This window comes from Bradyrhizobium sp. CCBAU 11434 (genome assembly GCF_028128895.1).
In the GTDB taxonomy this organism is placed as follows: Bacteria; Pseudomonadota; Alphaproteobacteria; order Rhizobiales; family Xanthobacteraceae; genus Bradyrhizobium; species Bradyrhizobium zhengyangense.
In genome coordinates this window covers 109,155-162,506 of sequence record NZ_LBJX01000092.1, presented here as the reverse complement: position 1 = coordinate 162,506, position 53,352 = coordinate 109,155, and the positions used below count along the sequence as shown (strand labels likewise).

Annotated in this window: 56 protein-coding genes (1 of these 56 cut by a window edge); 22 read left to right on the top strand and 34 right to left on the bottom strand. The window is 61.8% G+C overall.

Going from position 1 to position 53,352, the window contains the following annotated elements:
* Positions 1-863: DUF3280 domain-containing protein (locus XI06_RS23845; RefSeq protein WP_271606641.1), on the bottom strand; the 863-nt coding region annotated here is incomplete at its 3' end.
* 188 nt (positions 864-1,051) lie between these two features.
* On the opposite strand from XI06_RS23845, the gene XI06_RS23840 reads away from it, so the two are divergent.
* Positions 1,052-2,437 carry a sensor histidine kinase gene (locus tag XI06_RS23840; protein WP_271606640.1) on the top strand — a complete coding sequence of 462 codons (1,386 nt, stop codon included), beginning with the start codon at positions 1,052-1,054 and terminating at the stop codon, positions 2,435-2,437.
* Complete coding sequence (locus XI06_RS23835) at positions 2,434-3,087, top strand: response regulator (RefSeq protein ID WP_237861544.1); 654 nt, start codon at positions 2,434-2,436, stop codon at positions 3,085-3,087. The genes XI06_RS23840 and XI06_RS23835 overlap by 4 nt, the downstream gene beginning before the upstream one ends.
* Positions 3,088-3,108: 21 nt before the next feature.
* Here the strand turns inward: XI06_RS23835 and XI06_RS23830 are convergent, their stop codons facing one another.
* Entirely contained in the window at positions 3,109-4,092 is a 984-nt protein-coding gene (locus tag XI06_RS23830; protein ID WP_237861543.1) for a VOC family protein, read from the bottom strand.
* Positions 4,093-4,238: 146 nt separating this feature from the next.
* Here XI06_RS23830 and XI06_RS23825 point away from each other — a divergent pair, with 146 nt between their 5' ends.
* The 4 genes from XI06_RS23825 to XI06_RS23810 all read left to right on the top strand — a co-directional run bounded on the left by XI06_RS23825 (position 4,239) and on the right by XI06_RS23810 (position 8,719).
* Positions 4,239-5,030, top strand: a complete 792-nt coding sequence (locus XI06_RS23825; RefSeq protein WP_237861542.1) for a DNA-binding transcriptional regulator — start codon at positions 4,239-4,241, stop codon at positions 5,028-5,030.
* A 72-nt stretch (positions 5,031-5,102) separates the two neighbouring features.
* Positions 5,103-6,599, top strand: a complete 1,497-nt coding sequence (mhpA, locus tag XI06_RS23820; RefSeq protein ID WP_271606639.1) for a bifunctional 3-(3-hydroxy-phenyl)propionate/3-hydroxycinnamic acid hydroxylase MhpA — start codon at positions 5,103-5,105, stop codon at positions 6,597-6,599.
* An 18-nt stretch (positions 6,600-6,617) separates the two neighbouring features.
* The gene (locus XI06_RS23815; protein ID WP_237861540.1) at positions 6,618-7,469 is read left to right on the top strand and encodes a fumarylacetoacetate hydrolase family protein; all 852 of its coding nucleotides are present in this window, start codon (positions 6,618-6,620) and stop codon (positions 7,467-7,469) included.
* Between the two features lie 41 nt (positions 7,470-7,510).
* The gene (locus XI06_RS23810; protein ID WP_271606638.1) at positions 7,511-8,719 is read left to right on the top strand and encodes an ABC transporter substrate-binding protein; all 1,209 of its coding nucleotides are present in this window, start codon (positions 7,511-7,513) and stop codon (positions 8,717-8,719) included.
* A gap of 3 nt (positions 8,720-8,722) precedes the next feature.
* On the opposite strand, the gene XI06_RS23805 is transcribed toward XI06_RS23810, so the two are convergent.
* The 3 genes from XI06_RS23805 to XI06_RS23795 form a co-directional block, all read right to left on the bottom strand.
* Positions 8,723-9,565 (bottom strand): hypothetical protein, encoded by an 843-nt coding sequence (locus tag XI06_RS23805; RefSeq protein ID WP_271606645.1) that lies wholly within the window; start codon positions 9,563-9,565, stop codon positions 8,723-8,725.
* A 193-nt stretch (positions 9,566-9,758) separates the two neighbouring features.
* Complete coding sequence (locus tag XI06_RS23800) at positions 9,759-10,241, bottom strand: SRPBCC family protein (protein WP_237873301.1); 483 nt, start codon at positions 10,239-10,241, stop codon at positions 9,759-9,761.
* The gene (locus tag XI06_RS23795) at positions 10,241-10,648 is read right to left on the bottom strand and encodes an ArsR/SmtB family transcription factor (RefSeq protein WP_237873299.1); all 408 of its coding nucleotides are present in this window, start codon (positions 10,646-10,648) and stop codon (positions 10,241-10,243) included. Before XI06_RS23795 ends, XI06_RS23800 begins: the two co-directional genes overlap by 1 nt.
* Before the next feature lie 167 nt (positions 10,649-10,815).
* On the opposite strand from XI06_RS23795, the gene XI06_RS23790 reads away from it, so the two are divergent.
* Positions 10,816-12,003: a serine hydrolase gene (locus tag XI06_RS23790; RefSeq protein ID WP_442869470.1), complete on the top strand. Its 1,188-nt coding sequence runs from the start codon at positions 10,816-10,818 to the stop codon at positions 12,001-12,003.
* Positions 12,004-12,064: 61 nt separating this feature from the next.
* Here XI06_RS23790 and XI06_RS23785 read toward each other — a convergent pair whose 3' ends face one another.
* On the bottom strand, positions 12,065-12,898 hold the full coding sequence (locus XI06_RS23785) for an outer membrane protein (RefSeq protein WP_237861531.1): 834 nt from the start codon (positions 12,896-12,898) through the stop codon (positions 12,065-12,067).
* Between the two features lie 415 nt (positions 12,899-13,313).
* Here XI06_RS23785 and XI06_RS23780 point away from each other — a divergent pair, with 415 nt between their 5' ends.
* Positions 13,314-14,246, top strand: coding sequence for a hypothetical protein (locus XI06_RS23780; protein WP_237873293.1), 933 nt, complete (start codon positions 13,314-13,316; stop codon positions 14,244-14,246).
* On the opposite strand, the gene XI06_RS23775 is transcribed toward XI06_RS23780, so the two are convergent.
* Together XI06_RS23775 and XI06_RS23770 are read right to left on the bottom strand one after the other, a co-directional pair.
* Positions 14,247-15,779 carry a class I SAM-dependent methyltransferase gene (locus tag XI06_RS23775; protein ID WP_237861529.1) on the bottom strand — a complete coding sequence of 511 codons (1,533 nt, stop codon included), beginning with the start codon at positions 15,777-15,779 and terminating at the stop codon, positions 14,247-14,249. It lies immediately after the preceding gene.
* A 128-nt stretch (positions 15,780-15,907) separates the two neighbouring features.
* On the bottom strand, positions 15,908-16,600 hold the full coding sequence (locus XI06_RS23770) for an SDR family oxidoreductase (protein ID WP_271606637.1): 693 nt from the start codon (positions 16,598-16,600) through the stop codon (positions 15,908-15,910).
* A 120-nt stretch (positions 16,601-16,720) separates the two neighbouring features.
* Here XI06_RS23770 and XI06_RS23765 point away from each other — a divergent pair, with 120 nt between their 5' ends.
* Together XI06_RS23765 and XI06_RS23760 are read left to right on the top strand one after the other, a co-directional pair.
* A complete protein-coding gene (locus XI06_RS23765; RefSeq protein ID WP_271606636.1) occupies positions 16,721-17,563 on the top strand; it encodes a GNAT family N-acetyltransferase in 843 nt (280 codons plus the stop codon).
* 126 nt (positions 17,564-17,689) lie between these two features.
* Entirely contained in the window at positions 17,690-18,034 is a 345-nt protein-coding gene (locus tag XI06_RS23760) for a hypothetical protein (protein WP_271606635.1), read from the top strand.
* A 24-nt stretch (positions 18,035-18,058) separates the two neighbouring features.
* On the opposite strand, the gene XI06_RS23755 is transcribed toward XI06_RS23760, so the two are convergent.
* Positions 18,059-18,523, bottom strand: a complete 465-nt coding sequence (locus XI06_RS23755) for a hypothetical protein (RefSeq protein ID WP_237873288.1) — start codon at positions 18,521-18,523, stop codon at positions 18,059-18,061.
* An 840-nt stretch (positions 18,524-19,363) separates the two neighbouring features.
* On the opposite strand from XI06_RS23755, the gene XI06_RS23750 reads away from it, so the two are divergent.
* Positions 19,364-21,220 carry an alkaline phosphatase family protein gene (locus XI06_RS23750; protein ID WP_271606634.1) on the top strand — a complete coding sequence of 619 codons (1,857 nt, stop codon included), beginning with the start codon at positions 19,364-19,366 and terminating at the stop codon, positions 21,218-21,220.
* Between the two features lie 40 nt (positions 21,221-21,260).
* On the opposite strand, the gene XI06_RS23745 is transcribed toward XI06_RS23750, so the two are convergent.
* On the bottom strand, positions 21,261-21,857 hold the full coding sequence (locus tag XI06_RS23745; RefSeq protein WP_237861523.1) for a hypothetical protein: 597 nt from the start codon (positions 21,855-21,857) through the stop codon (positions 21,261-21,263).
* A gap of 392 nt (positions 21,858-22,249) precedes the next feature.
* On the opposite strand from XI06_RS23745, the gene XI06_RS23740 reads away from it, so the two are divergent.
* Positions 22,250-22,909: a peroxiredoxin gene (locus XI06_RS23740; protein ID WP_237861522.1), complete on the top strand. Its 660-nt coding sequence runs from the start codon at positions 22,250-22,252 to the stop codon at positions 22,907-22,909.
* Between the two features lie 4 nt (positions 22,910-22,913).
* On the opposite strand, the gene XI06_RS23735 is transcribed toward XI06_RS23740, so the two are convergent.
* Together XI06_RS23735 and XI06_RS23730 are read right to left on the bottom strand one after the other, a co-directional pair.
* Positions 22,914-23,309, bottom strand: a complete 396-nt coding sequence (locus tag XI06_RS23735) for a DUF2177 family protein (protein WP_237861521.1) — start codon at positions 23,307-23,309, stop codon at positions 22,914-22,916.
* A 92-nt stretch (positions 23,310-23,401) separates the two neighbouring features.
* Entirely contained in the window at positions 23,402-25,132 is a 1,731-nt protein-coding gene (locus XI06_RS23730) for a methyl-accepting chemotaxis protein (protein ID WP_271606633.1), read from the bottom strand.
* A gap of 164 nt (positions 25,133-25,296) precedes the next feature.
* Between XI06_RS23730 and XI06_RS23725 the strand changes: the two genes are divergently transcribed.
* Together XI06_RS23725 and XI06_RS23720 are read left to right on the top strand one after the other, a co-directional pair.
* Positions 25,297-26,688 carry a cryptochrome/photolyase family protein gene (locus XI06_RS23725; protein WP_271606643.1) on the top strand — a complete coding sequence of 464 codons (1,392 nt, stop codon included), beginning with the start codon at positions 25,297-25,299 and terminating at the stop codon, positions 26,686-26,688.
* 68 nt (positions 26,689-26,756) lie between these two features.
* Positions 26,757-27,032, top strand: a complete 276-nt coding sequence (locus XI06_RS23720) for a hypothetical protein (RefSeq protein WP_237861519.1) — start codon at positions 26,757-26,759, stop codon at positions 27,030-27,032.
* 60 nt (positions 27,033-27,092) lie between these two features.
* On the opposite strand, the gene XI06_RS23715 is transcribed toward XI06_RS23720, so the two are convergent.
* The 3 genes from XI06_RS23715 to XI06_RS23705 form a co-directional block, all read right to left on the bottom strand.
* Complete coding sequence (locus tag XI06_RS23715; protein ID WP_237861517.1) at positions 27,093-27,836, bottom strand: hypothetical protein; 744 nt, start codon at positions 27,834-27,836, stop codon at positions 27,093-27,095.
* An 89-nt stretch (positions 27,837-27,925) separates the two neighbouring features.
* Positions 27,926-28,804 carry a DMT family transporter gene (locus XI06_RS23710; RefSeq protein WP_271606632.1) on the bottom strand — a complete coding sequence of 293 codons (879 nt, stop codon included), beginning with the start codon at positions 28,802-28,804 and terminating at the stop codon, positions 27,926-27,928.
* A gap of 88 nt (positions 28,805-28,892) precedes the next feature.
* Complete coding sequence (locus XI06_RS23705; protein ID WP_237861514.1) at positions 28,893-29,339, bottom strand: hypothetical protein; 447 nt, start codon at positions 29,337-29,339, stop codon at positions 28,893-28,895.
* Positions 29,340-29,646: 307 nt separating this feature from the next.
* On the opposite strand from XI06_RS23705, the gene XI06_RS23700 reads away from it, so the two are divergent.
* Positions 29,647-29,910 carry a hypothetical protein gene (locus tag XI06_RS23700; protein ID WP_271606631.1) on the top strand — a complete coding sequence of 88 codons (264 nt, stop codon included), beginning with the start codon at positions 29,647-29,649 and terminating at the stop codon, positions 29,908-29,910.
* 33 nt (positions 29,911-29,943) lie between these two features.
* On the opposite strand, the gene XI06_RS23695 is transcribed toward XI06_RS23700, so the two are convergent.
* Positions 29,944-30,405, bottom strand: a complete 462-nt coding sequence (locus tag XI06_RS23695) for a baeRF12 domain-containing protein (protein ID WP_237861512.1) — start codon at positions 30,403-30,405, stop codon at positions 29,944-29,946.
* A 269-nt stretch (positions 30,406-30,674) separates the two neighbouring features.
* On the opposite strand from XI06_RS23695, the gene XI06_RS23690 reads away from it, so the two are divergent.
* A complete protein-coding gene (locus XI06_RS23690) occupies positions 30,675-30,953 on the top strand; it encodes a hypothetical protein (RefSeq protein WP_237873501.1) in 279 nt (92 codons plus the stop codon).
* An 89-nt stretch (positions 30,954-31,042) separates the two neighbouring features.
* On the opposite strand, the gene XI06_RS23685 is transcribed toward XI06_RS23690, so the two are convergent.
* A complete protein-coding gene (locus XI06_RS23685) occupies positions 31,043-31,360 on the bottom strand; it encodes a hypothetical protein (RefSeq protein ID WP_271606646.1) in 318 nt (105 codons plus the stop codon).
* Between the two features lie 33 nt (positions 31,361-31,393).
* On the opposite strand from XI06_RS23685, the gene XI06_RS23680 reads away from it, so the two are divergent.
* Together XI06_RS23680 and XI06_RS23675 are read left to right on the top strand one after the other, a co-directional pair.
* Positions 31,394-32,359: an AraC family transcriptional regulator gene (locus XI06_RS23680; RefSeq protein ID WP_237861510.1), complete on the top strand. Its 966-nt coding sequence runs from the start codon at positions 31,394-31,396 to the stop codon at positions 32,357-32,359.
* 347 nt (positions 32,360-32,706) lie between these two features.
* Positions 32,707-33,972, top strand: coding sequence for a tyrosine-type recombinase/integrase (locus XI06_RS23675; protein ID WP_271606630.1), 1,266 nt, complete (start codon positions 32,707-32,709; stop codon positions 33,970-33,972).
* Between the two features lie 477 nt (positions 33,973-34,449).
* On the opposite strand, the gene XI06_RS23670 is transcribed toward XI06_RS23675, so the two are convergent.
* Together XI06_RS23670 and XI06_RS23665 are read right to left on the bottom strand one after the other, a co-directional pair.
* The gene (locus XI06_RS23670) at positions 34,450-34,878 is read right to left on the bottom strand and encodes a hypothetical protein (RefSeq protein WP_271606629.1); all 429 of its coding nucleotides are present in this window, start codon (positions 34,876-34,878) and stop codon (positions 34,450-34,452) included.
* Positions 34,871-36,028 carry an ImmA/IrrE family metallo-endopeptidase gene (locus XI06_RS23665; RefSeq protein ID WP_271606628.1) on the bottom strand — a complete coding sequence of 386 codons (1,158 nt, stop codon included), beginning with the start codon at positions 36,026-36,028 and terminating at the stop codon, positions 34,871-34,873. Before XI06_RS23665 ends, XI06_RS23670 begins: the two co-directional genes overlap by 8 nt.
* A gap of 33 nt (positions 36,029-36,061) precedes the next feature.
* On the opposite strand from XI06_RS23665, the gene XI06_RS23660 reads away from it, so the two are divergent.
* The gene (locus tag XI06_RS23660) at positions 36,062-36,547 is read left to right on the top strand and encodes a hypothetical protein (protein WP_271606627.1); all 486 of its coding nucleotides are present in this window, start codon (positions 36,062-36,064) and stop codon (positions 36,545-36,547) included.
* Between the two features lie 7 nt (positions 36,548-36,554).
* On the opposite strand, the gene XI06_RS23655 is transcribed toward XI06_RS23660, so the two are convergent.
* Positions 36,555-37,070 carry a thermonuclease family protein gene (locus XI06_RS23655; RefSeq protein WP_442869471.1) on the bottom strand — a complete coding sequence of 172 codons (516 nt, stop codon included), beginning with the start codon at positions 37,068-37,070 and terminating at the stop codon, positions 36,555-36,557.
* Positions 37,071-37,091: 21 nt separating this feature from the next.
* Positions 37,092-37,445, bottom strand: a complete 354-nt coding sequence (locus tag XI06_RS23650) for a hypothetical protein (RefSeq protein WP_271606626.1) — start codon at positions 37,443-37,445, stop codon at positions 37,092-37,094.
* Between the two features lie 70 nt (positions 37,446-37,515).
* Between XI06_RS23650 and XI06_RS23645 the strand changes: the two genes are divergently transcribed.
* Positions 37,516-37,743, top strand: coding sequence for a hypothetical protein (locus XI06_RS23645; protein ID WP_271606625.1), 228 nt, complete (start codon positions 37,516-37,518; stop codon positions 37,741-37,743).
* Positions 37,744-37,747: 4 nt separating this feature from the next.
* Positions 37,748-38,704 (top strand): DUF2806 domain-containing protein, encoded by a 957-nt coding sequence (locus tag XI06_RS23640; RefSeq protein ID WP_271606624.1) that lies wholly within the window; start codon positions 37,748-37,750, stop codon positions 38,702-38,704.
* A 488-nt stretch (positions 38,705-39,192) separates the two neighbouring features.
* Here the strand turns inward: XI06_RS23640 and XI06_RS23635 are convergent, their stop codons facing one another.
* The 12 genes from XI06_RS23635 to XI06_RS23580 all read right to left on the bottom strand — a co-directional run bounded on the left by XI06_RS23635 (position 39,193) and on the right by XI06_RS23580 (position 50,108).
* Positions 39,193-39,438 (bottom strand): hypothetical protein, encoded by a 246-nt coding sequence (locus XI06_RS23635; RefSeq protein ID WP_271606623.1) that lies wholly within the window; start codon positions 39,436-39,438, stop codon positions 39,193-39,195.
* A gap of 142 nt (positions 39,439-39,580) precedes the next feature.
* Positions 39,581-39,904 carry a hypothetical protein gene (locus XI06_RS23630; protein WP_271606622.1) on the bottom strand — a complete coding sequence of 108 codons (324 nt, stop codon included), beginning with the start codon at positions 39,902-39,904 and terminating at the stop codon, positions 39,581-39,583.
* On the bottom strand, positions 39,901-40,326 hold the full coding sequence (locus XI06_RS23625; RefSeq protein ID WP_271606621.1) for a hypothetical protein: 426 nt from the start codon (positions 40,324-40,326) through the stop codon (positions 39,901-39,903). Before XI06_RS23625 ends, XI06_RS23630 begins: the two co-directional genes overlap by 4 nt.
* The gene (locus XI06_RS23620; protein WP_271606620.1) at positions 40,323-42,560 is read right to left on the bottom strand and encodes a phage tail tape measure protein; all 2,238 of its coding nucleotides are present in this window, start codon (positions 42,558-42,560) and stop codon (positions 40,323-40,325) included. The genes XI06_RS23625 and XI06_RS23620 overlap by 4 nt, the downstream gene beginning before the upstream one ends.
* A 136-nt stretch (positions 42,561-42,696) precedes the next feature.
* Positions 42,697-43,020 carry a hypothetical protein gene (locus XI06_RS23615; protein ID WP_271606619.1) on the bottom strand — a complete coding sequence of 108 codons (324 nt, stop codon included), beginning with the start codon at positions 43,018-43,020 and terminating at the stop codon, positions 42,697-42,699.
* A 16-nt stretch (positions 43,021-43,036) separates the two neighbouring features.
* A complete protein-coding gene (locus XI06_RS23610; protein ID WP_271606618.1) occupies positions 43,037-43,489 on the bottom strand; it encodes a hypothetical protein in 453 nt (150 codons plus the stop codon).
* A 619-nt stretch (positions 43,490-44,108) separates the two neighbouring features.
* Positions 44,109-45,683, bottom strand: a complete 1,575-nt coding sequence (locus XI06_RS23605) for a phage portal protein (RefSeq protein ID WP_271606617.1) — start codon at positions 45,681-45,683, stop codon at positions 44,109-44,111.
* A gap of 150 nt (positions 45,684-45,833) precedes the next feature.
* Positions 45,834-46,202: a hypothetical protein gene (locus tag XI06_RS23600; RefSeq protein ID WP_271606616.1), complete on the bottom strand. Its 369-nt coding sequence runs from the start codon at positions 46,200-46,202 to the stop codon at positions 45,834-45,836.
* Between the two features lie 6 nt (positions 46,203-46,208).
* The gene (locus XI06_RS23595) at positions 46,209-48,023 is read right to left on the bottom strand and encodes a phage terminase large subunit family protein (RefSeq protein WP_271606615.1); all 1,815 of its coding nucleotides are present in this window, start codon (positions 48,021-48,023) and stop codon (positions 46,209-46,211) included.
* A 10-nt stretch (positions 48,024-48,033) separates the two neighbouring features.
* The gene (locus XI06_RS23590) at positions 48,034-48,462 is read right to left on the bottom strand and encodes a hypothetical protein (protein ID WP_271606614.1); all 429 of its coding nucleotides are present in this window, start codon (positions 48,460-48,462) and stop codon (positions 48,034-48,036) included.
* 488 nt (positions 48,463-48,950) lie between these two features.
* Entirely contained in the window at positions 48,951-49,553 is a 603-nt protein-coding gene (locus XI06_RS23585) for a phage tail protein (RefSeq protein WP_271606613.1), read from the bottom strand.
* Between the two features lie 168 nt (positions 49,554-49,721).
* Positions 49,722-50,108: a hypothetical protein gene (locus tag XI06_RS23580; protein WP_271606612.1), complete on the bottom strand. Its 387-nt coding sequence runs from the start codon at positions 50,106-50,108 to the stop codon at positions 49,722-49,724.
* A 1,258-nt stretch (positions 50,109-51,366) separates the two neighbouring features.
* Between XI06_RS23580 and XI06_RS23575 the strand changes: the two genes are divergently transcribed.
* Complete coding sequence (locus tag XI06_RS23575; protein WP_271606611.1) at positions 51,367-51,867, top strand: hypothetical protein; 501 nt, start codon at positions 51,367-51,369, stop codon at positions 51,865-51,867.
* Between the two features lie 101 nt (positions 51,868-51,968).
* Here XI06_RS23575 and XI06_RS23570 read toward each other — a convergent pair whose 3' ends face one another.
* Positions 51,969-53,352: the 3' portion of an AAA family ATPase gene (locus XI06_RS23570; RefSeq protein WP_271606610.1), read on the bottom strand. The gene runs 995 nt beyond the window's last position; only the last 1,384 of its 2,379 coding nucleotides appear in the window; its start codon lies off the right edge, out of view; the stop codon is at positions 51,969-51,971.

Sequence of the window (53,352 nt, the reverse complement as noted above, 5' to 3'; positions counted from 1 at the left end):
TGAGTCGCGACCAGCCTTTCGCTCACGAGCCGGACGGCGCCGCGCTTCCACGAATAGTCGGCGCCGAGGCGCAAGCCGCTGTCGCCGCGCGCCAGCACCGCACCGGTCCTGGTGTCACGGACCTGGAAGCCGAGCGTATATTCGGTGCGGCTGACCCGCCGCACCACGCCGATCAGCGACTGATCCGCACCGAGCTTTTGTGCGATCGCCGCCTCGCAGCCCTCACAGTCGCGGAGCGTATGCGCCTTCACCGCCTGTTCGTTCGCCGGCCCGACATCGACGAGGCGGTAGCGGCCGGATTGGCCCAGCGCCTCGCGCACGCTGCCGGTGACTTCCGCGAGGGTGGACGCATCCGATGTTGCAGACGCACCTACTGCTGCCGCTGTCGTATCCTCGAGCTCGAAATCAAACACCGCCAGCGCGACCGGTGCGGATGCGGCGAGCGCAGCCATGACCTCGCGGGAAACAAACATCTCGGCGCGGTCCCACGATTCGTCGTTGTCGCCGCGGAAGGTGTAGAGCTTGTCCATGACGACCTTTTTGGCGCCGACGTCGATCACTGCGACCTTGGCCCATTGCACCAGAGTGCTGGTCTTCTGGATGCCGCCGATCACCTTGAACGCCGCCCCCTCCTTCAAAGACGGCGCCAGCCGGTAGCGCGGGTCGGCAGCGATGTCGCGCCGGAGCGCGACCATGAACGCCTGCAGTCGCCGTTCATGGGCCGCGCTCTGGTCAACCGGCTCGGCCGAGGTATCGTTGTAGCTGAAATCGTCGAGCGCAATCGTGGTCTCGGCGGCGGCTCGGCCATTCAGGCCGGCCGTGAGAAGAACGAGAAGTGGCAGCAACGACAGGGTACGGCGCATCACGGGCCTCGCATGATCGAAAGACCGCTAGGCTAGACGGACGTTTCCAACCCCGCAGCCAGCGTGCTCCCGATCAGTTCCGGGAGAATTTCACGACGTTGCACTGCGGCAAGGGTGCCGCTTTCCGCAGCTGCCGTTCTGCCCTTTAATGCGCGGGCGACAATTCCGTTCGCGTCAGGTGCCCGCCCATGTGGAACCGCCCGAGATTCGATCTCAAGGTCCGCCTGACCTTGCGCGTGGCGGCCATATCGGCCGCCTGCTTCGCCGCGATATCGGCCTATTTCCTGATCACGGCCGACCGCGCCGCACATGCGCGCATCGACGACATCGCCGCCATCGTCGCGAAGACGTTGGAGCTGCAGCAAGGCAAGGTGCTCTGGACGGCGAGCCCGCGCGCGGACTTTCCCAACCTCGATCCTGTTTCGGCCTATGTGATGACGCCCGGCCTTTGTCTGGCGTTCCGCGGGCCGGCCGGCGAAATGATCCAGCGCTTCTGTAGCGGCGCGCCTGTCCCGGCCGACCTGCCGCCGCAGATATTCACGGCGTTCTACCATGGCCTGTTCGACCCCGGCCGCGAGGCGGCACGACCTGTGATCCTGCGCGGAACGAAGCTCGGCGAGGCCGTCGTGTCAGTCGACCCGGCCGTGCAGACGGCCGAGGCCTGGCACGAAGCCGGCCGCCTGATGCTCGCGCTTGCGATCGCGCTGCCGCTGTTGTGCGTGCTGGTCTATGCCGCGCTCGCCCGCGCGCTACGCCCCACCCACATGATCCGCGCCGGCCTCGAGCGGATTGCCGCCAATGACCTCACCGCACGCCTGCCACCCTTCGACCTCGCCGAGCTCTCGGCGGTGCGCGACGTCTTCAACCATCTCGCCGAAAGCCTCGACACGGCGCTCGCCGAGCGCGCCGAGTTGACTCGAAAGTTGATCGCGCTCCAGGACGAGGAGCGCCGACACCTCGCCCGCGAGCTGCACGACGAGTTCGGCCAGTCGCTCGCCGCGATCCGCGCCCTCGCCTCCTCCGCCCGCCAGACCGCGGCGCAGGAGTGTCCTTCCCTGCTCGGCGAATGCGACGGCATCGCGCGCACCGCATCGGGCATGATGGAGACACTGCGCGGCGCGCTGTTCCGGCTGCGTCCGCCTGACGTCGAGGAACTCGGCCTCGTCGCCAGCCTCGAGGGCCTCGTGGCGGGGTGGAACGGGCGTAGCCGCGGCGAGACGCGCTTTGCCATTCGTTTCGACGGCACCTTTGAGACGCTGCCAGCCACGATCAGCGCCAATCTCTACCGCATCGTGCAGGAAGCACTGACCAATGCCGCCAAGCATGCCAGCGCGACCAAGGTCAATCTCGAACTGACGATGCATCCCGACGAGATCGTGCTTGCCATCGATGACGACGGACGTTCGACCGATCCCGCGGCGAAATCCGGCATGGGCTTGCTCGGCATGCGCGAGCGCGTCGCGGCGCTGCGCGGCCGTTTGAGCTTTGAGGCCGGCCCTGCCGGCGGCACCGCACTGCGTGCCATCATTCCGCTCACGGCCGCTGGCCCGCAAGCGCTGGAGCACGCGGCATGACCGCGACCATATTGCTCGTCGACGACCATTCCGTGGTCCGCGAAGGCTATCGTTCCGTGCTCCAGAAGCAGCCGGGCCTGCGCGTCATCGCCGAGGCCGGCGACGGGGCCGAGGCCTATCGCCTGTTCAAGTCGGAGGCGCCCGATCTCGTCATCATGGATCTCAGCATGCCCGGCATCGGCGGCGTCGAGGCCGTCAGGCGCATCAGGCAATGGGACAAGGCGGCCAAGATCCTCGTCTTCACCATGCACGAGAATGCCGGCTTTGCCGTACAGGCGATCCGCGCCGGCGCGAGAGGCTACGTCACCAAGACCAGCCCGCCCGAGACGCTGGTGCGCGCCGTGATGGATGTGCTCGCCGGCAAGATCGCGATCAGCCCCGACATCGACCACGAGCTTGCGCTGAGCCGGATCAGCGGCGAGAGCTCGGCCGCCGATGTCCTCACGCCGCGCGAATTCGAGGTGTTACGGCTGCTGCTCGCCGAGAACACGACGGAGGAGATCGCCGAGACACTCCACGTCAGTCCGAAGACGGTCGCGAATCTGCATTCGCTGATCAAGGACAAGCTCGGCGTCGGCTCCGACATCGAGCTGGTCCGATTAGCGCTGCGCCAGGGGATTCTGACGGCGCCCGATCTCGGCGAGGCCTGAGCGAGGCCGGGAAACGGCCGATCATTCGCGCGCGACCACCTGATCCAACCAGGCGCAGTTCAGCGGCGGTACGCGCGGATCGGGAACGCGCACGCCCCGCGCGGCCGCATCCATCCGCATCTCGCGCAGGCGTTTGCGCTGCTCTTCCGGCATGTTGAGCCGCTCATGTCCCCATAGCGACGGACCATCAAAGGTCTCGTGCGGCTGCCAGGTCTGGGGATCGATGATGCGCCCGCCCCAGCCATATTCGATGAAGAAGCCGGATGGCGTGTTCACATAGAACGATGTCATGTGGTCGTTGGTGTGCCGGCCCAGCGTATAGACGACGCGGCCGTCTTCGAGCTGCGCGAGGTCGTAACCCTGCCCGACATCGTCGAGGCTGCCGAGCTCGACCATGAAGTGATGCAGCGCCTTGCGACCCGAGCCGACCATCGCAAAGGAGTGGTGGCGGCCATTGACGTGGAAGAAATAGAGGCCGTAGGGCTTCAGCCCGAAATCGGAGACATGGAAGCCGAGCACATCGCGATAGAACGGCAGCAGCGGTTCGACATCCTCGACATTGAGCACCACGTGTCCCATGCCGAGCGCACCGGTGCGGAAACCGGAGATCGGACGGCCCGGCTTGAACGGCTCACTCGCAAGCTCAGGCTTGCAGAAGGCCTCCAGCCGGTTGCCGGCGGGATCAGCGAATGTAATCAGCTCGGCGACATGCCGCTCGTCGGCGAGAGCGCGCGAGCCGCGCGAGACCTTGACGCCATGGCTTTCCAGCCGGCCCGCCAGGTGGTCCAGCTCCGCGGTCGAAGAAACCTCCCAACCCATCACCGCAAGGCCGGCATCGTTGCTGCCATCGACGATCAGGCGCTGCTTGCAATCGTCCATGCGGAAGGCGCGCGTCTTGCCACCACGGTCGACCTGCTGCATGCCGAGCAGGCCCGTCGCCATCTGGCCCCACTGATCGAGCTGCGACGAATTGATGCCGATATAGCCGAGCGCGGTGATTTCCATCGAATTCCTCCCGAGAGCATCGCCTTCGCCGCAGTGCGGCGAACTTGATACCGGTCGCGCGCGATCCTACGGTGCGTCACGCAATCGCTTCGCGTTTGCAAGGACGATAGTCGCGCCGTCGTGCGCCACAAGGGAGAAAACACCAAGTGTCCAAGGAGCGGACGCGGACCAGCCAGCCCAGGCAGTCGGAGGGCGTCCGCGCCTTCAAGCGCGGGCTGGACGTGCTGCAGGAGATCAACCGCTCCGGCGGCATTCGCGCCGGCGACGTCGCCCGCGCACTCGACCTGCCTCGCCCGACCGTCTATCGCCTGCTCGAAACGCTGGAGGAACTCGGCTATGTCGCCCGTAGCGCCAGCGACGACCGCTTTCGCGTCACCCGGCTCGCCCTGAGCCTTGGCGATGGCTACGACCCCGGCGTGGTGATCTGCCAGGCGGCAGCCCCTTATCTCGCCGAGCTCAGCAAGACCCTGGTCTGGCCGGTAGATCTCTCCACTTACGAGAACGCCGCGATGGTGGTGCAGGAGACCACGCATTCCCGCAGCCCGCTCTCGATCGACCGCGGCATGATCGGCAAGCGCCTGCCGATGCTGCGGACGTCTGCCGGCCGCGCCTATCTCGCCGCCTGCCCCGCGCGCGAGCGCGACCTCATTGTCAGCCATCTCCGCCGCATCGACGAAGCCGACGACCGTCCCTTCCTCGACCAGGGCCGGCTCGACCAGATGATCGCGGAGACGCAGGCGCGGGGATACGCAATTCGCAGCGAGGGCGAATACAATCCGAAGACGGCATCGATCGCCGTCCCGATCGTGCGGAACGGTGCGGTCTACGGCTGCATCTCCATCATCTGGATCCGCTCGGCGCTGAGCATCGAGGAAGCAACGGCGCAATTCGTCAGCCAGCTTCAGGAGACAGCTGCGGCCATTCCGGTCGAGGTCTAGGGGCCGTCCGCTGGGCGGACACTTCGGCCGACGCCGTTGAAGCGGTGGCAGCTGATGGGGAAGAGATACCCCATGCAAGATAAATCCGGACCTGACGAGTTTGACGTCGTGATTGTCGGCCGGGGCCCGGTCGGCGCCACGCTGGCCAATCTGCTCGGCCTTTGCGGCCTGCGTACGCTGGTACTGGAGCGCGAGGCGCGGACCTATCACCTGCCGCGCGCGGTGCATTTCGACGACGAATGCATGCGCGTGTTCCAGACCATTGGCCTTGCCGATGCGGTCCTGCCACACGTTATCCTCAGCCCAGGGATGCTGTTCCTCGATGCCGACGGGAAGATGCTGCTGGACTGGTCGCGGCCGCAGACGCTGACGCCGATGGGCTGGAATCTCAGCTATCGCTTCCACCAGCCCGATCTCGAGGACGTGCTGATCGCAGGCCTCGCCCGCTGGCCCCACGTCAGCTTGCGCAGCCGCTGCGACGTCTTCGCGCTAGATCAGGACGAGAACGGCGTGCGGGTCCGCTACGAGGACCTCTCCAACGGCCAGCTCAGCGAGGTCCGCGCCAGCTATGTCATCGGCTGCGACGGCGCGCGATCTCTGGTGCGCCGCTTCATCGGCTCCGGCATGGACGATCTCGGCTTTCACGAGCGGTGGCTGGTGATCGACGTCCTGCTCAAGCGCGAGCGCGACGATCTCGGCGACTACAGCCTTCAGCATTGCGATCCGCGCCGGCCGGCGACCTATGTCCGCGGCACCGGCTCGCGGAGGCGCTGGGAGATCACGGTTCTCCCCGACGAGGATTCGAACGACGTCGCGCAGCCTACAAAGGTCTGGGAACTGCTGTCGCGCTGGATCACGCCTGACGACGCCGAGCTCGAGCGCGCTGCGGTCTACACCTTTCATTCCATCATCGCGCAACAATGGCGGAACGGCCGGCTGCTGCTTGCGGGCGATTCCGCGCACCAGACCCCGCCCTTCCTCGGCCAAGGCATGTGCGCCGGCATCCGCGATGCCGCCAATCTTGCGTGGAAGCTGGCGAGCGTGATTCGCGGCGGCGCCGATGCCAGCCTGCTCGACACCTATCAAAGCGAACGCCAGCCGCATGTCCGCGAGTTCATCGAGCTCGCAATCCGCCTCGGCGGCGTCATCAACACCAAGGCGATCGAGGCCGGCCTCGCCGCCGGGCAGCCGCGCGAGAATGCGCCCGTAAAGCTCGAGGTGAAGAAGCCCCTGCTCGGTCCCGGGCTTGTGCTTGGCGATCTTCCCCTCGCCGGACATCTCGCCCCGCAGTTCACCCTGAAGGACGGCAGCCGCAGCGACGACCGGATCGGTTACAGCCACCTGCTGATCGTCGAGAGCGCCACGCGCTTCGCTCATCCACGGGCAGGAATCAACATCCTCACCAGCGACGATGCCGAAGGCATCGGCCCTTGGCTGCGCGAGCACGGCATCGCGGCCGCGCTCGTTCGTCCCGACCGCTACATCCGCGGCGCCGCCCGCAACGATGCCGAGCTCGACCGGCTCATTGCCACGATTGCGCCTCCCATCCATGTGCCGTCCGCGGCCTGACCGAACACAGGATATCCCATGAAGCTGCTCTCTTTCATCGCCAACGGCCGCGCCTCCTTTGGAGCCGTCAAGGACAATGGCGTGGTCGATCTCGGCACGCGCATGGCAGGATGCACCACCCTGCGGCAGTTGCTCGAAAGCGGCCGCGTTGCCGAAGCTGCAAAGCTGGTTGCGTCCACCGCGCCAGATCATCCGCTCGACGCGATCAGCTTCGCGCCTGTCATCCCCGATCCCGGCAAGATCATCTGCGTCGGCCTCAACTATCGCGACCACGTCGCCGAGACCGGCCGCACCGTCACCGAGAAGCCGGCGCTGTTCGTCCGTTTCCCGTGCAGCCAGGTCGGTCATCTCCAACCGATCGTGAAGCCAGGGGTCAGCGACGATTTCGACTACGAAGGCGAGCTTGCGCTCGTGATCGGCAAGGGCGGCCGGCACATCCGCGCGAGCCGTGCACTTGAATATGTCGCCGGCTATGCCTGCTATAACGAGGGCAGCATCCGCGATTGGCAGCGTCACACCAGCCAGTTCCTCTCCGGCAAGACCTTTGCGGAGAGCGGCAGCTTCGGTCCCTGGCTGGTGACGGCGGACGAGATTCCCGATCCGTCAAAACTCACACTTCAGACGCGCCTCAACGGCAGCGTGGTGCAGGACACGACGACGGACCTCCTGATCACAGGCATCCCCGAGTTGATCGCCTACATCTCGACGATCTGCCCGCTCGTTCCCGGCGACGTCATCGTGACAGGCACGCCAGGCGGCGTCGGCGCCAAGCGCACGCCGCCTTTGTGGATGCGGCCCGGCGACATCGTCGAGGTCGAAATCTCCGGCATCGGCATCTTGCGCAACAAGGTCATCGCCGAGGCGGCCTGACCACTGCGACCGATCCATCAACGATAAAATCAGGAAACCCCATGGCCACCATCCGCACCCGCTCCACTGCCATTCTGCTGATCACACTGGCGCTGGCAGGCGCCGCGCGCGCCGAGATCAAGGGCGACGCTGTCCGCATCGGCGTCCTCACCGACATGAACGGCATCTTCGCGACCGCGATGGGCCCGGGCTCGGTCGAGGCGGCGCGGATGGCGGCGGAGGAGTTCGGGGGCAAGATCAACGGCAAGCCGATCGAGATTTTGCAGGCCGATCATCAGAACAAGCCTGATCTCGCCGCCTCGCTCGCGCGAAAATGGTTCAGCGACGGCGTGCAGGCGATTGCCGATGGCGGCAGCTCGGGCGCGGCGCTCGCGGTCCAGGAGCTGGTGCGCGGCAACGGAAAGATCTTCCTGGTCTCCGGCGCGGGCGCCAACCAACTCACCGATGAGGCATGCGCGCCCTCGAGCGTGCAGTGGACCCAGGACGCCTATTCCACCGCGACCGCCGTCGTCTCCGGAGTCATGCAGACCAGCAAGGAGCCGTGGTTCTTCATCACCGGCGATTACGCGTTCGGCCACTCCATCGAGGCGACCGCGCGCGACCGTATCGCCGCACTCGGCGGTAAGGTCGCCGGCAGCGTCAAGGCGCAGCTCGGCACGCCCGATTACTCGTCGTTCCTGCTCCAGGCGCAGTCCTCGGGCGCCAAGATCCTGGCGATCAATGTCGCCGGCGACAATGCCACCGCGATCAAGCAGGCGGAGGAGTTCGGCCTCGCCGATCAAGGCATCAAGATCGTCCCGATGTCGTTCCAGAATGTCGACATCGAGGCGGTCGGCCTGAAGGCGACGCGCGGCGATCTCATCGTCACCTCGTTCTTCGAGGACGTCTCACCGGCAGCGCGAAAGTTCTCCGATGCGTTCTACGCACGCCGCAAGGCGATGCCTTCGCAGATCCAGGCCGGCGTGTACTCCGCCGTGCGCCACTATTTGCAAGCGGTGAAGGACACGGACTCGGACGACAGCGCCACCGTGATGGCGAAGATGAAGGGGACGCCGGTGTCGGATGCTTACACGCCCAATGGCCGCATCCGCGAGGACCAGCGCATGGTGCATGATCTGTATCTGGTGCAGGTCAAGACGCCAGCGGAATCCAAGGGCCCGTGGGATTTCGTCAAGCTGGTCGCGACCATTCCGCCCGATGAGGCTTTCCGCCCGCTCGACCGCAGCAAGTGCAGCCTGGTGGGGAAATAACCTTCAGGCCAAGTACCGCGTGAGATAGCCTTCCATGGCGTAGAGCGCGCAGAGCGCCAGGCTCGACCACACGGCGGCGCTGAAATACAGGAACATCCAGGTCAGCTCGCCCTTCCAGTGTGCGATGTCGTGGGTCACCACCCATCGCGTCGCGACATCATGCAGGCCTTCGAGGAAGCCGAGGAGCTTGTTGCCCTCTTCATGCCCTGCCCGCCAGCGGCTGAGATACATGGGAACGTCGACGGTGACGAGGAAGGCGAGGAAGCAGGCGATGCCGACGATGCCGGACATCAGCGCCCAGCGCACCACACCCTGGAATTCCGGCGTCAAGCGGCACAGCGCGATGCCGGCGAGGAAGAACGTCACCGCCCAGAGCGAGTTCTCGATCGCGTTGAAGAGGAAGTTGGTCGTCACCACCGCGTACCAGGAGAAGCACTCTGCGATGACAATGATCGGCACGATCACGAGCGCGATGTTCACCGCGGTCTGTGCGCCAGTCATCCGACCGAGCTGATGCAGGATGATCGCCCATTGCGCGGCGAAGCAGACTTCGGCCACGGTTGCCACCGTGCGCCCGACAAACACGCTCGACAGCCAGGTGTCGAAAAGGCAGATCCGCTGCACGTCGGCGCGCGGCAGCACCGAGCGGAAGGCACAGCCGAACACATAGGCCGCGCAGAGCAGGAACATCAATCCGATATCCGAGCCGCCGCCGACGCTGCTGGCGACGGTCGGATAGAACTCGCGGTACAGCATGAACCAGACGAGAATGTTCGCAGCGCTGACCAGCGTCAGGGACCCCCACCACCACGCCAGGGGATTTGACCGTGCCTGCCACTGCAACATGAACCGCTCCGTCGTAGTCATCTTGACATCCAACGGTAGCAATTCTGTCATAAACCTGAAGCGCGACGCGACAAAAATCTGCGTGACGCCACTGTCATAATTCGCCAGCGCGCTGTCATAATCGCGATGGCGTCCGCGCTTCTAGGCTTAATCCGGGGACGCCATATCGAAGGCGCCCCCGAATCACGCGGGGCTATTTCTTCAACCCACCGACATAGGCCGCGAGCTTGTCCAGCGTCTGGTAGCCGTATTCGACAGCGCCGAAGCCGATCATGCCGTCGCGCTGCTCGGTGCTCGCCGCCAGCTGTCGCATCATCAGCACGGTCTTGCCGTTGGCCTGCTCGGCGAATGTGATGGTGAAGCGGAACATGCCGGGATCATCGTCCTGATCGTCGCCGTGGTACATCTCCATGAAGGACGGCCGCTCGATGCGGAGGAAGCGCATGCGGTTCCCATAGATGGTGCCATCGGGACCGATCATGTTGAAACGCCAGACGCCGCCGACACGCACGTCGATCTCGAAGGTCTCGATCTTGAAGCCCTTCGGGCCGAACCATTGCGGCAGATGTTTTGGGTCGGACCACGCCTCGAACACCAGATCACGCGGCGCGTCGATCACGCGGGACATCACGATCTCGCGGTCCATCGACCATTGCGACAGGGCAGCGTTCGTCATTACTCAGTACCTTTCCGTTTGCTTGGCTTGTTGGTGGTCTTCTCGGTCGCTTTGGACGACTGCTTGGCAGCCGCCCTCTCCTTCTTGAGCTTCATGACGTAAGCCTCGAACCGGTCGAGCCGTGCCTCCCAGATCGCGCGCTGGTGCTGGAACCAGTCTTCCGCACCGACGAGCGCCTCGGGGCTGAGGCGGCAGGTTCGCACGCGGCCGGACTTCTCCGACTGCACGAGCCCGCTCAGCTCCAGCACGTGGACGTGCTTCATGAAACTCGGCAGGGCCATCTCGAACGGCTCGGCGAGCTCGCCGACCGAGGCCTCGCCGGCGCAAAGCCGCATCACGATCGCGCGCCGCGTCGGATCGGCGAGCGCTGCGAAGACCTGGTCGAGCTGGGATAATTGGTTAGCCATCAAGCTAACTATAGACACGCCGCGATCGCGGCGTCAATGATTGTTAGCCTATAAGCTAAGTTTTTTGTCCGGCGATATGGAACCCACAACGCGCAATCGTGAATTGGGACGCCGCCCTCGCCCGGCTAAACAGCAATGGGGGCGCACCGCAAGATCAGACCGAGCACGTGCCGCCTGTTGCCATCTCCCCGTACATCACAAGGCGATCCCTCGCCCGCGCCGCACTTGTTCCCCTGGCGGTCGCGCTGGCGAGGCCACGCCGCGCCTCGGCGGATTCCGACATGATCGCGCTGATGCGCGACATCGTCGCGGCCGAGCTCGCGCCCACCGCGACGCCGGATCATCCGGGCGGCCTCGCCGCTGCGCTCTATGCCGGCCGTCATGTCGAATTCTTCAGCTACGGCCTTGCCGACGAGGCCGCCAAGCGGCCCGTGACGCCGGACACGCTGTTCAACCTCGCCTCGCTGCGAAAGCCATTCGAGGCGACGCTGACGGCATCAGGCACGCTGCGCGGCGAACTGAAGCCCGACGATCCCGTGCCGAAATATCTGCCGGAGCTGAGCGGTGACTACATCCGCAACGTCACCGTCGGCGAGCTCGCCACGCACACATCAGGACTGTTGCTGCCGACCGATCACCCGCCCTGGCCGAACGATTCCTACTCGCAAGCGCAGTTCATCGCGATGCTCAACGCCTTCGTCCCGCCCGCGGGTGTGGCGCCGGGGAAGCAGCGCATCTACAGCCATGCCGGCTATGTCCTGCTTCAGCTCGTCCTCGAGCGCTGCTATCGCACGCCGATCGCAAGACTGATCGAGAGCCGGGTGCTCAAGCCGCTCGGCATGCGCGCAACGTCCGTTCCCGAACGCGGACCGGACAACCGCGCGATCATGGACGAGGCCACGATGCGGCGCGTCGTGCAGGGCTATTCCGACCAGGGCAGCGCGATCGGTCCGATCGGAGGCCAGCAAAGCTATTTCGACTTCCCCGGTACGGGCCAGATGTTCTCCTCCGCGCGCGATCTTGCGACCTTCGTCGCGGCCTGCGTCGACGGCCGCACGATCGACCCACGTCTCCGGGAAACGCTGCGGATGACGCAGCGCGAGTCCTTCCACGTCGACCAAAGATACGAGCAGGCGACCTTCGGGCAGGCCATGGCGTGGGAGACCGTCCACCTTCCCGATGTCACGATCGTCGACAAGCCGGGCGGCCTCAACAACGCATCGGGCTACGTCGGCCTCGTCCCGGCGCACCGGATCGGCATCGTGCTGCTCGCCAATCGCGGCGACTATCCGCACGAGATTGCCCGCTACAAGATCCTGCCTGCGCTGGCGAGGCTGGTGGCACACAGCGGCTGAGCCAAGAATAGAAAGCCCCGGCGAGGCCGGGGCTTTCCAGGTCATCATCAGAGTAGGATGCCTAGTACCGCGCGACGACCGGTCCACCGAATTTGTAGTTCACGCCGACCCGCACGATGTTCGACTTGATATCAACCGAGTGGGTGTAGACGTTGCTCGGGAAGGAAATGGCCGGCACGAAAGCTGCGAGATTGGTGCTCGTCGCGCTGGCACGGCCGAGGTCGACGTAAAGGTATTCGGCCTTCAACGACCAGCCGCCACCGAACGCATATTCGGTGCCGGCGCCGGCGGTCCATCCGACCCGCGTGTCGCGGATCGCGGCGGATTCGGTCGCCGCCGCGAACGTATCGGTGAAGTTGAAATTACCCTTCACCTCGGCGATTGCGGCACCGCCCGTGGCGTACAGCAACCAGGTCGGAGCGGCGAGGAAGCCGATGCGACCGCGGATAGTGGCGAGCCAGTCGGCCGAGACCTGCGACGAGACCGTGAAGGCCGTCGGCGCGCAGCACGGATAGACCGCGGAACCCGTCGCACCGCCCTTGAAGCCGAAATAGTTGATGTCGCCTTCCAGGCCGAGCACGGCGCGGCTGACCTGCCAGTTGTAGCCGGCAGTGAAACCACCGGTCACGCTGGAACTGTTGACGTTCTGGGCGCCAACCGCGGCGATGGCGGGGACGCTGCTGGCCGCGAAGTAGCCCGTCGGAGAAAACACGGTCGAAGTGGTCGGATCAGCACTGCCCCACTGCCCGCCGACATTGCCGCCGATGTAGAAGCCCGTCCAGTCATAGGCCGCCGCCATCATCGGCGCCTTGGTATAATGCGCTGCGAGATCAGCGGCCTGCACGGACGCGGCGCCCAACACAACCGACACGGCCGCCAGCAAAAGCTTTCTCATTCCAGTCTCCTTGCCCCACGCGATCAAAACGCGCGCTTTCCGAATGCACCGGCTTGGTGATTTCGGCATGGGCTAGGCATAGGCGGCACACCGCCCAGCGTCTTGGGCTGCAACGAAGTTCGCATGGACTGTGACGTAGCGTGCGGTCCGCTGCACGCGAAGTGTGACGAGTGTGCCTCAAACGCCACGACACGACGGCGCGCAACGCTGGATCCGTGTCGCGACAAGAGCAAACATGCCAGCACAGCCGGCGAATCTTCTGTTGACGAGCAACCCGACAACCTTCGCGAGTTCCATCGAGATGGGGCAGCGCCGCTTGCCTATTGCGTGTGAACCCTACGGTTGACTCGCGATGCCCGCTGCCTACACTCCGCGGATTGCTGCGATCAATTGCCGAGACATGGAGCTTAAGGCCATGGCCTCCGATTTTTTCCTCAAGTTCGACGGCTTCGACGAATTCCTCGCGCACAAGCTCGATCACGACTTCCTCAAATTCGGACATGATTTCGATCGCGTCGGCGATGCGCTCACGGATCTGTTCTCCGAGAATCTGAAGTTCGACGAGCACAAGGTCGCGATCGACTTCAAGCATGATGTCGAGCACGTCGCCTTCGACTTCATCAAGCTCGGCTTCGATACGCTGAAGCTCGACGACGTGCTGCACAAGTTCGACGACGTCATCCTGAAATACGCCGACCAGGCGCCCACGGTGAGCACGTTCGCCGAAACCGGCGGCGACGGCGGCGGGCTCAAGCTGTCCGACGATTTCATCAAGCTCGACACGGATTTTCAGGCCGCAAGCTTCGAGGCGATCAAGCTCGGGGTCGATACGCTCAAACTGCACGTATCGGGCGAAGGCGCCAATGACTCCTTCATCAAATGGGCCGGCGATCTCTCCGATTTCAGTGCCGGCCTGCACAAGGTCGGCGACGATTTCCAGAAGGTCGGCGAGGATTTCCTCAAGCTCGGCGATCTCAAGGGATCCGAGACGATCGACGAGGCCTTCATCAAGCTCGGCGGCGGCGCGCTGAAGGTCAGCGACGACCTGCACAAGGTCAGCGACGACTTCCTCAAGATCGCCACTGACATCACCGGCTCCCAGGACAATTTCGGCACCCTCAAGATCGACCAGATCGCGCTGAAGTTCGGCGATGATTTCCACAAGCTCGATGCGGATTTGCACAAGCTCAACACCGATGTCGGCGCGCTCGGGGATGACTACATCAAGCTGGCCGGTGCGCTGACGGGCCATGGCGGGAACCAGGGCGGCGGCACGACGACGACTTCCGTCGACAGCGACGCGCTGCATCAGTTGCTGCAACACGCGCACGATTTTTCGCTGCTGTAGCTAGGCTACTCCGAGGCGTCCGAGCAGCGGCAGGATTCGCGCGTCGATCACGGCGATCCTGCCTGATATCTCGGCGCGAACCTCGTCCGCGGAGAGCTTCTGGCCCTCCTTCTCAAAACGCTCGCCGCTGGCGGTGGCGAGGCTTGCCAGCAACGCGGCGGGGTCGGCGATGCCCTTGCGCCGCGCCTGCATATAGAGCTGCGTAAGCGGATCGACCCTGACCCCGCCGCCGGTGACGGGCGAGGCGAGATAACGCAGCTCCGACGTCTCCTTGGCGCGCGCCGTCACCGCCGCGTTGAACGCCTGCGTCGATGTCTGCCGCGCCGCCTCGTCCTCCAGCGGCAGCGCCGGCGCGAGGTGCCCCTGCCCAACCAGCACCTTGATGGCATCGGTGAGCGAGGCCCAGCCCATCGTCGTCTCCGGCAGACGTTCGACCACCTCGCGCAAGCTGAGCGGCCCTGCGGCAAATGCGTCGATCACGGGCTGGTAGATCTCGCTGCGCAGCTGGAAGCGGCCCAGCGGCGTATCGAAGGTCAGCTCGATATCGTCGCGCGGGCTCGTCAGCACGAAGCGCGTCGCCAGCCAGCGTTCCCGCGCCGCCATCGGCGCCATTGGCGTAAACCCCTTGGCGAAGATGTCTCGACGAAACTGGCGACCGATGATCATGTCGCGCGCGGTCTCAACGATCAAGGGATCGGCGAGATCGGCCAGCAGCGCCCGCTGGGCGTCCGTGAAGTTGACGCGATCGACATGATCGGTGAGATGGGCCGAGCCGAGAAAGGTCAGCTTCGCGTCGGCGAGCTCCTGGGCGAGATCGGCGAAGCTGAAAGCCTGCCAGTCGCGCGTCAGAAGCTCGTGCGCGAGATAGGACGCTGGCAATTTGCGCAGCCGTTCGAGCTGCACGGCGGCCTGCGGATACATGCGATAGAAATGCGCGCCGGCCTCCTTCAGCCCGTCGGCAAGCGCCAGCGCCTGGTCCAGTGCCCGTTTCGACGAGACCTGCGGCTGGGCGCCCTGCAACTGCACCATCAGCCGCCGCAGCGGCGCCATTCCAGCCCAGCCGGGCATCGCATCATATGAGACGTAGACGAGCCCGCCGGGCTTCAAACGCCGCCGGATCAGCGCGACGATCGCCTTGCGATGCTCCGCGCCGATCCAGCTATAGACGCCGTGGAGTGCAATAATATCGAACTCGGGCACCGAGGCATCCTCGGCAAGCTCGGCGAAATCGGCCTCACGAAAGACGATGTTCTCGAGCCCCGCGGCATCGGCCAGCGACCGCGCGCCCGCGATATGGGTCGGGTTGAAGTCGGCCGCGAACACTGTTGTATTGGGGTTGGCGGCTGCGACGATGGTGGCGGTCAGCCCCTGCCCGCAGCCGAGATCGCAATAATGAAGCGGCTCGCCACGTCCGCCGGGCGCCGCCACGCCCTTGGCGAGCGCGGCAAAGCTGAGCATAGCCGGCACCTGCACGCGGCAGAAATCGTGCACATAGGCCGTATCGATGACGTATCCGGATCCCCAATCGGCCATGCGACCCTCGCGAGGACATCCAACAACGCTGCGAAACCACGGTCGCACAAGTCGGCGGACGGCTCAAGCGAGGCCAAGCCTTGGACCAAATAAGCCTTGGACCAAATAAGCCTTGGACCAAACAAGCCCTAGACTGAGCGGGTCAGGCCGCCGTCAACGCGGATGTTCTGGCCGGTGAGATAGGCGGCGCCCTCGGACGCCAGGAACGAGACGGTCGCCGCGATCTCCTCGACCTTGCCGTAACGCTTCAGCGGCACGCTGTCGCGACGCGCATCCGTCTGCGGCAGGCTGTCGATCCAGCCGGGCAGCACGTTGTTCATGCGGATGTTGTCGGCCGCATGGGTGTCGGTGAAGATTTTCGTAAAGGCGGCAAGGCCCGCGCGGAACACCGCCGAGGTCGGAAACATCGCGCTCGGCTCGAACGCCCAGGCGGTCGAGATGTTGATGATCGCACCGCCCTTCTGCGACTGCATCACCGGGGTCACCAGCCGGGTCGGACGGATCACGTTGAGCAGATACGTATCGAGACCAATGTGCCACTGCTCGTCGGTGATTTCGGTGATCGCCGCGCGCGGGCCGTGGCCAGCGCTGTTGACGCGTCCCCATTTCGCCAGCGCCCCGTCGACGAGGCGTTTCAGATCATCATTGGACTTGTTGGAACCGGTCACGCCGAAGCCGCCGAGTTCGGTCGCGAGCGCCTCGCCCTTGCCGGAGGACGATAGGATCGCAACGTGAAAACCGTCGGCGGCAAGCCGCCGCGCGGCCCCCGCCCCCATGCCGCTTCCGCCTGCGGTGACGAGTGCGACCTTCTCTGCTGCCATGACCTGATATCCCTGTGATAGCGTAGAGGCGAGCCCAAGGTTCTCTGCTATGGCTCAGTCTGTCATCAGGCCTTCTACAGCCATCCTTGCCCGCAGGTCCATTGCCCGAGGCGCCACGACATGAGCGATATGCAGATCCGCAATCTGCGGCCGGAGGAGATCTCCATTGCGATCGACTGGGCCGCGTCCGAGGGCTGGAATCCCGGCCTGCGAGATGCCGCCTGCTTCGCGATCCCCGATGCAAAAGGCTTCTTCGTCGGCGAGATCGACGGCGAGCCGATCGCGTCAGTCTCCTGCGTCACCTATGACGAGCGCTTCGCCTTCCTCGGCTTCTACATCGTGCGCGCGGATTTCCGTGGCAGAGGCCACGGCCCGCGCATCTGGAACGCTGCGATCGCGCATGCGGGCGCGCGCGTGATCGGTCTCGACGGTGTCGTGGCGCAACAGGACAACTACAGAAAGTCCGGCTTCCAGCTGGCTTACGCCAATATCCGCTATGGCGGCATCGTTGCCGCGCCGCCAAGGCCGCCCGCCGAGATTGTTGCGCTCGACACGATCCCATTTGCGCTTGTGCAAGCCGACGACGCCACCGTCTTCCCTGCCCTGCGCCCGGCCTTCTTGCGCGCCTGGATCAACACGCCGGGACACGTTGGCCGCGCACTGCTGCGCGACAGCAAGCTTGCCGCGTGGGGCGTGATCCGTCCCTGCCGAACTGGCCGCAAAATCGGCCCGCTAGTAGCCGATGACCGCGCCGCGGCGGAGGCCGTATTGCAGGCTTTGCTGGCGAGCCCTGGTAGCAACGAGATTGTGCTCGACATCCCCGCGATGAACCGCGATGCTATCACGCTTGCGGAATCCCTCCGCCTGAAGCCGACATTTGAAACGGCGCGAATGTACACTGGACCGATCCCGTCACTGCGGCTTGGCCGCGTGTTCGGCGTAACCACCTTTGAATTGGGCTAGAATCGATTTTTTTAATTTAGGCACGTGCCGTCCTGGAATTTGTAATCTGGTTCACGTCGCCGCTCCGGCGCAACGTGTATTCGTGTTGCATCCGCCGATTTTGCCGGACAGCTCGAACGATATTTTTTGACCATCGATATTTCATGCGAGGATTTCATGATCGAAGCCAGAACCAAGGCCCGCTCTTCCCAGCACACGGCCGACGACACGCAGCGCCTGGGCATCGCGGCCGCGTTGGTGCTTGCTGTTGTGACGGCCCTCGGGGTTCACGCACTCGTCTCCGCGCCGGCGATCCGGGACGCCGCGCAGGCCGAGCTCGCACGCGTCATTGCCGATGAGGATCGCGATGTCTGCGGTCAGTTCGGGCTGCGCCCGGGAACGACCGCGTTTGTGGCTTGCAGCCGTGAGCTCGCCAATGTCAGGCAAAAACAGTCCGACCGCGACCAGGCGGCCGCGGCAGGCATTCTATAGCGAACCGCGAAATGCCTCGCGTGCTCAGTAGCAGCGCATGATGTTGACGGTGTGCTCACCGCCGCCGCGGCCGGGCACGGTGACCTGCTCGGTCGGACAGCTCGGCACATAGGGCCGGTCGGACGGCACGACGTTCGGCGGGAACCGATGCGCCCAGTCCCAGGGAACGTCGTAGGTGTAGGTGTAGCGAACGTCGTTGGTGACGGCCTGGCCGGCATTGGCGAACGGGTCGCTGTAGCCGGCTCCGTCGTCGGTGTAGAAAGCGCCGCCACCCGGCCAGTAAACCCAGGGATTGTTGAAGCGGTTGCCGCGACCGTGGAACCGCGCGCCCGGCGCGATCGGCGGACGCACTGCTGCCGACGGCGCGGCAGCGGTCACCATGCCGTGGGGCGCGGCGCCGCCCGGTCGTGCAAAGCTCTCGCTGGAGCTGAGGAGCAGCGCGGCTGCGCTGAGCGAGGCGAACAAGGCCCCATATGATCTGGACATCATGATACGCACCACACTCGTTTGGCTTCGCGATACTGCTCCCCATCGCAACGCTAGGCCGGTCCATCACCCGCCCGCAAACCTATAATTAATTATTGGTTAAGGCACGAGATTAACGGGGAACCCGGTGCGGAATCTTGCCTGGTTTTCAGCGGCTGTAGCCCGGGTGGAGTGTAGCGAAATCCGGGACCGCTGTGTCCATAGGGATGGAATCCCGGTTACGCTGCGCTCCAGATATGGCGTTGCCCGTCGGGCAAAGCACCCAAACATCGGGTCAATCCATCTGGTCAAAAATATTCCACTTACCGAAATTCGGAAATGGTGCATGTGTCGCGCAACCCGGCCCAAGGACGAGGGCGTATGCCGCTGTGCAGCCTCTTGTAGCGCATCCTTCGCACAGCGGACCGCGGGTGCCAGTCGGGCACCCGGTCTTCCCTGCGCCCTCTTTCAGCTAAGGGTGAAGCGACGAAGCATAGCTCGGGCGATATGGGCCGCGAGGATACGAAGGAGTGTCTGCGATGAAGATGCGGATTGAAAGAGCGACGCCGCCACCACACACTCCGTCATTGCGAGCGCAGCGAAGCAATCCAGAAATGTATCCGCGGAAAGACTGGATTGCTTCGCTGCGCTCGCAATGACGATGTCGAGAGAGATTTGCACCAAACTTGGCTCTCGTGTCCCGGAGTCGCCATCCCGTCGTGACGAATCCGTGGATGCCGCCTCGCCTCCCCGTCACTTCTGCATGCCGATCCGGTCTTGTAACATAACCGTCATACAGCAAAACTAAACGATTGCCGGGGGCCGCGGTCGGCGGCCAAGCCGCCTCACCGCCAGGAGATTTTGATGCGACGTTCACTGCTGCTGCTGTCAGCCGGACTGACACTATTGTCCAGCGGTTTTGCCTCCGCTGAGAACAACACGCCCCGCAACCTGATCCTGTTCATTCCCGACGGGCTACGCGCCCTGAAGATCAACCCCGAGACCGCGCCGGCCATGGCCGAGGTCCGCGACAAGGGCGTCAACTTCAAGAACTCGCATTCGCTGTTCCCGACCTTCACCATGGCCAACGGCTCGGCGATGTCGACCGGCCATTATCTCGGGGACACCGGCGTGTTCTCCAACACGATCTGGACCAACTACACGTCGGTACCCGCCGGCGACACCGTGGTCCCCTTCATCGAGAACGACGCCGTGCTCGGCGACATCGACGAGCATTTCAAAGGCGACTATCTCAGCGAAGAGACTGTCTTGAAGATGGCCCGCGACAAGGGCCTCAGCACCGCGGCGATCGGCAAGGTCGGCCCGACCTACCAGTTCGACCACACTGACCATCCCGAGAAGGCCGGCCAGCATTCGGTCGTGTTCGACGATTCCACCGGCGGCAAGAACGGCGTGGCGCTGTCGGACGAGGTCAAGGACGCCCTGACCAAGGCCGGCCTTCCCCTCGCCGCGCCGTCGCGCGGCGACAACGCAAAGGCGGGCGACGCCAAGACGCCTGGCACCACGGTCGCCAACGTCGCGCAGCAGGCCTATTTCGCCGACGTCGCCACCAAGGTGGTGCTGCCGATGTTCAAGGCGCGCAACAAGCCGTTCGTGCTGGTGTTCTGGTCGCGCGATCCTGATGGCACCCAGCACAATCAGGGCGACAGCCTCAACCAGATCATGCCTGGTATCAACGGCCCGAGCACGATGGCGAGCATCAAGAACGTCGACAACAACCTCGCCCAGATCCGCAAGGCGCTGGACGAGCTCGGGCTCGCCGCGAGCACCAACATCATGATCCAGGCCGACCACGGCTTCTCGACCATCTCCAAGGAGAGCAAGACCAGTCCCTCGGCCAAGGTCAGCTATGACGACACGCCGAAGGACTTCCTGCCGATGGGCTTCGTCGCCCTCGATCTGGCCAAGGCACTCGACCTGCCCCTGTTCGATCCCAACGACAAGAACGCCGCCGTCACCGGCAACGCTCATCCGAAGGCCGGCAACGGCGTGCTCGGCAAGGATCCGACCAAGCCCGATCTCGTCGTCGCCACCAATGGCGGCTCGGACCTGATCTATCTGCCCAGCAAGGACAAGAAGCTGGCGGCGAAAACCATCAAAGCCCTGCTCGAGCAGGACTACGTCTCCGGCCTGTTCGTCGACGACTACCTCGGCCGCTTCCCCGGCACGCTGCCGCTGTCGCGTATCAATTTGCGCGGCAACGCGGCGACGCCGACGCCGGCGATCGTGGTCAACTTCCGCTCCTATGCCAGCGAATGCGGCGAGGCGCCGACCAATTGCTCGGTGCAGGTGGCCGACACCGTGCTGCGCCAGGGCCAGGGCATGCATGGCAGCTTCAGCCGCGGCGACACCTATAACTTCATGGCCGCGATCGGTCCGGACTTCAAAGCCGGCTATGTCGACGAGCTGCCGGTCAGCAATGCCGACGTCGGCATGACCGCCGCCCGGCTCCTCGGCCTGCGCGGTTCGCACAATGGCGGCCTGGTCGGTCGCGTGATGTCGGAGGCGCTGCCCAACGGCGTCGTGCCGAAGGCATTCAAAGGCGTCGAGCGGTCAAAGAGGAAGTCCGAGAATGGTCTGGAGACCGTGCTCGACGTCCAGCGCGTCGGCAGCCAGCGTTATTTCGACGCCGCCGGATTCCCCGGCCGCACGCTGGGCCTCGAGCCGAAGAGCGGCAAACAAAAAACGGCGGGGAAATAACCCCGCCGCTTGTTCTCGCGCCTCGCAAGGGGCGCGGAAACTACATGCCGATGTCGAACACGTTCGGCAGTTGGCCCGCCAGAGGCAGCGCGGTGGCGCCCAGGAAGGTCGCCACCATCGCCATCAGGCGACGGTTGTTCTGGCGCTTGCCGCGCATCTGGCCGGCGATCCACTCCAGCATCTCGCTCTTGACCTTGGAGGCATAGGACGGCGCCCAGCTCTCGATGTCGGTGCCCTGCGCCAGCGCGACGCTGCGCGGCGGCACCTTCAGGCCCGAGGCGCTCGCGGCATAATGGGCGACGGCCTTGGCCAGCAAATCGTCGAACCGGCCGCCGTCGGCACGTTCGGTCGCGGCCTCGTTGATTTCGAACAGCGCCTCGGCTTCGGCGCGGCTGACCGGCTGGTCGTTGACGGCAGCGGCCGTCAGGATCCGGGCGCACCAGGCGGTGTCATCGGCATCGATGGAGCGGGAAAAGTGCACCCTGCCCTTGGTGGTCGGGCCTTCGCCCGTGATCACGCCGTCGCGTACGATGGTGAGGGCATGGGCCGCGGTATCGCGGCAGGACGGTTCGAGGGACGGCGACTCAACGGACTTTTCGGCGGCCTTTTCAAAGGACTTGGGCAGTGCGGCAGACATAGTTCACTTCCAGACTTCTTCTGATCGACCAGCATTTTCATGCCGGCGTAAAGGGGTGGTTAATGATTCGATGCGGGGATCGCGACTTTTCTCAATGGTTGCCGATTAGTCGCTGCGAGGACCGTTTCGGTTCCGGAGAGCGTCGGGCGGGCGTGATGCGGGTCATAAAAGGCATTATCGGGGCAATCGAGACCGTGAAGCCCCTGTGGGGTTGTTTCGCCGCAGGCGCCGCCGTAACAAAATTGTGCTGAGAAATCAGCCCTTCAGAGGAGGAATTCACATTTTACTTCAAGCAGTTCAGTTGCCGTTCACTTGACGTCGCCAAGCCCCTATACTGGGTACGACGGCCAGACAATAATTCCCAAGCAAATTCAATGCGATGAGGTCAAACCATGACACTTCCGATCGGCACCACCGCCCCTGACTTCGAAGCCGAGACCACTGAAGGGAAGATCAAGTTCCACGACTGGATCGGCAACAGCTGGGCCCTGCTGTTCTCGCATCCCAAGGACTTCACGCCGGTTTGCACGACCGAGCTCGGCGCTCTCGCCAGGTTGAAGCCGGAGTTCGACAAGCGCGGCGTCAAGCTGATGGGCCTCTCGGTTGATCCGGTCGACCGCCACGCGAAGTGGTCGGAGGACATCAAGGAGACGCAAGGCGCGGCTCCGAACTACCCGATGATCGGCGACACCGATTACAACGTCTCGAAACTGTATGGCATGCTGCCGGCTGCGATCTCGGGCGATCCCCTCACCCGTACCGCCGCCGACAACCAGACCGTCCGCAACGTCTTCATCATCGGGCCAGACAAGAAGATCAAGCTGGTGCTGGTCTATCCAATGACCACCGGCCGGAACTTCCAGGAAATCCTGCGCGTGATCGACTCGCTCCAGCTCACCGCCAAGCATCGCGTGGCAACACCTTCCGACTGGAAGCAGGGCGAGGACGTCATCATCGCGGGCTCGGTTTCCAACGACGAGGCCAAGACGATCTATCCGCAGGGCTGGAAGGAACCGAAGCCCTACATCCGCATCGTGCCGCAGCCCAAATAAGAGCTTAACCGGTCATACGATCCGCCATCAACAGACCCGCGGTCGACGAGACCGCGGTCACCACCGCGCCCCAACCGATGTCGACGAACGCGACCGGCCAGCTCCAATGCTTGAGCAGCGCCAGCGCGGTGAGATCGAACGTCGCATAGCAAAACAGCCCGAACAGCGCGCCATAGAGCAGCGTCGACTGCCATGTCACGCCGGCTGAGCCGCTGACGAAGATCAGAACGCCGACGACATAGATAAGGTAGAATAGCACGGCGGGCACCGGCCTCAGATCACCGAGCATGTCGCCAACCTGCGCGGTGAAAAAGCCCTTGGCGATCAGCCCGAGGAAAAGGAAATCCAGCCCGGTCAGGACGACAAGGGTTGCGACATAAAGCACGGCGATGCGGTTCACTGGCGGCCTCCCTGCCCGCGAAGCGCAGGCAGTCACATCATGCCGTCAGCTACGTCACGGCGGGCCGATGGTTTCAGCCCGCCATTCCCTGATCAAGCCGCTTGCACGCGGTCGAGGAAGCTGTCGACCTCGGCCTTCAGGTTCAGGCTCTCGCCCGACAATGCCTGTGCGGAGGCAAACATCCGGCTCGAGGTCTCGCCGGTCTCGCTCGCGCCCTCGGACGCGTGACGGACATTGACCGCCACGTCGGCGGTGCCCGAAGCCGCGGCGCGAACGCTGGCCGCGATATTATGGGTGGCGCTGCGCTGCTGCTCGACCGCAGCCGAGATCGAGCCCGCGATACCGCTGATGCGCTCGATGGTCTCGGTGATCGCCTTGATGGCAGTAACCGACTCCTCGGTCGCAAGCTGCATGCTCGCGATCTGGGTCGAGATCTCGTCGGTCGCCTTCGCGGTCTGGCCGGCGAGCGTCTTGACCTCCTGGGCCACCACCGCAAAGCCGCGGCCCGCATCGCCCGCGCGCGCGGCCTCGATGGTCGCGTTCAGAGCCAACAAATTGGTCTGCTCGGCGATCGAGGTGATCAGCTTGACGACGTCGCCGATGCGCGCGCCCGCTTCCGAGAGCTGTGCGATGCGCTGGTCGGTGGCCTCGGCCTGGTGCACCGCCTCGGCGGAGATCGCGTTGGATTCCTGCACTCTCTTGGTGATCTCGGAGATCGAGTGCGACAGTTCGTCGGAGGCCGATGCCGCTGCACGGACGTGATCAGAGGCCTGCTCGGATGCGCCGGCCGATTTCGCCGACAATTCAGCGGTGGAGCGCGCGGTATCGGTCAATTGTCGCGCCACGCGCTCGAACTCGCCGGAGGAACGCAGAACTTTGTCGAGGATGCCGCCGACACCGCTGCGGAATTCAGCGACGAAGTTGCGAAGGTCCGCCTTGCGCTGCTCGGCTGCCGCTGCCGTGGCTTCCGCCTGTTCGCTGCGCAGCCGCGCCCGCTCCAGTGAATTGTTCTTGAACACAGCAACGGTGCGCGCGATCTCGCCGATCTCGTCGGCGCGGTCCTCACAATCGATCGCGACATCGCTCTTGCCATTGGCGAGTGCCGTCAGCGAGCGGGTGACCGAGGTCAGCGGCCCGGTGACGCGGCGCACGACCAGCATGGTGAGCACCAGGACCAGCAGCGCCGCGATACCCGCCGCGATCGCCATGCTCGCGATTGCATGAGACAGCATTGTCTCGTACTGGGCCATGGGGATGCCGACATAGAGAATGCCGACGATTTTGCCAGTCGCATCCGCAATCGGGAAATAAGCGGTCATGAAGGACTTGCCGAACAGCGTGGCCGGCCCCTTATAAGCCTCGCCACGGCGCAGGCCTGCTTGTGCCGGATGGTCGGCGGCAAGCTGGGTGCCGACGGCACGGTCGCCGTTCTCCTTCTTCACATTGGTCGAGCGGCGGACGAACTGCCCGCTCGCATCGTCGAACACGAACAGGGTCGCATTGCCCCCGACATAGGACACCGCACGATCGACGATGGCGTGATCTTTGAACTCAGGCATCTTGGCGATTTCGGCGCGCGCCACCGCGCCATCGCGCATCGTGATCTTCGCGTCAGGAACGACCTCGGCGAAGGCCAGCGCAAGCGTGCGCAGGCTGACCTCGATGTCGCGCAGTGCGCGATCGTTGAAGGCTGAGGTGAGAGACCAGTAGCCGGCGCCGACCACCAATGCGGTATTCATCGCAATCAGCAGGACGGCACACAAGACGGCCTTGGTACCCAGCTTGAACTGCGGCACGAACTTCGCCGTTAACGAGTTGGTCATGAATGGAACTACCCCCGGAATTCCTGCATAATCATGCAATTCGCTTACGACCCCATTAACGCTGGTTCACAGCACCGGCATGCTTTCCAAGATGTAAACGAGGACGCGCCCTGCCCCCGCCAAGCCCCCCGCCGGTCATCGTCTGGTTCCGCGACGACCTTCGCCTGTCCGACCATCCCGCGTTACACGCCGCCGCCAAATCAGGCGCGCCTGTGATTTGCCTTTATGTGCTCGACGAAGCGGCCGGACGGGCCCCTGGCGGCGCTGCGCGCTGGTGGCTGGCCCGGTCGCTGCGCGCGCTCGGTGCCGACATCGCAGCGCGCGGCGGATCGCTGGTTTTACGCAAGGGATCGGCAGCCCGCGTCATCCCCGAAGTGGCGCGGGAGACGGGCGCGGGTGCCGTCTATTGGAATGAGATCGCTCAGGCCCCGCATCAATTGGTCGAGAAACAGCTCGAAGCAGCGGTGGCAAAGCTCGGCGTGGACTCGCAAAGTTTTCCGGGCGACCTGCTGGTCCAGCCCTCGGCGATCCGCAACAAGGAAGGCCGCGGCTTGCGCGTGTTCACGCCGTTCTGGCGACGGGTGCTGTCGCTCGGCGACCCACCCAAGCCGCTGCCCGCCCCGAAGGAGCTGCGCCCGGGTCCGAAGATCGCGAGCGACAGACTGGAGAACTGGAAGCTCGAGCCGACCAAGCCCGACTGGGCCGGCGGCCTGCGCGAGACCTGGACGCCGGGCGAGGCATCAGCCCGGACGCGCCTGCGCGACTTCCTCAAGCACACCGCGCGGACTTACGTCGGCGAACGCGACCGCCCTGATCGCGAAGGCACCTCAGGCCTGTCGCCGCATTTGCGGTTCGGCGAGATCAGCCCGCGCCAGGTATTTCATGCCGCGCGCTTTGCCGCCGAGGAGAATCCGGCGATCGCATCCGGCACCGAAAAGTTCCTGAGCGAGCTCGGCTGGCGCGAATTCTGCCGCCACCTGCTCCACGACCATCCAAATCTCGCCACCGAGAACCTGCAGACCAACTTCGACGACTTCCCCTGGAAGGCCGACAAGAAGGCGCTCGCCGCCTGGCAGCGCGGCCGCACCGGCTATCCCATCGTCGATGCCGGCCTGCGCGAGCTCTGGCACTCCGGTGTAATGCACAACCGGGTCCGGATGGTAGTCGCATCGTTCCTGGTCAAGCACCTGCTGATCGATTGGCGCGATGGCGAAGCTTGGTTCTGGGACACGCTGGTCGATGCGGACGCCGGTAGCAATCCGGCCAATTGGCAATGGGTCGCCGGCTGCGGCGCGGACGCCGCACCTTATTTCCGCGTGTTTAACCCAGTGCTCCAGGGCGAGAAGTTCGATCCTGAGGGAACCTATGTCCGGCGCTGGGTGCCGGAGCTGAAGGACATGCCGGCTAAGCTGATCCATCAGCCGTGGCAGGCGACACCGATTGAACTTGCGAGCGCAGGCATCACGCTCGGAAAGACCTATCCGCATCCGCTCATCGATCACGTCAAGGGACGCGAGCGCGCGCTCGCCGCTTACGCAAAGATCCGCAAAGGTTGAACGTTGCTTTGACACAATTATGAAACCCGCTATCGTCGTCACTCCATGCAAACCGTGGGGGACACGATATGGACGACGAGAAGCCGATCACCGCGCAGGTGATGGAGACGATGACCACCGCTGTCGAAGCGACCAAGGACGCCGCCGTCACCGCAGTCAAGAAAGTGAAGAAAGCCGCCAAGAAGGTCGCGAAGAAAGCCGCGCCCAAGAAGGCAAAGAAGGCTTCGAAGAAGACAGCCAAGAAGTCATCGAAGAAGGCAGCCAAGAAGTCCGTGAAGAAGGCCGCCAAGAAGACGGCAAAGAAAGCGGCCAAGAAGAAAAAGGCCAAGAAAGCGAAGCGCTGATTTCGGCTCGAGCGCACGTCTCCGGGTGCGGGCGCCCCCGGAGACGCCCCTCCAAGATGCCTAGCCTGACCGCTTGGACTTGCGCCGGCCCGGATGATGGACGCCTTTCGGATCGCGAAACTCGCTGCGATGACCCCGCCGGTCCTCCTTGGCGAAGCGCCGCCGCTTCTCCGGCGAGCCGAACGCCCGGATCACCTTCCGACCGTTGACCTTCTTGATAACGTAGCCGCCCTCGGTCATCGAGAACGGAGCTGTCAGCGTTCCCTTGTGGTCGAACTTGGTCCCGCGGGGATGCCTAAACGGCTCGAACCAGGACGGATAGACGAAGTTCGACATCGGCAATCCGTCGACGTCAAATGTGTCCTCCTCCACGGCGTCGCAGACTTCATAGGCGTATTGGGTGTGCCGATTTTGGTCGGCCCAGAGATTGGCCATGGGATCGAGCACCATCTCAAACAGTTCGTGCGAGGCTGCTACGCTGACCGCCTCGCCATCCAGCGCCTTGACAAAGATCTTCGAGATCGGCTGGCCACGATAGGTCAGCTCGTGACGTCCGAGCATATTCTTGTGCAGGGCGTCGTCGAAATAGACCAATTGCCAATCGGTGGCCTTCGGCTTGCGCGTGACATAGAGGTCGACCGGATAGCCCCACACCGGCAGGAAATGCTTGTCGTAACACTTTTGCAGTGCCGCGGTGAGCTGCCTCATATCGCCGCCGCTAATCGACTCCGGGGCATAGTTGATGCAGGCGATCCGGACCGGCTTCATCGACCTGCCGAGCAGTGCACGCTTCGCCTTTTTCATGGAAAATCACCGTGTGAAAGGGCCGCTGAAATACGGTCAGACTAACACGACGGACGCTGCACGTCAGGGATGTATTCCGGCAAGCCCGACTACGCGGCAAAGCGCCGGTTGACCACGAACACAGCGGCCGCACACATCGCCATGCCAGCGATCGCCAACGCATCGAGCTTTTCGCCGAACAACAGATAGGCCATCACCGCCGTGACGGCTGGCACCAGATAGAACAGGCTCGCGACCGACGTCGCTGCGGCATGGCGGATCAGCCAGTACAACAGCCCGATCGACCCGATCGAGAGCGCGACCGCAAGCCAGGCCAGCGCAAGCACAAACTCCCGTGTCCAGTGCACGACCCGATCCTCGAACAGGAACGCACCGACCGTGAAGAAGATCGTCACCGCCACGTACTGCACGAGATTGCCGGCTCGCCAGTCGATGTGATTGCAGTAGCGGCGCTGGTAGAGCGTGCCGAGCGTGATGCTGATCAGCGAGACTACCGAGGCGATCCAGCCGAGCCCGGCTTCGCCGGACATCGGGCGGTTGTGCAGAATCAGCGCCACACCGCCGAGGCCGAGCACGAGGCCTGCCCATTGCACCGGCGTCACCTTTTCGCCGAGCCAGCGGTTGGCAATCGTCGAGGTCAGGATCGGCTGCAGCCCCGGAATGAGTGCGGAGAGCCCCGCCGGAATCGAATGCGCGATCGCGATAGCGGTGCCGCCGAGATAGAAGCCGTGGACGAGGATGCCGGCGACGGCGCTGTGCGCGGTCCCGGCGCGATCAGGCCATTTCGGTCGAGCGACGCCCGCGATGATTGCCATCAGACCGACCACCAGTGCCATGCGGATGGCGAGGTAGGTCAAGGGATCGGCATTGTTGATGACGTATTTGGTGCCGATAAAGCCGGTGCTCCAGAGCAGGACGAACAACACCGGCGCCGCGCGGGCAGCGAGATGATCTTGATTATGATTCATTGCCCCTCATTGCCTGAGCGAAGGGCGGTGCGGCAACGCGAATTTCTGATGCTGCGCTGCGACGGACGCGGTGGCTCAGATCAGCAGATCACCATTCTTCCGGACAGGGATCGATGATCTTCCAGAGCTCGACCCCGTTCTTGATCTTCTTCATGTCGGTGGTGAGCCCGCCATTGCGGCGGATCCAGTCCTTCACCGTATCGGGGTAGTAGGACATCAGGTCGGAGGTCCCTTCCGCACTGGTGACCTTGATACCGAAGGTGAAGGCCTTGTCGTAATAGGCCTGGTGGAAGCCGAGACTCGCCTTGGGCGTCACGCAGATCTTGTTCAGCGGCACGATGCCGAGCACCAGCGTGCAGGCCGAATTGCAGATGCCATCGATGATCACGCGCTCGCCGGTGGCGCGGACGCGCTTGTACTTGGCCTTGTACTCCTCGACATAGCCGCCGTGGTCGCGGGTGATATGCAGCTGAGCCCGCGCGGGAGTAGCGGCAGCGACGAAGAGCAACAGCAGGCTGAGAAGCGTGATGCGCATGGCTTGACGGCGAAAAACCTTGCAAGGAAACGTACCGGCCCCGAAGAGCACCCCAACAAACCCCCAAAGGACCCGGCAGGAGAAATCTTTGACCGGATTCTCTTTGGCCATACTTGTGTGGGGAATTCGTTAAGCATCCCGAAAAGGCCAAAAATGGGCAGGCTTGGACCCCAGGTCCGGCAATTCTGTCACACCTATCCGGGAATCTGCTGGATTTGCCCCGATTTCCAGGCTTCGGACGGGTGCCCCGGCGGCCCGAAATGGCTATAGATGGCAGAGCTTTTTGCGCGGGTTCCGGAGAATCGAGATGAGCAAGCTGACCCTTGTAGCCGCGGTTGCTGCCCTGTCGGCAGCAATCCTAGCCCCTGGCTATGCGGAGGCGCGGGTACATCACCGGTACCACCGCTATTACGCCAATCCGCTGCCCTACCCCATCAGCTATCTGCACAATTACGGCCCGGGTATCACCCCCGGCACCTTCGCCTACTACGACGGCCCGTCGACCAATCACTGCTACCAGAGCGCGGCCGGCTATGTCGGTCAGGACCGCCGCCGGCACCCCTGCTACTGAGGGGCGCCGCGAGCGTCCTCATCTAGTGGAGCCCTATCCAACGGCCCCCGATAACAGCAACTGCTTCTCGATCTCATGGACCGGCAACTTGACGAGGTCCTTGCCGACTTCGCCCCGGAGCGCCCTGCGCACCGCGTCCGAATAATCGGTGCGGATCATGCCCAGTGCGCGCGGTGAGGCCACCATGGTCAGGCCCGAGGTCTCCCCGGCGCTGAGCGCGGTATCGAGCCGTTCGGCGAGACTGCGCAGAAAGGTGCGCTCGGCCTCGTCGTGCCAATCGGTCTGCTCTGCCGAGCTGCGGGCTCCGCCGACCGATGCATGGAGCCTGCCAGGCGCATCGGTCCCTTGCGCGGCCGTGGACGGATTGGTCTGCTCGCGAACCTCCCTGGTGTGAAGGTTCGGAAACATCTCGTCGCCGAGATTTTCCAGGATGAGCGCCTTGCGTCCGTCGCACACGACGAGCCAGTCGCCCTTGTCGATCCTCATCTTGTTCATTGCACTGCTCCAAACCATCTGTGCGCCTGTTCTTCGAATTCGGCGAAGGACTGCTCACGATGGCAAAGTTAGGCAGGAAGCCGCACGGACGAATTGCGCAGGATCAATGAAGGTGGCGATGATACGGGAAGAGCTCACTTGGCAAAGTGATGGTCAGGCCTATGGCGGGCGAGCTGAGATTTGTTCATCAGCATTACATTCCGACTTTGCCACAATTTGATCAGAACAACTTCGATATCCTGCATGGCGTAAGCGGAGGAATACACATCATGAATCTCAAGATCGGCCTCGTTGCCGCGTCCCTGCTCGGTGCCCTTGCGGCATCGTCAGCGTCGGCCATGCCCGTTGCGCCTGCGCCTGCAACCCCGCAGGTCTCTGACGTCGAGCAGGTCCGCATGGTCTGCAACGCCTGGGGACGCTGCTGGTGGCGGCCGAACGTCTATTACGGCTACGGCCCCGGATATGGATATTATGGGCCGCCGCGCTACTACGGCCCGCGCTATTATGGCCCGCGCTACTATGGCTATTACGGCTATCGCCGCTGGTGAGATTTGAAGGGGCTCTCTGGGGCCCCTTCGCTTTTGCGAGATAGGGGGACCGCCGCTGGCCGTCAGGCTGGAGCAATTCCAAAACTGATCTAGATCAAAGATAAAATTTGCCGTGCTGTCATCCTGTGCTGATGGCCGATTTGATCGTTTTCCGATGCCCGCAGACGGGCATGAATGTGCAAACCCATCTCGAAAGGCGACAGGAGCACGAGGGACGGAGCTTTGAATCCTTTAGTTGCCCTGCCTGTACAAGGCTCCATTTCATCGACCTCACCACCGGTCAGCCGATGAGCCGCGACCGTTGACGGTGAGATCGATCGTGGCATGATGTCCGCAATACTACGGCCGAAAATCCGGTTTACTGAATCGTCGTGTTTCGCCATTGATGGCCACGTACCGACGTTCATTTTATTGTCATATTGCAGCATCCGGCCAGAAGCATGTTCTTCGACGCCCTCGCTCCCTCCTCCGCGCTCCAGGTAACCCGGTTTACCGATGTGGACGCGTTTCGACCGGCCGAAGCCCTGGAAGATTCCCGGAGCATTCCCCTCGACGTCGCCAATTTCGCCGCAGCGCGAGCAATCGTGAACCTGCCGGCATGCCGGATCATCGTCGCAAGGTCGTTTGCGCGCATCCTCGAGACCACCTACCGCGCGCCGGGCGGCATGGTGATCTTACCAATGAGCGATGATCTGCGCGCCAGTTCGAGCGGAATGGATATCGATTCGCGCTTCTTCATCGGCTTGCGCGGCAACCACCATTGCCATTTCGTCGAGCCCCAGATCAATCATCACGCGTTGATCATGTTCTCGCCCACACTTCGGGACCGCGGCTGGTTCGATCGTGCCGATGCCTTGCGGGTTCGCATTGCCGACCCTTCCGCACATCTCTATGCGCGGCAGCTGGTGCAAGACATCCTGCGGACCGCGTCGGTCCAGCCACAGATGTTCGAGACCACGGAGGTCGCCGCCCATCTTCAGGAGGGCCTGCTGCTCGCCTTCGATGACCTGTTTCAAATGAACCCACTGTCAGATCGCACTGCCCCAAGAGCGGGCGTGCGCTCGGCCAGGCTCGTGCAGCAGATCGATGACTACGTCAGAGCCTATCCAACCGCTCCGATCTATACGGCCGATCTCGCCGATCAATTCGGCGTCTCGGTCCGGACCCTCGGGGGCGCGGTGGCCAAGGTGCGCGGCATGAGCCTGCATCAATACATCCGGCTGAAGCGGCTTTGGGCCACCCGCACCCAACTCCTCAGAAGCGGGGGTGCCTCAGTCGCCTCGTGCGCGCGCGCCCAGGGCTTCCATCACCTCGGAGAGTTTGCCGCGGCCTATCGCGCGACCTTCCACGAAGCGCCCTCGGACACGCTGGCGCGGGCCCGGCAAATCCGGCTCCAGGCCAATTAACGCGCAACACGGACGAAGTCGGCGAGGACGGAGCAACAACGCTACTTCTACAAGGACGTCGCCTTCAGCGACCTGCTCCAGACGCATGAATCAGGGTAATCGGCTCGTCGTGGACTGGCGCGCTCGGAAGGATTCGAACCTCCGACCCTCGGAATCGAAATCCTAAAAATTTAGAATCCAGGGCTGTCTCGGCTCATCCAAGAACGTCCACCTAACGCATTGATCTTACGGCGCTTTAATTGACGCCGCCTCCAACCTTGTCTTAAACAGAACAGGAACGAACACGCCGATCTTGGTGCAAAAGTTTCCCGGGGAAACCGCGCGCCGAACCCCGGAGCCGGAATCCGATGCCCCGTTTCACCGACCGATTTGTCGCCTCGCTCAAGGCGGAAGGGACTGAGCGCTTCGAGGTGAAGGATGACGCCTGTAAGGGACTGGCGATCAGGGTGACAGCGTCCCGGAAGACCTTCTGCTTCCGGTGCAAGTATGAAGGGCGGATGCAGCGCGTCACCCTCGGTGAGTACCCTATCATGTCGCTGGCCCAGGCAGTCATGGCGGCAAACCGCCGGTATGCCGATCTTCACGAGAACCGCAACCCGCTCGCGGAGGCCCAGCGCGAGGCCGTGGAGGCCCGGGTCGGGGCCGACGCGATAACCTTCAATCGGCTAGCCGACCGCTACCTGAACGAATATGCGAAGCCCCGGAAGAAGTCTTGGAAAGACGACGAATGGGTACTCAAGAGAGCCCGGCCGGAGTTTGGCCACCGCATTGTGTCGACCATCACCCGTAAGGAGCTGGTCGTCTTCCTTCGCGGGCTCGCCGCAACCTCAGTGCGCAACGCCAATAAGACCCAGGCGTCAATCTGCACTATGTACAATTGGGCCAACCTCGAAGACGAGACGATCCTCAATCCCCTCGCCCGTATCCCCAAGGTCGGAGGAAAGGAGCGTGAGGAAGATCGCGTTCTGAGCGACGATGAGCTGAGAGCCGTTTGGCCTGCCTTCGTCGCGCCGCCCGACGCCGTATTCTCAGTCGCGGTGGGTATTGCTGTCCGCCTGATCTTCCTGACCGCACAGCGGCCGTTGCAGGTCTCTGGCATGCGCCTTGACGAGCTAATCGATCTTGATGGCCCCGCCCCGCGCTGGGACCTTCCGGCTTCCCGAATGAAGCGGCCCAAGCCTCACTCGGTCCCGCTGAGCGCTGAGGCTGTGAAGCTCATCAAGCAGGCGATTGCGGAAAGACTGTACCACGATAGTCCATATGTCTTTCCGTCCACTCGGGGCAAGGGCGACAAGCCGATAGACCGCCACGCTCTATCGCAAGCTGTCCGCCGACTTCGGTTGAAGCTCAAAATGGCTGAATGGTCCCCGCACGATGCGCGCCGATCAGCTACGACCTGGGCGCGGGCTATGGGTATCCCGCGCGACACGACGGAGGCGCTGACCCATCACGCCATCGTCGGCAGCGGGAAGACGTATGATCGCTACGACATGCAGGCGGAGAAGCGGCAGGCCGTGGTGGCAATCGCTGAATACGTCGTGCGCGCTTTGTCTGCGGCGGACACCTCAGTCCCGAGCGAAGCCTCGAAAGACCCAGAACAGAAAGCTGCCTAAGAGCAGTAGGATTATTGGCGGCAATATCGCTCCAGCCAACCATGGGACTCCTTCCTTCCCAAACCGTCCCCATCGCTGGTCCCAGAAGGCTGCCGAGACGTATGCTTGATCGTCCTTATCAAGCCCGCTGCTCAGGTAGAGCTTTGAGCCGTCCGGGAAGTCAACCCGGACCTCCGTCCCCTTGTTTACATCTTCATCTCGGCTGGAAATGTATTGGTGCGGGACAAGATCGAACGACACCGCCAACTTGTCCTTCGAGGGCGACCGCATAAGCTCATACAGCGACTTGTTCCAGTCCACCTTATTTGGGTCGGGAACGTCACTCCGCATGGCATAGACGTACTGGTACTTCCGGCTAGCCAAACTGTCAGGAATTACGAAGCATGCGAGCGTCGCGGTCCCAATGATCCACAGCACACTCACGAATATCCACGCGCGCCATAGTCCTCGCCGAACGTTCATCGCTGCTCGCCCTACTTAGACCGTCCAAAGCAGATTTATATCCAGGGACTTGCACGATGAAAGTTTCGCGTAAAAGGGCTGCTGCTCCGGGGTGGTGATGATCGTGTAGCCGTGTGTCATCGCGATTGAAGCGGCGAAGTAGTCGGTTGCCCAATTGGAGTCCGTAAGAGAGAAACCTGAATTGAGAGACTCGGCCGCCTTGGCAGCGCCTGCGTTGTACCTTTTGTTCATTGGAATTTTCTTACTGACCGATCCGGCAATCCCGTCAGCCTCATCTTCGTATGCGTCCGAGAACTCGTCCCACACGCAGGTCGGCACGGCAATTGCGCCCTTCAGTAGCATGTCTAGGCAGAGCGCTTTGAGGCTATTCGACTTGGTCGTCACAACCTCCCGTAGGCCGCGTGCATCAATGATGAAAGGGATGATCTCACCCGGGTCATTCATCCCCGAGCTCCAACGTCGTGATGTCCGAATCGGAGAGACCGGACACGAAATCGAAATAAGCGCGCTGATATTTTGGCTTCAGCCCGCTCACTCTGTAGAGGTCAAAATCGTTCAGCGAACCAGCGCTCAGCCGGTCGTTAAAAAATTCTGCGAAGTGAAAGCCGTACTTGGCTAGTTTGACCTTTTCTTGCGGCGGCGGCCCCAAGGGAGGGCCTCGATCCTTCACATAGTCAGGATTTTCCCCGCCAACGGCAGCGAGCCAGGCGGAATAGCTTCCGCTCGCAGTCAGCCCCATCCTTTCCAATCGTAGGGCTGTTGCTTGCTGACTGATCTTAAGCTTCCGCGCAATTCGCGCGATATCATCACGATCAGGATTGCGCGGCACAGGCGCATTCCCGAGCAATTGCCCGATGTCGTCTGTGGGAACGAGGAACTCGCTCGCAAAATTATTGCAGAACTTCTCGGTCGCGTTGTGGTTGATGAACGGGTCCGAGATTCCAGTCTCACCGAGCAAGGCATGCCCGAGTTCGTGAATCAACGTGAAGAGTCGACGCGCCCGATTCTGCCTCTTACTGTTAACAACAATTACAGGGGCAGTATTTGACGATAGACAAAAGCCGCTCCCATCACCATCGGGAAAGCTGTCCTGTAGAACAAATATCCCGGCGCGCTCGAGTCTCTGGCGGCAGATGTTGTAGAATGTCCGCGCATCCCGCGCTTCGATTTGCGATTGAATGCTGATACCGAACCACTTGCGGATCGCCGATGCTTGCGCCTTCACGGAGCCCGAGCGAAGCAACTCTGGCAGTTCACGCCTAGGATGGTGCTGAAGTTGCTCTGCCCGCGTCTGAATGGTTCGCGCTCTCTGAATGCATTCCAGCGTCTGCCGTTCCTTGGCGCTCAATCTTGGCGCTGTTGAGCGGAAGTCCGGAATGCGGTCATCAAGATCGGGAGCTTCATCGAGATAGAAGGTAAATACCGGGACCGCGAGTTCATGCGCTATATCGCGCAGCAAACCTTGCCGAGGTTCTTCCGCCTGAAGCTCGCGGTCTAGTTCTTCCTTTTCAATCCCAAGCCGCTTCGATAGGCTCGAATTGGAGAGCGACCGCGCAAACATCACAGTCGATAAAACGCTTTTGTTGTAAGTCATTTGTCGGGAATCATTTGGTATATAGGCGCTTCGATGAAGTATGGCGACTTTTCAAGTCTCGTGCAACTTGGAGTTGGCCTTCACGCTGGCACTGCCCTGCTCCAACTTTACGGGGAGTTCGGGCTTCAACCCGTAGAGCGAGCGATAGCGCGGCTTAAGTATGCTCTTTCCGATCAAGACGCCGCGCTCGACAATTTGGGAAGACTTAGCCAACTCGAAGCCGAGCTTTCAATTTTCAAAATTCAGCTCTTCAACGAGTACAAGAAGTATATGAAGTGCAATCTCGCCATCGCGGGCATCCTAACTGCGTGTCTAGTCTACATAGCCTTCTATAACGACGACACCATCAGCGTAGGTTGGGCGCTGATACTTGCTGTGCTTTCGTGCATACCGGCTCCCATCACCCTTGCCGTGCTGTGGTTTGACGCAGCGCGGCAGATTAGGCCATTGCGCAACAAAGTGTCTCGCCTCGAAGACGAAGTATACGGACCCCCCAACAGGTCGGGAAATCTCGCTTAGGCGAAGATCATGGGTGCTCGTTCGCATCGTCGGAACAGGAGCCCGGCTTCCCACCCTGACTGATGCATACCCGATACAGCCACGGCGCAACATAACTACCCGCCCACACTCCCCGCGCCGCTCGTTTGGCTTCGCGTTGAGCGCTACCGTATTTACTCTTGGAGTAACGGGGCCAGTCGAACGCGAGCCCGTTGCGGACGAGCCATTCCGCAAGATCAACGTCGCTCACTGAGCACGTGGCGACTGTCCGTCCGTACCTGTCAGTACTGACAGGCTCACAGCCAATCGGCCTTCCCGCAATAAATCTATCCAGCTCATTCGCGGCTTTCGCTCCGCAACGATACGGCAAGCTGTCGTCACCCCGGCAGAGCTGCGAGCTTTCGGGCGCATCGATGCCGAACAGGCGAATGCGGGTACCGTGGATTTCGAGCGTGTCGCCGTCAATGATGCTGGCTTGGCCGTTTATGTCATCCGCGCGCCCGAAGGGCGAGTCGCTCAAGACCAACATCACCACGGCCACCATGACGAACAAGCGGCTCATCGATCACACACTGTATGTAAAGTATGAGCCTTCTCCATAATCGAAAATTTGCGCCTGATTGCCGTTGACGCTTATCGAAAAGTGGGAGGACGTATCATAATCAAAGCCGCTGTACGTCCCCGACCCGTTCGCGTTTAACTGCAAATGCGCACCTTCACCGTAGTGGTAGAGGCTCGGTAAGCCCCCACTGATGTGGCAGCCGCTGTCGTAGTCGTAAGCGTTGACAGAGTTCCCGCTGACGGTTGCGCTGATTCTCTTATAGCCCCCGGCCTCATAGTCATACACGTTGCTCACAGTGCGACCGAGGGCGTGCGCCAGCGCAATGGCGGCCGCAGCCGCTCGAACATGAGCTTTCATCTGGATTCCCGTTCCACCAAATCAACCTTGACTTGTTAGGAACATAATGAGAACATACTCGGCGGTCAAGATGAGCAACCCCAAGCCCCACCCGCCCACTCCTAATCTCCAATCGGACGCGCACGCTTTGGAAGCGGCAGCCGATCAGGCCATAGCGGCTTGCGGCGGTGACGCACGCGAAGCTGTGAAGGCGCTGTTGATTGCGAACGAATTTTTAGAGCGCGAGATGGAAGAGCGCGTGTCGCGCGGGTACGTTCGCGGCGTGAAGCACGGCAGGTTCAATACGTACACTGGGTGAGGGCATGGGGAACGACGTTATACCGACCGAGGGTGGCGGCGGTTTTCTCGATCAAATCAATATTCCGAAGATCGTAGCTGGCCCCGCAGGTGAAGCTATATCGCGTTTGATTGGTGGCGCGGTGGATATTCCGGCCGCTTGGCTAGCGCAGTTAGCACAAGGAGTGAAAGACCGGACAGAGGCCAAAACTGTAGTGAGCAAAGCTGTTGCCGATGCTACTGCTGATTATGCAAAAAATAATCCAGAGGTCATTCAGCGAGCAGCACACTTGCTTTTGGCTAAAGAACTACGGCACCAAACTAACCGCGAGGAAGTGGCAAGGAAAGCCATAGAGTATTTAGGTGAAGAGCCTTCGGCAAAAGCAGAGAAACCGGATGACGATTGGCTCAACGTCTTTGAACGTTACGCAGAGGACGCGTCTTCCGAACGGCTGCGTGATGTGTGGGGGCGTATTTTAGCTGGCGAATTGCGGAAGCCAAAAGCATTCTCATTGCGGACTTTACGTTTCATTGCTGAATTGGATGAAACAGTCGTAAGCCAATTCGAGCGATGGTCCTCACGCGTTACCGATTCCGATTCCGTTCCCTTTCCCCCCAACGAAGGTGACGGATTTAGTGAGCTTCTGAATCTGCAAGATTGCGGGCTCATCACGGGCGTGGGCGCCAATCTCCACAAGAAGTTCGACTTCAAGAATCGTGCGGAAGGCGAACTGGCGCGCGTTTCCTTTACTTTCAGAAACTTCACGGTGCTTGTCACCATTAACGGGCCGCATGAACTCCAAATACCGTGCTTGTTTCTTACAAGCGTGGGGCGCGAAATTTACTCCATAACTCGCTCTGCATCCGACGCCGAAACGGTAAGCGCGTTTGTTGATAAATTTCCGAAACCCCGTATTGAAGAGATTTTGATTATAGATCAGGGAATCGGCAAGGTATCGCGCGGTTGGATAAAGCCTACGTAACTTATTCAGTTACGGATTTGCGGGAGGATCGCCAGTCTGCCAGCGGATCGCGCGATGCGCTCGCCTCGGTAGCCAGACCAGACGCTCGGTCGAGATACCAGTCAATCGCCTTGCGATCCCACCGCTGAGTGCCGGGGATTGCCCCCGGCACCAAGCCTTTCTTAACCCATGTGTCGAACGCGTCCTCGGAACAACCGCAATAGGCGGCTGCATCGGCCTTGGTGAGGCCGCGCGGAATTATCGGCACAGGTCGGTGCATCAGCTTGGCCGATTGGTAGGAGCGCCCTTCGCAGCATCGGCGAACGCTTGTCCCACGTCGCCTAACTCGGGTGCGAACTCAATCTCTAACCGTCCGTTCTGTCCTTCACGAACATTGACCAAGTGACGGCGGCCTTCATCAAGAGCAGAGGCAAGGTGCTTCCGCATCTGCTCAGCGTCCATGCCCCGGCCCCATACATGACGAGTGACGACCAGCTCCATCAGGCGCACTAGGTCAGCGCGCAATGGTCCGCTCCGCTCGCGATTACGGCCCGTTCAATTTGCCACGGGCATTCTTGCAGCCAAGAGAACACGCTCTCAAGACTATACGACTTTTCGACTTCAGGGCCGCCCGGCTGCTCAGGCCCTTCGATGAGTACGAAAGACCCGCACGGCTTACGGACCATACGGTCGACAAGTTGCCGTTCAATGCCGATACAGAAGTAACGGCGGATCGCGATGGTGATGTCTTGCATTGCCCCTGCCTTTGGGTGGAGAGCCTGTTGGCGCAAGCTCTCCCGGTTATGATGATCCCTTCGGCAAAGAGACGATGTCAGAGCGCTTGTAAGGCCGCAATAGGATATGCGTCAGGCGAAATTGCTGACAGTCCTGACAGTCTTACAGCGCTTTGAACGGTTCGCTGACAGGATAGCGCGTCTTGAGTTGGCGCAAGCGATGCCGCCCTAACGCGCGTTCGAGCATCACGTCACCGCAACACTTGATGAGTACCTGTATGTTGCGGTGTGGAATGTAGCGTCGCCGCGAAGCTGCCCACGCAAGGTAAGGAAGCAGCCGGTCCGGCAACATGTCGATTAGCTGCAAGATGTCGAGTGAAGTCGAGCAGTCGCGCAGCGCTGCAAGCGCTGGCACCAACACGTCGGGAACGTCCGCCTCGCTAGGTGCTGTGCGCGGCGAGAATTGAAGTTTGACAACTCCCATCATTCGACGCCTCTGCCAAGCCGTACGACTTTGACATCGATACGCGTGACGCTATCGGACTTGATATCTGTTGCCTCAAAGACCTCTCCGGTACGGCAGAGCTTGATACGGCAGCCCTGCATGATTGGCCAAGGAAGCGACTTGTGATCGAAGCTGAAGACGGGAACGTTAGTCGAGATGAGCGGGCTCATCGAATGTCCCCTCGCATGTATCTTATTGTCTCCCATCACCACTGTCTCAGGTTTCGCCATGAAGACAGCAATGGTGCTGACGGCCCGCTCGGGTTCCGGGATGGTCGGGAAGTTGACGCCTCCCGACCGAACCGGAGTTAGAATCACGGCTTCTCCCATGTTCTCGTCTATGGCGGCGCTGACTAGCTGCATGCCTGCCCGCCAATCGCTTTCCCCTGGAAATAGCATCGTCATTCCTGCGCTCCCGTCGGCGGCCCCTGCGTGGGCTTCACCGAATTGTCTCCCGGCCCCTGCAAGCTCGTTCCGAGTTGGCCGTTCAGATGCATGTTGGCGACTGCCTCCATACGCTTGACCAGCGACTCGAAGTAAGCGGTGGGCTTCACCTCGATTTGTATATTGTTGTGCAGTTCGGCTTCGCCTGTCACCGTGCCGGTGACGGCAACGTCCTTGAAGCCGCCCGACTTGCCGATTGGCATGATGGAATCCTGCCAGCCCGCAGACTGCCCCTCCCCGAACGTGCGCGAGCTTCCCGCGTACGGAACGGGTGCCGCCTCCAAAATCCTGTGACCGCCGCCCGTCCTCGGGTTGGCGTTGTTGGGATTGGTCAAATCCCAAGGCACGTCTGTCGTTGCCCATCCGGGCGTAACACCGCTGTGCCTTCCCCCACCCATGCGCGGATTAGCGTTGGCCGACGACCTCGGAAGGCTCTGCATCAGGTCGATAGCTTCATACACGCCCCAGGCAGTGAGCCCCAGCGGTCCGAGCACGCCAATGGCCTTGCTTGCTTTGCCGAGCAGCCCACCCACTCCCGACGCGCCCGCAACCGACCCTACCGCCGCGCTGCCAGCCAACCGCTGCAAGGCAACCGACGCTTCGCCCGCTGACACGGTCAGCGACCGGAAGCCTGTCAGCATTTGGACGAACAGCCCTCCGGCTGTAAGCCCTGCTGCCGCCGTGCTCAACGCCGCGAAGTGTCCAGCGAACGCCTGCATTGATGGGCTCAGCTCATTGAACGCCCCGACGACCTTCCCAGCCCCATCGACAAGCGGAGTGAGCCAGCCTTCGCTCGCCTTGACGAGAGTGCTTTCGAGCGCGTCGAACGAGGCTGTGAGCCGGTCGACAGAAGCCGCCAGGCCTTTGGACATTTCGTCCGAGACCTTTTGCGAGAACCCGTCGACATGGGCCATATCGCTTTTGGCCTCATAGTACTTATCGCGCTCTTTGAGCAGCGCGACGCCACGGGCGCCTTGCTTGTCTCCGAGGTATCCCTGCATCAGCATGGGATTGTTGACCGCCATGAAGCGGTCGAGCAGATCGCTTCCGCGAATGCCGGTCTTCGTCCAGTCGTAATATTCGTTCGCCGACTTAACCAGATGCTTGCGGTCGGTCTCTGAGAGCTTTTCGCCATCCGCCGCCCGCGCCTTGACCACGGCCTCTGCAAACTTGCCGCGATCTGACAGAATTTCATCGCCGTGCTCTTCGAGGTCTTTGTTGATCGCCGCGATAGCCTTGGAGCTGAAGCCCTTGCCGAACGTTCGGGCGAGCTTGTCGCTCAGTCCCTCACCCGACATAGTCCCGTGTCCCGCATATTCGTCCAGATTGATCCCATACTGTGCGGCGATCTCCCGTCCCTTGCGAGTCGGTGCCATCATGCGAGCGTAGAACTGGCGAGCGAACACGCCTGCCTCACTGCCCACGATGCCGCCGCGTCGGAGCGCCATGCCCATAGCAACACTCTGCTCGGGCGAAACGTTAACCGCACTAGCCGCCGCTGCGCTGTACCGCGTGTAGTCCAGCACGTCTTCGAACTTCATGTTCGATTTCTTGGTCGCGACGGCCGCAATATCGTTGAGGTGCTTGGCTTTGCGCTGAGCGTCGGCTGGGGACTCGAAATGAACGCCATATTGGCTAATCATTGATTCCATCAGCTCGGCGTTCTGCTCGGCCGTCACGCCCATTGCCCTTGCGCCGATAGCGGTGGGGCCAGTGATCGCGATGTTGGTCGCCGCGTCGTACTTCAAGCGGCCGAAAGTCTCATGAGCCCGTTGGGTTGCCTCGACGTTCGCACCAAGCTTCGCGGCCAGCTCGTTTTGCTGCTTCCGCAAAGACGCCATATCGCTGTCGCTGTAGCCGGTTCGGGCCTGGATGGCGCGATCTTCACGAAGATACGGGAGCGCGCTCCTGACCGTGTCTACGCCCACGTGCGCCATTTTGAGGCTGGCGTACCCGGCCACGGTTGCGGCAATCGCCTTATGCGCCGCATGCATTTGGTGAAGCACGCCGACGTGCTTTTGTGCGGCTAACGTGGCTTGGTTGATGCTGTTCGTGTATTTGCCACCGATGCCGTCACCACTGAACGCTTCCTTAGCGACCTTTTCGGCCTGCTTCAGCGTCGTAATCAGCTCACGAAGCTTCGGTGATGCAAGATCATTCGCGCTGATCGTTGCTGTAACTGAAGGATTTGACATCGTGCCCTCTACCTCTTTCGTTGCGCGCGGTACTCATCGAGGTCCGCGAACATGTCCGCATATTTTAGGAGCTTAGGCAGCCGCATGGACTCGACGCTGCGCACGTCGAGCCCACGGTCACCGATCAAAGCGGCGATCAGTCGACGGGCTGCTCGGAAGGGTTTCGATCAGGGAGCGACCTCATGATGATCGTTGCGATCTCGCCGCGAATGCGCATGAAGTCCGAGACGCTGAGGTCGGCCAGTAGCAAATCGTCCACGCCTGACATCGCCGATGCAAACTGCATCACGGCTTTGTTGTTGAAGACGTACTCAAAGCCATCGCCATCCTTCGCGGGCTTGATTTGGAACGGGTCGTCATACTTGACTAGCAACCCCGCCTTGGGGTCTTTGAGCTTGAGTTCGGTCACCTCGCCGTCATGTGTTTTGAGCGGCTGTGAGAGCTTGAAAATGGTCGTCATCTTGGCGAGCCTAGGGTCAAGTGTTGGGGATGAGCTTCGACGCGTCGAAGTCGAGTTGAGCAAATGCTTGGGCGAGCGGCGTGCCCACTTTCTCATGCGTCGCAAGCGCGGTACGGATGTCCCGGGCTTCCTGCGAATGGCCTTGTCCCTTGGCGTGAAGCGCGCTGAACCTGATCTCGGCAAGACGTTTCAGCTTCGCGGGCTCGATGTCCTTCGCGTCGGCGCAGACGGGCGTCACCGAACGCCCATTCGACTTATTGAAGGCGTTCATGGAGTGCCGAATCTCGGCAAGCCGCGCGGCGCGCGGGTCGTCATTGGTCGTCATGGTCTCTTCCGTGGTGTCGGTGTTTTCGGTCTCGACAGGTAGGCCGCGAAGGAATGCGCGGGCCTGGTCAACAGTGATTGTTTCGGGAGTGCGTGAAGTGAGAAGCTCGACGGTCGCGGCCGGTCGCTCGCGCGCTTCCGTCATGGCGTATATTGAAGATCGCCAGATCGCCTTTACATCGGGCTCCGCCGGAATACTCGGCTTAGATACGTTAGGCGCTATGGCGAACCCCAACGTTCGCGCTGTATGATCCGTCACGGTCAGTCCGAACGGGGGCAGCCGGACAAGGCCAATATGTTCGGGATGCTGTGTGGCGATACGCTCGGATCGCGTAACTATGTCGGCGTAGGGTACGATAGTATAACCCAAAGCTTCTGCGTCCTGCCGGGACATACTCTCCCCGGAGGCAGTCAAAACGTCGCGGCGCTGCTGGGGGCATTCATAGACGGTAGTCATGGGGCAAACCTCAATACCGGTAACGATGAGGCCGATGCATCGGAATGTACGGGCCGACACGAATGGCCCCCACGTTTACCCCTGCTTCGCAGATCACCTCGAGTCGGCGTATTTCGTGCTGCAAGGTCTTCACGTCCGATCTGTGCCAAGTCAGCCATTGATCGCCGTTACGTACTTGCGCCCTCGCCTGTCCGGCTAAGAGCTGGTAGTAAGCCGCGCGCAACGCTGAGAGCATTGCGCACGGGTTATCGACAACGGGAACCGTGCCCCCGTTGGGTGTGTAGTCTGTCATTATCGTTAGGTCCTGTTAGGTCGTCGACGGCGTATCGTCTTCGGGCTTGAGGTCGTCCCGGTTTTTCGGAATGGGGTATCGGAGCCCTGCCGCCTCCAGTTGCTCCCGTTCGCTCTTGCGTTGCGAAAGCACCTCTTCAAAGTCCAACCCGCGCTCACCGAGCTTCGCTTCGATGGTCGACAGGCCATTCTCAATTTCGAGAATATCGGCCTGAGCAGCTTTCAGCGGATCAGCGACCGGCTTACCCTCTCCCCGCCACACTGCGTTGCTGTATGCGTCCGTGGCCTGCCAGAAAGCGGGCGCACCATTGGGAAGACGAATGCGTCCCGTTTCGCAAGCCTCTTCAAGCCACGCCGCGAACGCCGCCTGATAGAACGGTTCGACGATGGACGAACGCCTGCGCTTATTGATCCGCCAAGGAAGCTCCTGGGCAAGGCGCGACGCGCTGAAAGATGTTTGCGAGTAGTCTCCCGAAACGTCCTCAGCCGAAGAGCCAGCGGCCTTAGCCGCCTCCCTCGACAAGCTCTTGTCGAGCGCATCGTGGACAGTGTTCGGGCTCTGCGGCCGATGCAGGATCAGCTTGTCTCCCTTCATCATGTGGGTAACGACCCCCGGCTGAAGATTGACCTTCACGGTCTCATAATACGCCGCGCGCGCATCAGCCCAGTCTTCCGGCGAAACGCCTGTCGGCGCTGGCATGTCCATAGCGTCGACGGTCGCGAGCGATCTCAGCGCTGCATCGCGTGGCAAGTCCGACTCCACCGTGGCGGCAACCATGGACTGCACTAACGCGGCGGCCAGCCCAAATTCTCGCAGCGTCGACTTGGAGTGCGCGGGCGTAAGCGCTGCGGCCAGCGGCGAGATACCTCTTATTTGCCCAGGCACGATCAAGTCGAACAAGTGGCCCACCCGCATCCGGCCCCACGAAGTCCGAGCCCGGACGAAGACCGCCTGAGGGGCGGAGTTAAAGTTGCCGAGCACAAAAGGTCTAATCCAGTAGCCTTCAACCCTGCCCGCCTTGTCGAACTGCACGCCCTGCATGACGCTTCCCCCGTTGCTGCCTTCGGCAACTCGGGTGATGCTTTGGTCAAGCTGTCGAACGTCCAGCATTTTGACCTTCGTCCGCGTGCTCGCTCCGGCTGCCCTCTGCCAGTCAATGGCGAATAACGTTTCACCCGTTAGGAGAAAGCTCTTGTAGGCCGCGACGGCTAGCTGATGCAGGGAGTGGCGGCCCGACGCATCGCATTCTGCGCCGTTCTTCGCCCAAGCCGGCCAAGCCGTTTCGATCTGATGCGACAACTCGCGCGCCGCTTCCTTCGAGATGCCGAGTGCGCCGAAATTGGGCTGTGAAGACAGCGTTAGGCCATTCCCCACAGCATAAGTCGCGAAACCCTCGACCAGCGCAGCGATGACCGGATTGGACATCAACAGGTCGATAGTGATCGACGACACCAACGCCCGTTCGCGGCTGATCTCGGAGCCGGGTGATCCCCAATAGGGCTGCCAACCGCCAAGGTGACCGGTCGTGAACGGATGCGCGTTATAGGAACGCGACCAAACCAGTGAAGGCTTGCCGTCCGTTCCGTCCATCACTCCGGCTCGCGCCGATGCCCCCGCCTCCACGGGCGCCAGGATCGGCTTGTTCGGAACGTGCGCTAGATTGGAGAGCGCTCGCCTTCCGCGCGGCGACCGGGCGCTCACTCGCCCGGCAGTGCGTCTAACTTTGGATTTCATGTGCTTTCAGTCTTTCAGCGGAGGAAGGCCCTGAGCGCGGCGCCTATCGTTGTTGCGAGCCCGCGCGCCCTCTTGAATTTCCTTCAGACGGGCCGCGCGAGGATCACCCGCGATGTCGACCGTCGGGGCGCTGAGGCCGATGGGGCCTTCGCGGTCCATAGCCGCAAGAAGGTAAGGGTTTGCGGCAGGCGCTTCGGCAAGGATGCCGCGCGCCGTTTCCGCGTCGAGCGCAGAGCCTAGCGCGAGCTTCTGCGCCATTGCCGGATTGCGCTTACCTTCAGGACTTTCGAGAATTGCGGCGATGCGCAGACGCTCGCTTGCGATGGCCGCGTTTGCCTCGCCCGTCACAGCGGGCGGCTTCTTAACTTCACGCATGGTGGACTACCTCATGGGTTGTGAGAGCGCGGCCAATCGTTTGGCCGACGCTACGAATGATGGTTTGGGTTGGGTGGGTGTTGGCGGCTTGCTGATTGTCGCCTGCACATCTCTATGTCTTGCGATGGCTACCGCGTAGACCAGGCAGTCAAGAGGCTCGTTACGTCGCACGGTGCGGTGAAACTCGTAGCGCGGGGCACCCTTGACGACGCGTGCCCGCAATTGCTCGGAAGCAAGGCCTTCGAAATAATCTTCGTCGAGATGATCTGGCAACCGGATCAATCCGGGTGACAAGTCATCTAACCTCAGCGCCTTCTGCACTGCGAGCTTGACAGCGTCGACGCCAACAATGAGTAGCCTCAGTTGACCTTTGAGCCGTCCGCCTTGAGCGAGCGGCATTCGGTCAAAGCCTTCCTTGCCTTTCACCGCATAAGCAGCCCGCGACTGCCTCCGCTGCATTCGTACAAACTCAACTACCTGATCGGCGTTGAAGCCCGAATCGATTCCTTGGATCAGAACCGGGACTAGTCGCCCGTCTGTCGTCGAGAACGTCGATCCCATCGCCGCGTCGAGTTGTTGCCATACAGCGTTGCCGCTTGTGTCCCCTGGAAGCTTAAGGTGATTGAGGACGCTGAAGGTCTGATCGGCGTGGTGACCCAAGAATGTCACCTCAAGCCGATTGCTCTGAACGTCTACGCCTGCCGAAACAAAGACAAGATTCGCCGCATAGGGTGGCGCGACCTTCTCGGCACGTTGTTGTAACTCGGATGACGACAGCTCTACTTCGGTGCCCGCATCGTACACCTGCGCAAGCGTCGTATTGTAGAATGCCTGCTTTTGCTCCGGTGTTACGGCCGCATCGTACTGCTGAGCGACCGACGCCATGGTACTGAACAGCGACGATAGCTCTGTTAGGTGATAGGAGCGGATGCCCTTCTCACCTGATGCTGTGGCCTGCCAAAACCCCGCTTCGATCATTGAACGGCGGGTGCGTTCGTCGTGAACAACGCCGCAAGCCTCGCAGACTATATGGGCTGTTTCCGGCCTACTAGGTTCCCATTTGAGATTCTCGAATGCGAGCGGTGCAGAATGCCCACAGTCAGGGTCGGCGCATTTGACGAAGTACTTCCGTTGATCGCCGCGCAGATACCATTCATTGATCCGGGAACCCACGCGCGTTGTCGGCGTGCTGACGATGACGATCTTTCGGCCTTTGGCCTTGAACGTAGTTGTTCGCTTGACGGCCAGGCCAATAGGGTCGCCCTCAGCTCCTGCCGATTTTGCGAACCTATCGATTTCGTCGAGAAACAGAAACTTGATCGCGCGGGCGGCGAGTTCATCGGCCTTGAACGACGACGCAAAGCTGAGTTGACCGCCTGGAAAGCTTTTCGCGGCGACCGAGTTCACGCCCCCGCTACTTCCCTTTCGTGTATCTTGACCCTTTCCGATCAAAGCCCGCAACGCGGGAGACGACAAGACAAGCGGGTCAAAGCGCTCGCGCACGAACTCTTCCGACCGACTTCCGGTCGGAGAGACGTGCAGCATTGGGCCGGGATCGCTCGCGATGCAGTGTCCCAAGATCGCGTTGATTGTGGTCGACTTGCCAGTCTGCGACGCGAGCATAAGAACGATGATTTCGACATCGTCGTCTGCGACCGCGTCAACAGGCTCGCGCTGATATGGATAGAGACGCAACGGCCCCGGCAACGCATTGGCGCTGGCCGGGAGAATGATTTGGCTTTCGGCGAAAGTTGTCGGCGCGACAATCGGCGGCGGCGCAAGCGCGCGCAACCATGCCCGCGCTAGGTCGTGATCGATCATTGCGGGTGTCCTAAGTCAGCGCCTCGATGTCGAGCGCTTCAAAGAATTTCTCGTCATCGGCGAGTTCGCTGAGCACAATTCGCGCCTCGGCCTCGATAGCTCTCGCGATATCGCGCGCGTCGGTCTTGCCAACCAGCTTGTCAGCGACACGGAGCCCGAGCGACAGGAAAGCGGTTCGGGCGTCGGCCAATATGCGAATGCCGGTATCGGTGACAGCCTCGCGGTCGATCAGTCGACCAGCGAGCTTCTCGTTTTGAAGCCGGAATTTCTCGGCGCGATACAGCTCAGTTTGCGCTCTCGCATCTGCATAAGCGGAGGTCGTCGCCCCACCCTCACCTCTGCCGCTCGCGTTGTGGCCTAACACCCTGTCGCTGTCGGCTACGGCTCGCACCGTCTCAACAGCCTTTGCGAAGTCAGCCTCACATTCCTGTTCGGTCACGTTAGATGCCGCGAGCGCGCGGCGTACGGTCGCCTGATCCAGGCCCGTTTCATCCGCAACTTTGCGGACAGTGCCTCTCGGCCTGCTCATAGGGATTCTCTGCTATCGAAAACGCGAGTGTTTTCAGTGAAAATGTTGCGGCAGCGGCCCGCTCGGCCTGGTGTGGGGGTGCCCGGAGGGGACCCAAGTTTCCAGCGGGCGCATTGTGTGGCGCGCGCGCACTACCTTTTGCTGCGTGATGGTCCCCACGTGGCGCGTGGCTACGTCCTCCGCGCGACACGTGGGGTTATGAGGCTGCGCATCGCGAGCGCCTAGCGCTCGGCTGCCGCCCATATGTGTGTGTATGCAGTGAGCGCGCGCCACACCGCACGGACCGCCCATCCGTGTCTGGCATGGCGCGCGCTGCCGCCGCGCTGCGACGACATGGCGTTGTTAGCGGCAAGGCCCGTCATGTCGCTCCCGCGCGCTGGCGGTATAGGTATTGTGGGTCAGTCGCCATTATTGGCGGGCGGTGAATACGGCAGCCCTTCAGAGAGAAGTTGCTTCTGAATCTCTTGCGGTAGCCGCTGGGCAAGTTGTTTCTCCGCTTCCTTCTGCCACGTGACTCTTGCTGCGGCGTTCTCCTGCCCCATCGCTGTAGATGGCATTTCCGCGTAGACTCCCTTGATGGGAAGCCGCGCCTTGCCTTTTCGGTAGGCCACAAACCTAGCGCCGTTCGCCATTCGGACCACAAAGGCATCGGCAATGTTGAGGCTTGCGGAACCGCCGCCCGTAAGCCGGTGGGTGCTGGCTATTAGACCGTCCGCACCCACGCTCGCGCCTTTGGTCTCTAGGATACCAATCCGCAGCTTCGTGGCCGTGAAACTGGCGCTCAGGTCCGTTTGCGTAGTGCGCCGCAGCTTCGTAACGCCCGGCTTGATGCGCGCGACTAAAACGCCCACATCCTTCGCGATGATGTCTAGAGCTACCTTGCGGGCGGCCGTCGCGGATTTATCGACCGCGCGGCGAATGGCATTTCGAAGGCCCCGCGCGGATAGCTGGGAAGCCCATGCTTCGAGCTTGCTCCCATCAAGCTTAACTTCAAGGCCCATGGCCCTTCACTCCTACGGGCGGCGGCCCGCTCGATTTCCATGTCGCTGCTCACACGCTGTACATGGGCGTTGCGCATCACGTCGAAGCCGGTCATGGCGAGCTGCACCATGCTCGAAGCCACGGCTGGCGTGTTTGCGGCAAGCACGGCTTGCGCCCAGGCTGCCGTGTCAATCATCCTGCGCTGCCCTGATGTTGTCGGCGTCGCACGCAAAGCCTTTGCGGCCCAAGCCCGTCCTGATGAAGTTGACAGTCTGGTAATTCTGGGAGTCGGCGCAAGAGGCGGTCCCCACGCCGAGCGTGGAAGCGAACAGCGCGACAAGTGTCTCGATGGCTTCAGCTTGGCGTTCGGCCGCACTTGCGGCGCGACGTTGAATGGCAAGACTCTCTTCAGCCAGTTCGGCTTGCCGCTCGACGGCTCGCACGATGCGAATGCGTTCTTCGGCTGCCAACAGCTCGCTGTCGATTGTGATAGCATCGCCTGCCTGCGTCTTGCGCGTGCGGCAGGGCTCAAGGCCTTCAGTAAGTCCAGCGAAGACCGGATTTGAATGGTTCATTTGGATGATCCTCAGGGGTGTTGGCGGGTTGCCGCACGGTCCTAGTTGGACCGCGCGGCTCCGAAAGATGCACGCGCCCGCCCGCGCTGCTCCCGACCTCAATCCTTACCGCTTCGCTGCCCCTACATGCCCTGGGGTTCGGGTGTGTGGCGACCGAACCCTTGCGGATCGCGATCCTACGGCCTCCGGCCCGGCCGTGCTGCGTGGAATCAGCTTGGCGTGGTCGGTGTGGCAACCGGCCCCGAGCGCTATCAAACGTAGCGTGACTTTCGGAGGCGTGCATTCCCATGCGATGGGAAGCGGTGTGGGTGCTCTTTTAGCGCCGTTGCCCACTCGGCTTGGAAGCGGTGGGGATTGCGGTCCCCATACTGTATAAACGCCCCAGCGCGGCGCTCTGTGACAGCCGGGCAGAAAATAGTTCGCCTGATCGTCTGAAAGCCTGAGAGACCCGACCGCCCCAACGCCGTCAGGTGACACGCCCTGATCTTGCCGTCATCGATTGGCCTTGAGCCCGGTCCGTGCTTCCAAAACTCTTCGTCTTGCGGTTCCGACTTTCAGACGGTCGGTCTGTCAGTCGTCTCTCCTAAAGGAGAGAGACGACTGACCGACTAACCGACCAGACCGAGAAGGTCGGTCAGTCAGGTCGGTCGGTCGCACGACTGACCGACCGTTGTTTTGGTTAAATAATTGGCGGGTTTGGTCGAGAGGGTCGGTCAGTCGTTCGAGAGACCTCTTGGTTGGTCAGTCACTGACTGGTCGGTCGGTCGGTCGGCGATTGCGACCGACCGACCCTTCATTCGAGAGCAATCCAGGTGCGTGTAGCACTCTTTCTCGAAATGCCGGATCGGTTGCTTCCATCGATCCGTCACCGAGCGCATCGGTTATATTGTGCCCTGCAATTTCCGTCGCACCTAGTCTGAACGGCCGCTTTTTGGGAATCGGCGGTCCCCGCGACGGTATTCGCGCAGACCGCCATGCACTGATTGAGCTGTATGCTGCAGCCGGTAACATTAGTGGTTTGGGCAGACGCCGAACTGACCGCCGCCATCAAAATCGCGAAAACCAAATGCTTCATGTGTTTTCCCCAAGGTTGTAATCGGGCCATAATGCATGCGGAGGCTAATCGGCGCAAGGCGCTCCCGGCAACCCGATCCAAAAATTCAGCGCATCCCCCTTTCTGTCACAGGTTGCATCATCCTTTTATTTCTCTTATTTTCGTAAGGCGTACTCGGTTATAAACAGCAAGAAGGATATTGAAATGATTTCTCTTCTGCGCATTTTTTCAGCGACCCATCCAGCTCGGTCGCGGCGATTTAGATCCGCGTCGATCCTTTGTGGTGTGGTCCTATCAGCATCGCTTGGCGGAGCCGCCCAGGCCGACACAAGTTCTGTCGCTGATACCGTAATGAGCGATGTCGCAACTCAGATCGGGACCTTGATGACGTCAATGAGCCTTGGTTGCGGCGGCGGTAACGCCGGAGTACCGCCCGTTAGCTGGCCCACATTGCAGCAACACGGCTACAACGCCGGGACCGCCTTAACTAACGCGAGAATTTCATTAGCTAAGGGGCAGCCAACGGTTGCTATGCAGCAGATCACGTCCGCTGAGACTGAGTTAACTGCGCTCGTCAATGGTGCGCACAATAGCTGTTCCGGTGGGGGAAGCGGTGAAGACCCTCCTGGCATGAATCGCTATCTCACGATTTTGGCCGTTTCGGACGCGAAGCTGGACGTGGTGAAACTCTTTTTAGCACCTTAGACACCTCCCTGGGGGCTCTTGCGACGAACGCCGAGGGCAGCCCGGTTAACCCGGACTGCCCCAAAGGGTTGTCAGTAGTTACGTCTGCAAGACGGTGACGCCTAATCGTCCTCCTCCTCCACCGGATCGAACGCATACTCACGTGGCGCAGGTCGCGACGCACCGCGCCTGTAGACCTTTACGGACTTGCGCCGCTCAGCGCCCTTCCCGCTTGCCTCCAAGATGGCTTCCGCAATCCAGTCGCGCGCCGTCCAATCGGCGATGATGTCCCGAACGCTCTCTCGAACATGCTTGGCGTCAAGGTCCCATCCGGCCGCATCGGCGATCAGGCGGCCGATCCAGTTGGCGTGTCGCGTGTCTGAACCGACCGGCTCGCTCCCATCGAGCGCGGCTAGGACTTTGAGCGTGGCTTCGTCGCCAATCCCTCCGCTTCCGCCTCCCCGCCGGGGCGGGGTGTAAACCGCGAGAGCGACAGTGCTGTCCGCTGCAAACTCCGCTGTGCCGTTGTCGGCCTGAACTGAGTGGGCGCGATAGAGCCTCGGCGTGACATCGCGAGCGCTGTAATTGCTCTTTGCCCCGGCAGACAACGCTATGACATGCGGCACGTCTTCAGGCGGAATGCGCCAAGTCTGCGCATCCTTCTTGCTGAGCCGCCGCATATTAAGGACGACACGCACGGGGGTAGTGATCGTTCCGGCCCCTCGGGAATCGTCTTGACTCGCATCGTCGACGCTTTTGCTCCCAATGTTTTTCTTGTCGTGATGCGCAAGAAGTAACGCAATCAACTTCGTCGCGGCCAGACTCTTGAAGCGTGTCATGATGACATTCATTTCCGAGTTTGCGTTCTCGGGGATTGAGTGCAGCGCGACGAGCGGGTCCAGGATGACTATGTCGATTCCACGTCCTTCAATAATCTCGGCCAGTTTCTCGAATGCCTTTTCCTTCAGCGCGACGCGCCCGTCCTTATATTCTGCAAGCCGCATCGGCGCCTTGACACCGCTGATGATGGTCAAGTTCTCGCGCACCATTGATCGCATTTCAGGTGTGAAATTGTGATGCGCAAATTGGGCTCCGACGCGCCTTAGCATCTCATCCTGATCGTCCTCGCCGTTGTAGACAAGAACCTTGCGCGGCTTAAACTCGCCCGCTGCCAGGTGGTCAACGCCGCAAGCGATGTCGATAGCCGAGTCCAGCGTCCACGCAGACTTACCAATGCCTCCGGCCGCCGACAACAGCGTGACGTGCCCGCGCATCAGGTACTTAGCGTACAGATACGGTCGCGGCGGCAGCTTGTTAATGTCGAGATCAACGGGAATATTGATCGCGTTTTCGTGCCAATGACCTGCCTTGCTGTCAGACTGAACGCCTTCACGGCTCTCGTCCTCATCGACGACAGCGCCAAAAGCCTCGCCAATCGAAGACCTGCTTAGCCCTTGGTTCTTCAACCACTCGCGCGCTGTCTGCCGATTGTCGTACTCGCCTGAT

What these genes read in the sequence shown, in the direction of transcription:
- XI06_RS23610 (WP_271606618.1), bottom strand. Translation starts at nt 43,489, where the DNA reads ATGACGGAAGCGCGCGAGCGACCGGCCGCGACCGTCGAGCTTCTCACT.
- XI06_RS23775 (WP_237861529.1), bottom strand. Translation starts at nt 15,779, where the DNA reads ATGGCCGATTGGGGATCCGGATACGTCATCGATACGGCCTATGTGCAC.
- XI06_RS23685 (WP_271606646.1), bottom strand. Translation starts at nt 31,360, where the DNA reads ATGAACGTCGGTACGTGGCCATCAATGGCGAAACACGACGATTCAGTA.
- XI06_RS23795 (WP_237873299.1), bottom strand. Translation starts at nt 10,648, where the DNA reads ATGGCTAACCAATTATCCCAGCTCGACCAGGTCTTCGCAGCGCTCGCC.
- XI06_RS23635 (WP_271606623.1), bottom strand. Translation starts at nt 39,438, where the DNA reads ATGCAAGACATCACCATCGCGATCCGCCGTTACTTCTGTATCGGCATT.
- XI06_RS23660 (WP_271606627.1), top strand. Translation starts at nt 36,062, where the DNA reads ATGAAGTATGGCGACTTTTCAAGTCTCGTGCAACTTGGAGTTGGCCTT.
- XI06_RS23605 (WP_271606617.1), bottom strand. Translation starts at nt 45,683, where the DNA reads ATGGACGGAACGGACGGCAAGCCTTCACTGGTTTGGTCGCGTTCCTAT.
- XI06_RS23810 (WP_271606638.1), top strand. Translation starts at nt 7,511, where the DNA reads ATGGCCACCATCCGCACCCGCTCCACTGCCATTCTGCTGATCACACTG.
- XI06_RS23840 (WP_271606640.1), top strand. Translation starts at nt 1,052, where the DNA reads ATGTGGAACCGCCCGAGATTCGATCTCAAGGTCCGCCTGACCTTGCGC.
- XI06_RS23715 (WP_237861517.1), bottom strand. Translation starts at nt 27,836, where the DNA reads ATGAAAAAGGCGAAGCGTGCACTGCTCGGCAGGTCGATGAAGCCGGTC.
- XI06_RS23630 (WP_271606622.1), bottom strand. Translation starts at nt 39,904, where the DNA reads ATGATGGGAGTTGTCAAACTTCAATTCTCGCCGCGCACAGCACCTAGC.
- XI06_RS23815 (WP_237861540.1), top strand. Translation starts at nt 6,618, where the DNA reads ATGAAGCTGCTCTCTTTCATCGCCAACGGCCGCGCCTCCTTTGGAGCC.
- XI06_RS23680 (WP_237861510.1), top strand. Translation starts at nt 31,394, where the DNA reads ATGTTCTTCGACGCCCTCGCTCCCTCCTCCGCGCTCCAGGTAACCCGG.
- XI06_RS23740 (WP_237861522.1), top strand. Translation starts at nt 22,250, where the DNA reads ATGACACTTCCGATCGGCACCACCGCCCCTGACTTCGAAGCCGAGACC.
- XI06_RS23755 (WP_237873288.1), bottom strand. Translation starts at nt 18,523, where the DNA reads ATGATGTCCAGATCATATGGGGCCTTGTTCGCCTCGCTCAGCGCAGCC.
- XI06_RS23675 (WP_271606630.1), top strand. Translation starts at nt 32,707, where the DNA reads ATGCCCCGTTTCACCGACCGATTTGTCGCCTCGCTCAAGGCGGAAGGG.
- XI06_RS23640 (WP_271606624.1), top strand. Translation starts at nt 37,748, where the DNA reads ATGGGGAACGACGTTATACCGACCGAGGGTGGCGGCGGTTTTCTCGAT.
- mhpA (WP_271606639.1), top strand. Translation starts at nt 5,103, where the DNA reads ATGCAAGATAAATCCGGACCTGACGAGTTTGACGTCGTGATTGTCGGC.
- XI06_RS23745 (WP_237861523.1), bottom strand. Translation starts at nt 21,857, where the DNA reads ATGTCTGCCGCACTGCCCAAGTCCTTTGAAAAGGCCGCCGAAAAGTCC.
- XI06_RS23830 (WP_237861543.1), bottom strand. Translation starts at nt 4,092, where the DNA reads ATGGAAATCACCGCGCTCGGCTATATCGGCATCAATTCGTCGCAGCTC.
- XI06_RS23595 (WP_271606615.1), bottom strand. Translation starts at nt 48,023, where the DNA reads ATGATCGATCACGACCTAGCGCGGGCATGGTTGCGCGCGCTTGCGCCG.
- XI06_RS23585 (WP_271606613.1), bottom strand. Translation starts at nt 49,553, where the DNA reads ATGGGCCTTGAAGTTAAGCTTGATGGGAGCAAGCTCGAAGCATGGGCT.
- XI06_RS23580 (WP_271606612.1), bottom strand. Translation starts at nt 50,108, where the DNA reads ATGAACCATTCAAATCCGGTCTTCGCTGGACTTACTGAAGGCCTTGAG.
- XI06_RS23765 (WP_271606636.1), top strand. Translation starts at nt 16,721, where the DNA reads ATGAGCGATATGCAGATCCGCAATCTGCGGCCGGAGGAGATCTCCATT.
- XI06_RS23615 (WP_271606619.1), bottom strand. Translation starts at nt 43,020, where the DNA reads ATGACGACCATTTTCAAGCTCTCACAGCCGCTCAAAACACATGACGGC.
- XI06_RS23575 (WP_271606611.1), top strand. Translation starts at nt 51,367, where the DNA reads ATGATTTCTCTTCTGCGCATTTTTTCAGCGACCCATCCAGCTCGGTCG.
- XI06_RS23700 (WP_271606631.1), top strand. Translation starts at nt 29,647, where the DNA reads ATGAGCAAGCTGACCCTTGTAGCCGCGGTTGCTGCCCTGTCGGCAGCA.
- XI06_RS23720 (WP_237861519.1), top strand. Translation starts at nt 26,757, where the DNA reads ATGGACGACGAGAAGCCGATCACCGCGCAGGTGATGGAGACGATGACC.
- XI06_RS23770 (WP_271606637.1), bottom strand. Translation starts at nt 16,600, where the DNA reads ATGGCAGCAGAGAAGGTCGCACTCGTCACCGCAGGCGGAAGCGGCATG.
- XI06_RS23695 (WP_237861512.1), bottom strand. Translation starts at nt 30,405, where the DNA reads ATGAACAAGATGAGGATCGACAAGGGCGACTGGCTCGTCGTGTGCGAC.
- XI06_RS23800 (WP_237873301.1), bottom strand. Translation starts at nt 10,241, where the DNA reads ATGACGAACGCTGCCCTGTCGCAATGGTCGATGGACCGCGAGATCGTG.
- XI06_RS23645 (WP_271606625.1), top strand. Translation starts at nt 37,516, where the DNA reads ATGAGCAACCCCAAGCCCCACCCGCCCACTCCTAATCTCCAATCGGAC.
- XI06_RS23625 (WP_271606621.1), bottom strand. Translation starts at nt 40,326, where the DNA reads ATGACGATGCTATTTCCAGGGGAAAGCGATTGGCGGGCAGGCATGCAG.
- XI06_RS23690 (WP_237873501.1), top strand. Translation starts at nt 30,675, where the DNA reads ATGAATCTCAAGATCGGCCTCGTTGCCGCGTCCCTGCTCGGTGCCCTT.
- XI06_RS23750 (WP_271606634.1), top strand. Translation starts at nt 19,364, where the DNA reads ATGCGACGTTCACTGCTGCTGCTGTCAGCCGGACTGACACTATTGTCC.
- XI06_RS23600 (WP_271606616.1), bottom strand. Translation starts at nt 46,202, where the DNA reads ATGCGTGAAGTTAAGAAGCCGCCCGCTGTGACGGGCGAGGCAAACGCG.
- XI06_RS23655 (WP_442869471.1), bottom strand. Translation starts at nt 37,070, where the DNA reads ATGGTGGCCGTGGTGATGTTGGTCTTGAGCGACTCGCCCTTCGGGCGC.
- XI06_RS23710 (WP_271606632.1), bottom strand. Translation starts at nt 28,804, where the DNA reads ATGAATCATAATCAAGATCATCTCGCTGCCCGCGCGGCGCCGGTGTTG.
- XI06_RS23620 (WP_271606620.1), bottom strand. Translation starts at nt 42,560, where the DNA reads ATGTCAAATCCTTCAGTTACAGCAACGATCAGCGCGAATGATCTTGCA.
- XI06_RS23785 (WP_237861531.1), bottom strand. Translation starts at nt 12,898, where the DNA reads ATGAGAAAGCTTTTGCTGGCGGCCGTGTCGGTTGTGTTGGGCGCCGCG.
- XI06_RS23650 (WP_271606626.1), bottom strand. Translation starts at nt 37,445, where the DNA reads ATGAAAGCTCATGTTCGAGCGGCTGCGGCCGCCATTGCGCTGGCGCAC.
- XI06_RS23665 (WP_271606628.1), bottom strand. Translation starts at nt 36,028, where the DNA reads ATGACTTACAACAAAAGCGTTTTATCGACTGTGATGTTTGCGCGGTCG.
- XI06_RS23780 (WP_237873293.1), top strand. Translation starts at nt 13,314, where the DNA reads ATGGCCTCCGATTTTTTCCTCAAGTTCGACGGCTTCGACGAATTCCTC.
- XI06_RS23730 (WP_271606633.1), bottom strand. Translation starts at nt 25,132, where the DNA reads ATGACCAACTCGTTAACGGCGAAGTTCGTGCCGCAGTTCAAGCTGGGT.
- XI06_RS23805 (WP_271606645.1), bottom strand. Translation starts at nt 9,565, where the DNA reads ATGTTGCAGTGGCAGGCACGGTCAAATCCCCTGGCGTGGTGGTGGGGG.
- XI06_RS23835 (WP_237861544.1), top strand. Translation starts at nt 2,434, where the DNA reads ATGACCGCGACCATATTGCTCGTCGACGACCATTCCGTGGTCCGCGAA.
- XI06_RS23670 (WP_271606629.1), bottom strand. Translation starts at nt 34,878, where the DNA reads ATGAATGACCCGGGTGAGATCATCCCTTTCATCATTGATGCACGCGGC.
- XI06_RS23705 (WP_237861514.1), bottom strand. Translation starts at nt 29,339, where the DNA reads ATGCGCATCACGCTTCTCAGCCTGCTGTTGCTCTTCGTCGCTGCCGCT.